This is a genomic window from Clostridium sp. YIM B02551 (assembly GCF_022324735.1).
GTDB classification, from domain to species: domain Bacteria; phylum Bacillota; class Clostridia; order Clostridiales; family Clostridiaceae; genus Clostridium_T; species Clostridium_T paridis.
The window spans coordinates 57,672-115,342 of the sequence record NZ_JAKGTF010000008.1 but is presented as its reverse complement, the minus strand read 5'-3'; the positions used below and the strand labels follow the sequence as shown (position 1 = coordinate 115,342).

Sequence of the window (57,671 nt, the reverse complement as noted above, 5' to 3'; positions counted from 1 at the left end):
CTTATATAACTAGGTAAGTCACTTGTATTTATTTTTATAGAACCCTTTTTTTCTGTTAAATAATCAGCATATGCTTTTGCACAAACCAGTTGTATATCTGATTTTAATTGTCCTATATTATTTGGGCATGGATACTGCAAAAATGCTTTTAATGCATTTATTGAAAGCTTAATCTCCTTCTGTAATCTAAAACTCTCATCTCTAAAAAAAGTTCTTATCAGATTTAAACGTTCCTCACTTCCTCTTTCTTTTAAACTTGGTATACTTATAGTCATTGGAATTCTTCTCGTAAACGTATTAAGTAAAGTTGACGAAGGCTCTTCTGTAGTTGCACAGATTAGCAAAACGTTTGCTTTTCTTTCACAGTCAGTCTCCCCTAATCTCCTAAATTTTCCTTGATCTAAAAAAACGAAAAGCATCTCCTGACCTTCTGACGGTAATCTATGCACTTCATCTAAAAATAATATTCCTTTATCAGCTTTTTCAATTAATCCCTCTTTGTCTGAAATTGCACCAGTATATGCACCTTTTTTAGCCCCAAATAGTTGACTCAATAACAACTGAGGGTTATTTACATAATCTGCACAATTAAAAATTATAAAAGGAGAGTTCTTTTTAATTGTTTGCATTTCAATGGCATATTTATATATCAGTCCTGCAAACATTGATTTTCCAACACCTGTTTCTCCTAATATAAGCATATTCATTCCTCTAGGGGGGTATAATACCGCTGCTTTTGCTTGGTTCCCACACAGCTTTAAACTTGGATTATTCTTAACAAACTCGTCTAATAAAGTATCAGCTCTTCTATTACTTCCCTCATTATTTATGGACACCTTATTTTTAGTAGTTGGATAATATAAAACAGGACGTCCATTTGATTTTCTTACCTTGCCAAGGTCATGTAGTTTATTTAATTCATTACTAATATTAGCTCTACTTAATTTTAGTTCATGAACTAATTCTTGAGTGGAAACTCCAGAATTACTATTATGTTTGCTCACCTCTAATAATTTTTCATAAATAAGATCTTGTTTTTTTACCCTAACCACCATATTCTCATATACTCCTAATATCTCATATTGTTAACTTCTAATTAGTCTTATTATCTTAACCATGTTCTTTTCCTTGATAATAATCATTATCTTCCATTGCCTTATCTATAGCATTTAATACTTCCCATTTTTTTAAGCTCCACATAGGTCCAATCAATAGGCTTCTTGGAGCATCTCCAGTTAATCTATGCACCACCATATTTTGAGGAATTATATTTATACTTTCACATATAAGTTCTATATACTCCTCTTGGGTAAGGAATTTTAACCTTCCTTGCTCATATAACTTTACCATTGGTGTATCCTTCATTAAATGCAATAGGTGGAACTTTACTCCTTGTATATCCTTATTAGAAATATATCTAATAGTCTCAAGCATTTCTTCCTTGCTCTCTTCAGGAAGGCCAAATATAGTATGTACAACTACATCAATTCCTCTTTCTCGTAACTTTTTTAAAGCCTCTTCAAAAACATCTAAAGTGTATCCTCTATTAATAAGCTTGGCTGTCTTTTCATGAACTGTTTGTAATCCTAGTTCTACCCATGTATATACTTTGCTATTCATTTCCTCAAGCAAATCTAAAACTTCGTCAGATAAGCAGTCAGGCCTTGTAGCTATTGCTAATGCCACTACATCCTCTTGCTCTAATGCTTCTTGATACTTATTTTTTAAAACTTCAATGGGTGCATAAGTATTTGTGTACGCTTGAAAGTATGCTATATACTTTCCATTCTTCCATTTCTTTGCCATCATATCTTTAATATCTATGAACTGCTTCGAAATAGAAAAGTTTCTATCTCCTGCATAATCTCCCGAACCTCTTTCACTACAGAACAGACATCCTCCGCTACTAATTTTTCCATCCCTATTTGGACAGGAAAATCCTGCATCTAATGAAATTTTAAAAATCTTTTCTCCGAATTTCTCTCTTAAAAAATAGTTTAAACTTAAATATCTTTTGTTATCCCAAAGGACTTTTTCCATTTGCTCACCTTTTTCTATTTATTGTACATGTACATTATACTAAATATACAAAATCCTTTTAAAGTATCTTAGTCATTTTAATATTAAACCTAGGATGCTTTAAAAGGAATATTTAATCTAACTTCTCAATGTATACATATATATTATATTACAATTTTTCTATTTTTGAATCCTTTAAACCTACTGAATATTCTCCAAGAACATCTTGTCTTACACCTTTTACTCCATCTATCGGCTCAACTTTAAAATACAATTTATAATCATTAACATTCTTTACAATTAAGTTATACATATTCTTAGGAAAATTTTCATCAAACTTTATATCTAAGGCATCTCCACTACTAGCTTTGTAGATATTTATTCCTCTCCTTCCGCTTTTATCCGAATGCTGCACTATAATATTTTCTTCATCTTTACCGAAAATCATCATGTCTACCTTTTTATCAGTGTATATATCTAAGGTCACAATCTTCTTACCAATTGGTGTTTCAAGTATGCCTGATGTTTCTGTTCCACTGCTAGCTCCTCCAGCGCCTGAGCCACCACCTGCTCCAACTCCTGAACTATCTCCTACTTCTCCACTAGCTTTTTTCTTTTCTTCTTCATCTATTTCAACTATTCCTAGAATGGTCTTATCTCCATCCTTTGCTGTTATTGCTACTTTCTTCCCTTCATAGGCAATACTAGCTACTCCAAATTCCTTAGGAACAATGTTTTCTTTGTAAATAGGAGCTTTATTAATCTTTGGATATATTTCTCTTGGGAAGTTTGAAAGCCTCATTAATAAATATCCTCTTACATCATCTCTATATTTCACTCTTAAGAAAGAATCTTGACTATAAACTTCCAACTCAGTTGAAGATTGTACATCATCTATTTGATATTCTCCACTTTCACTTTTATCAATCTTTACTGCATAATTATCTAAGCTTCCATTTGGACCATCTGGTGAAGACTTTACGACTCTATACATGTAATAGATATTTTTTCCTGTTTCTTTTGTATCCCTTTTTTTATATGTGATTATTGGATTTCCCTTTTTCTCTATATTCTTATTATTACCATTTAAATCTGGAGTACTAATTCTTCTCAAGTTTGTAAAATCATTTTTTGATAAGTAATCAATATATTGATTTGCAAGCTGTTCACTCTTTACATAATCAAAGCCTGCATCAGCACTTGCACTATCTAAGTTATTTTTGCTCTTTTTACAGGCTATTAATGAAATACTTATTATAAATATAATAAAAATACTTATTGCTCGTTTCAACTTAATACCTCCATTCTTTAGTTTATAAATTTAGCTTTTCCAAAATAAAATAAACTATTTATCGAATAACATTGAGAATAAATAAAGACACTCATTTATATATTTTATATATAATGCATAAATTTTTTAATCGCATATTGGGAGATTATTAGGAGGGATATACTTGAAGGTAGAAATCAAAAAAATTTTTCAAGTTGCTGCAGTGTTTATTGGAACTATTGTTGGCGCTGGACTTGCCTCGGGAAAAGAAATAACTCAATTTTTTACTGTCTACGGTGTTAAAAGTTTTATTGGAATAGCCTTATGTGGTTTATTCTATATTCTTATGGGAATTATTATTTCCCGAATAGGAATAGATAATGATCTAGATTCCTACTCTCAGGTAATAAAGAAAGTAAGTCCAAATATATTAGGAAATATCACTGGGATTATTACAACATTATATTTAATATCAAGTGCCTCTATTATTCTTGCTGGCTCTGGAGCACTCTTAAATCAATTTTTTGGAATTCCAAAAATCGTTGGAACACTTATAATGCTTATTTTGGCACTTATGACCCTACTTAGAAGTACGAAAGGACTTATTGAAATAAATTCTATAATAGTCCCATCACTTATAATTGTAATTATAACTATTATGCTACTCTATATTTTTTTCTATAATGACTTTTTAACTTTTAAAAACTTAAATTCATTTCCTGTTCAAAAAGAACATTGGCTTATTTCAACTATTTTGTATTCTGGATATAATATACTTTGCTGTAGTGGGGTTTTAGTTCCTTTAGGTAAAGAAATGAAGAAGAAAAGCACTTTATTTTGGGGCATAATATTGGGAGCTATTGGTTTAACCCTCTTATGCTTCTTAATAAATATTATGCTAATGTTAAACCAACCTTATATATATAAATATGAGATACCTTTACTTTATGTAACAAATAGGTTTGGAAACATCATCCAAGGATTTCTACTTATAATTATTCTTCTCGAGATGTTTTCTACTGAAGTTTCAGATGTTTTTTCAATAAGTAAAACTCTTGAGCAAAGCTTTAAAATCCCATTTAAAATTGGAATATTCATAATTATATTTATAGCTCTTCCTATTTCACAACTTGGTTTCACTAATCTAATTTCCACCTTATATCCTATGTTTGGATTATTAAGCTTAATTTTCATTGTTCAATGCTTATATTTTTATATTAAGAACTATGTAATAAAAAATAAGTAATTTATTTTAACGCCTCCTAGATGTATAATCTTTAGGAGGTGTTTTTAATGAATTCTTTAGATATGTTAAATAATTGCAATTTATGCTATAGACAATGTAACGTTAATAGGAATAATAATATTCTAGGGTACTGTAAGGCTGGAAAAAATCTAAAAGTAGCTAGAGCTGCTTTACACTTGTGGGAAGAACCTTGTGTTTCAGGAGAAAGTGGTTCTGGAACTGTATTCTTTTCTCATTGCAACTTCTCCTGCGTATTCTGCCAAAATCATCAGATAAGCCAAGAACATTTAGGCAAGGAGATTACTATTGAGAGATTAAGTGAGATATTCCTAGAACTTCAAGTTCAAAATGCTAATAACATTAATCTAGTTACTCCAACTCACTATATTCCTCAAATAATTGAAGCTATTAAAATCTCTAAAAATAAAGGTCTTTCAATTCCAATTCTTTATAACACAAATGGTTATGATACCTTGGATTCAATTAAAGCTTTACGTGGCTTCATTGATGTTTACTTGCCTGATTTTAAATATTATGATGATAAATATGCTATAAAGTACTCTAACGTTAAAAATTATAGAGAAAATCTTATGCCAATTCTCATGGAAATGTATGACCAAGTTGGGGATGCTAAGTTTGATAAGAATGGTATTATCCAAAAAGGTATGATTATTCGCCACCTTATGTTGCCATCTCTACTTTTTGATTCAAAAAAGGTTGTAGATACAATCCATGAAACATTTAATAACAAGGTTTATATTAGTATAATGAACCAATACACTCCAATGAATAAATCTTATAATTTTCCTGAGATAAATAAGCCTCTTAATCCAAAGCACTATGATTATCTTGTAGATTATGCTCTTTCCATCGGAGTAACAAAGGGTTTTGTTCAAGAGGAAGGAAGTAGTTCTAAATCATTTGTTCCTAGTTTTTTAAACGAAGGCGTTTAATAAATAAAGTGGAATTTAAGGGAGCCATATAGCTCTCTCAAATTCCATATTTTTATAACATATTATCATAATAAGAAACTCTTGGCATTTCAGTATTGGCAAAATTATAGCCAATTGGTGGTACAAATATCTTTTCCTCTCCATCTATTGATGACCTTAATTCTGCTATTTTAGTAACTCCTACATAAACATCAGATATCTTATACCATGTAGCATAATCTACAACCCCTGTTTGTGGTAATGAAAATACACCTTGAAATACTTTTACAGCTTCAGCTACTTTAGGTCCGTACTTTCCATCTACATTTAATTTAGGAATAGCTGGATAATTCTTAGAGATAGCGTTTAAGTAAGTTTGAATATCTCTTACAGGCTGACCTGTTGAACCAGTCGTTAAGGTAGTTCCTGGATATGACTTAGGTATTCCTTTTACCTGTGGAGCAGTTGATAATTCTATATCACTTCCGTAGTAATTTGTTAGTATTTCATATGGAGGTGTTCCTTGATCTCCCATATACTTACTTCCCCATTGACTTAACCATTGAGGACATTTAACTCTCTGTCCATCACAATATTGTGTAAGCAATGGTTGTTTGCTTCCTGACCTTTTTACAAAACTAGTAAAGATTTCATCAACAACTCTACTTATATTTTCATATATATTTCTCCCATAGTTAAATGCATGGTCAAAAGCCGTAGAATTTGTAATATCAAAGCTCTTCCCTTTTCCTCTATACCATTCTGTAAATACTCTATTTAGTGTAAATGAAAGTATGCAATATACATTTGCTCTTATAGTATTTTCTGACCAAGTTGAATAAATCTCACAAGATGCAACATTCTTGATATAATCTGTAAATCTAACAGTATAGTTAGGTCCTTCTGAATCTGGTGTACCTTGATGCACTATAACAAACTCTGGTACGACTGGTTGGGATAAAACAACTCCACTCGAAGGTGGTGGCAAAGGTTTTTCAGGACTTTCAGGTATTTTAGGTGGAAAGACACCAAAAAGTGTGTTTGCTTGTATAATTATTATTTGTTGTCTAGTGGCTCTATTAGTATTCTCATTCAAATTTGCTGGTTGAATTGCAGTTCTTTCCGGAAATATCTGGCATCCCCTGATATTTAATGGATCAAAGCCGCTTCTTTCTACTTTTACATCACATAGACTATAAGGCATTTGCGCTGAAGGGTTTTGGGAGTATTCTACTGGAGGGGCATCTACTTCAATTTCAGGTGTAAGGCCTGAACTATCAGTTACAACATCATATACTTGACTTCCACCCCCTTGGGTATTTACTGTTATTCTACTATTATCTACAGGTACATAGCTATTCCTTACAAAACATTGCACCTTTATTCTTCCTTTTGGCAAAGCTTTATTCTCCCTTAAATTACTTTCTAGGTTATTATATGAAAAAGTAGTTATATTGTACTTATACTATAAAATCAAATGAATATTTTTATAGTTATCCACAAAAAACACATTACTACCTCCTTCATAAATCGTTGATATTAAAAAGTTTCTTGGTGAGTTATCCACAATATTATTAACTTTATCCACATTTTCCCCACATCTTATAAACTTAAATAAAAAAGTAGTTGTAAGCTCATCTGACTTACAACTACCCTCTTTTATATATTAAAGTTCTATTTCTATCTTATCCAACTTAGCTAGTGGTTTTATATCCTTTATACTTACTGTATCTGTAACTAAGTTTCCTTTATTTGAAACTAATAGAATTTTTGTGTTATCTAATTTTTTGACTTGTCTTACTATTCTTTTTCCTTGGTGCTCTAAAAGCATAATACTATTGTTCTCAATTTCTTTTACAGAGTGAACTAAAGCTTTATCTCCCTTAGATATTCTAAATCCAAGCATATCATCTTCTTCAATTACTATGTAAAATACTTTATCTATTGTATATCCATTAATTTTATTTGAATGTACTGGTAACTCAACTGCTCCAAGTTCTTTTGTAAAATCATAATTATAAATAGGTACTTTTCTAAAAACTGAACTAAATGCATTGCTCCAATCTTCATTTACCTCTCTAAGATCCATCTTAGGAGTCGCAATAGACGGAGCTACCTTTCTAACAGGTTCCTTTTTAACTTCTTTCATCAATTCTTCATCAGTTACAACCATGCTTATATCATTTAAATCTGTATTTAATACTTTCCCTATTCTATCTATTAGATTTTCACTTAATACTTTTCTTCCAAGCTCTACTTCATTTATATACTTTTCTGCTAAACCAAGTTTTTTTGCTAAAGCCTTCTGAGTTAAGCCACTACTTTCTCTAGCATTTTTTATCTTTTCACCAACTCTACTCAAAGTTCTTTCTTCCTTCCGCTAGTTTTTTCAAATAGTCAAATTACAAATAAATTTCTCTATTTATTTTTTTGCATTTGCTTTATACCATTCTCTCTCTTCAACTAAGTGCTCTACTAAATACTTAAAACTCCAATTTATAGATGTAGGTGTAACTACTGCCTTGATTGCATTTGGAGAAATGCCTTTTATTATACTAAGCATTATCTTAAGTTCCTCATCAGTAAAATTATTAAAGACTACCACTTGCTCTTTAGATGAATTGCTTTCAAATGTCTCAAACCTTAATCCGTCAATTATATCCTTAAGTTTCATATTTATCATCTCTTTTGATACAATGACTGTATCGTATTTATCTGAGTTAAGAACACTGCTTTGCTCTTGACTAAATCCATAAACTAATACAGTTTTTTGGTTATTCAACATATACATCCCTCACTTAAATTGTTTCTGGTTCATCATATGATACGCCTAAAGTATCAACTTTAACTGACTTAATTACTTGATCCTCATATGGTTTATCTCTAAAATCTGTTTTTGTAGCTACTATTTCATCAGCAACTTCTATACCCTCGATTATTTTACCAAAAGAAGCATATTGTCCATCTAAATGTGGAGCATCTGCTACCATTACAAAAAATTGACTTCCTGCTGAATCTGGATGCATTGCTCTTGCCATTGATAAAACACCTTTACTATGCTTTAATGCGTTTTTAAATCCATTGCTTGTAAATTCTCCTTTTATTGAATATCCTGGGCCGCCAGTTCCCTGACCTTCTGGACATCCTCCTTGTATCATAAATCCTGGAATTACTCTATGGAATATCAATCCATCATAAAACCCTTTATTTATTAAACTAATAAAATTTTTCACTGTATTTGGAGCAATATCAGGATATAATTCTGCCTTCATCTCCTTGCCATTTTCCATTGTTATTGTAACTATTGGATTACTCATTTGTCTTTCTCCTTTCAACAATAAAACATTAAATATATACCCTATATATTATTATATATTTAACGCCAAATAATTCCTATATTTATTAAAGATTATACCTAAACAATTGGATATTATCAATTACTCTATAATAATTAAAATAAACTTCTTATTTATTTTCTTCATAATAATTAGAGACAAAAAAAAAGAGGTCATTCCTCTTCATTTCTGAGGAATTCCACTTTGGAATTCCAACCACATATCTAAATCATTTTGCTTTTAGACAAAATTCTCTAGCGCAATATTATCATTTTCTCTATATAAATAAACTTTAACTGTTTTTATTATGCTGTATATGCTGTACCTTTAACCACTCTAGTATAGTCTTCATAATTTGATAAGTTTTTCACATTTACTTGATTAAAAATATAATCTCTTCCTTGCTTATTTATTAGATCAGTGAATAAACAACATAAAAATGTACTTGGAATTCTCTTGAATCCTTCAAAATCTAGAACCACTTCTTCTTGGATATTTTTTTCTACCATATCCCTAACTATAATAGCATCCTCTACTGCAAGCTTTTCTCCTAAACATTTTTTGATTTTAATTTCCATAAAAAACACCCCTTATTTACTGAATAATAGAATTTATTTATATCACTTTATCTTTTATTTAAATTTTCAGAAAATTCTCTCCCTGTTAATAATATATCAAACTCTCAATAGTCTGTCAATATTTTAACAAACTTTTCTTTTAAAAAAAATTAGAAGCTCTCTTAACTCTTCTAATTTTTATATTATCTATGTTATATTTTTTCTAAGCATTTATTAATGTATGACTCAATTTTATCTTTTCTTCCAATGTATTATATATTTTAACATATCCTTTTTCTGACTCAATTTGCTTTATTTCATTCCTAATTAATTTTCTTTTTAACTCTTTTACAGTCCCCAGACTTCCATCAAGAATTGTAACCTTTTCTCCAACAACTTTTTGTATTGTTTCTTTAACGAAAGGATAATGTGTGCAACCCAAAACTATTGAAGCCATCTCTTCTTTTGAAGCCTCTTCAAGAATCTTCTTAAGAAATTGCTCCAATCTCTCCCCATTTAAGATCCCATTTTCCACAAATTCAACTAATCCTGGACATGGAAGCGGATATATATCCTTTCCAAAAGAATATTCATTCATTAAATTCTTAAACTTTTTTTCCTTCAGAGTAGCATTTGTAGCCATAATAACAATCCTTCCCGATTGCTGCAATTCTACTGCTGGCTTTAATGCTGGTTCTATTCCTATAATAGGAATATTTGTATATTTTACTCTAAGCTCCTCTATAGCTACTGAAGTTGCTGTATTACATGCAACCACAATTGCCTTTACTCCTTTTCCTAATAAAAATTCAACATTCTCTAAAGTTAATCTTTTTATCTCTTCTATAGATTTAACACCATAGGGTGCATTAGCTGAATCTCCTAAATAAATATAGTTTTCTTCTGGCATATATTCAATTGCTTTCTTTAAAACGCTTAGTCCCCCAACTCCAGAATCAAAGAAACCTATAGGGCTATTCTTAATAAGCTCTTCCATCATGTTATCACTCCATTAATTAAGTTCATATAAATAAGCTATTAATAATTAATATATATTAATTATATCACCTAATTATTAGAAATGTATTATGATTTTTATAGCTACATTTTTAACTATCTAAAAATAGCTTTCAGATGCTGAAAATAGTAGTGATTATGTAATAATTTTGGTTCATTTATATAGTTATTGTTAAAATTCTATAGTATAATTATACTTATCTGTTACTAGTATGAGGTGTTATTTATGAGGCTGGTGCCTATTGAGTGTATAAAAGAAGGAAGTTTTTTAGCTAGAACTATTTTCGATGAAAATGGTCGAACTCTTCTAAAGGAAGGGATTAAATTGAATACGGCACTTATCAAACGGATAAAATCCATCAATATCTTCTCACTTTACATAATTGATGAATATAGCTACAGTGATATAGAAGATATAATCAAACCTGAATTAAGGCAAAAATCTATTAAGATTGTTAAAGATACTTTTTCTAATATAGAGAGAATTGCTAATTACATATTTGATTCTAGCACCTCTTCAAAAGATAAAAATCTTTTACTTAAAGAAAGAGAAGGATACTTAAAAAACATCTATGATGTGGCTTTAGAATTAATTGATAATATATCTGCCAACAAAAATATACTTGTTAATTTGGTAGATATTAAAAGTATGGATAACTATACATATCAGCATTGTGTTAATGTTGCTGTTCTTTCATTAGTTATGGGAGTCGCTTTAAGATTGCCACGTTCAGACTTACAGGATTTATGTATCGGTGCTCTAATTCATGATATAGGCAAGGTATGTGTTCCAAAGGAAATAATTCTAAAAGATGCTGAGCTGACAGAGGAAGAATTTAATATAATTAAGTCTCATCCTCAAAAAGGTTATGATTACATAGGCAGTACTACAGAACTTAGTTCAGTGGCTAAAATGATAATATTACAGCATCACGAAAAACAAGATGGTACTGGATATCCTTTTGGCTTAACTGGTAATGAGGTTAACCCACTTGTAAAAATAGTTGCTATAGCTGATGTATATGATGCGTTAACTTCTGATAGACCTTATAAAAAGGCTGCTACACCTAATGAAGCCTTAGAATACATTATGGCTAATGTTGGTACTCATTTTGATATAAATTATGTTGATTTATTCACGAAAATTATCGTCCCATTCCCTACAGGTACCATTGTAAAATTAAGCAATGGAGAAATTGGCGTTGTGGAGGAAACCCCTCCTAATTACCCATTGAGACCTAGAATAAAAATATTAAAAAGTCCATTAGATGAAAATAGAGTGGGTTCCATCATAAACTTATTAAAAGATTTATCCCTTGTTATTTCTGGGATTCAATATGAAGTTTAAAGTACATAATTTAAAATAGGACATTAAAGAATTTATATTCTTAATGTCCTATTTTTTATCTTAAATTTAAGAATTTAATGCAATATAATTCTTGCTCAATATTTCAAAGGAATAAAAACTTGCCTTCTGAAATGGATTGTTATTTATGATTTCTTCTGCCTCTTTTAAGTTTTCTGCTTGAAAAATCATTGTAACCCCATCCTTATTATATTTCCCTCCACAAAGAAGATACTTGTCAAAAAGTCCTTTCTTATTCTTATGGGAATTTTCTTTTATACCCTCTTTAAAGCTTCTATCAAGTTTATAGTTTATCTTAACAAATATTCCACTAGTCTTTTTCATATTAATAACCCCCTAAATAAATCTATATAAAGAGATTATCAATTCTCTTTACATAATAAATACTATGCCAATCTATCTATATTTATTACTATTATTTTGATGCGAACATATATTCTATATTTATATATTATCGAACACATGTTCAACTGTCAACACTTATTTACGTCTTTCAAATAAATATTTATATTAAGGGGTGCACTCTTAAATCTCTATTTCACATCCTATCGCTTTTAAGGCTTGAACTGCCTCATTCCTCTTATCATCTTTTACTAATATATAATCTGTATCATAAGTTGATATTGCAAAAATGCTTATCTTATGCTGTGCAAGTGCACTACTTATAGTTGATAATATTCCAATTAATGAAAAATCCAAAGGTCCTTGCACTTTTAAAGCTCTCCATTGTTTCTCACATTCTATTCCTTCAGGAATATTTTCTTCATTACATACTATAGATAATTCATCATGGGTTTTAGTAATGGAATAAATATCGCTTTGCAATGCCCACCTAGGTATTTCGTCTTCAGCGCTTAACCTACAAACTCCATAAAATTTTTCTAATAGTTTCAATTTTAATTTAAAATCCTGCATTTATTATTTATCCTTTCTACTGCTATTTTAAAAATATTAAAAGCCTAGGAGGACATCACTACGATATCTCCCAGGCTTTTATCCTTCCGTGTACACAATAATTATAATTGTGCGTTTTCTCTCGGACCTGACCAATTCTTTTTTTGCGGAACCCTAGAAAACTTTTCTCCACTTTATTAATTTAATTATATCTTACTCTTCTACAATATTAAATACTTCAAGATCCTTTTTACAGGTTTGATTAACTTTTACATTTACTATAGCATTAAAAGTATCTAATGCTGTAACTACTCCAATATTTCTCTCTACCGCTGCTCTTCTTAAATTAAAGCCATCCCTTTTAGAATCATTGCCTTTAGTAGGAGTATTAATCACTAGATCAACTTCCTTATTTTTAATTACATTCATTATATTTGGTTCTTCTTCTCCAAGTTTTCTTACTACTTCAGCATTTAATCCTTCTTTTCTTAAAAGCTCTGCAGTTCCTGATGTTGCAACGAATTCATAATCTAGTCCCTTTAATTTTCTAACTATACTTAGGAATTCCTCTTTATCATGATTATTTATAGTTGCTAATATTTTTCCAGTATTTCTTTCTGGATATAACCCTGCTGCAAGCATTCCTTTATATAAAGCTTCTTCTAGAGTTTTACCTACTCCTAACACCTCACCTGTAGATTTCATTTCAGGTCCTAATGAAACCTCTACATTAGGAAGCTTTTGAGTTGAGAATACTGGAACTTTTACTGATACAAGTTTAGGTTCTCTATATACATCCACACCATATCCTAAATCTTTAAGTTTTTCACCTAACATAACCTTAGTAGCTAAGTCAACAATTGGTACCTTGCTAACTTTTGATATATATGGCACAGTTCTCGATGCTCTAGGATTAACTTCAATCACATATAGCTTATCTTGATATTCTATAAATTGAATATTAATCATTCCCTTAATGCCTATTTCAAGTGCAAGCTTCTTAGTATATTCTAACACCTTATCCTTAATTGACTTACTAAGATTTTGACTAGGATACATTGTTATAGAATCACCTGAGTGAACTCCTGCTCTCTCTAAATGTTCCATTATACCTGGTATTAAAACATCTTCTCCATCTGATATCGCATCTACTTCTATCTCTCTTCCCATTAGATACTTATCTATTAATATAGGATTTTTAGTGTCTTTCTCAAAGGCATTACTTAAATAATATATCAACTCATCTTCATCATGAGTTATTTCCATGCCTTGGCCACCTAATACATAGGATGGTCTAACCAGAACTGGGAATTCTAATTCTCTTGCTTCTTTAATTCCATCCTCTATTGTCCATACTCCTTTTCCTTTCGGTCTACTTACTCCAAGTTTTTCTAGCATTTCATCGAACTTTTCTCTATCTTCTGCTAAATCAATTTGGTCTGCAGTAGTTCCTAGTGTCTGAATATCCTTTTCTTTTAAGAAGTTAGCTAATTTTATTGCTGTCTGTCCTCCGAATTGAAGTATTACCCCATCTGGCTTTTCTTTTTCAATTATATTAAATACATCTTCTTCCGTTAATGGCTCAAAATATAACTTATCAGATATATTAAAATCTGTACTTACTGTTTCCGGATTATTATTAACTATAATAGTTTCAATCCCCAATTTTTTAAGAGCTATTACGCAGTGAACTGATGCATAGTCAAATTCTATACCCTGACCTATTCTTATAGGTCCCGACCCTATAACCATCACTTTCTTTTTGTCTGATACCTGCACCTCATCATATTGTTCATAGGTAGAATAATAGTATGGTGAAAGTGCCTCAAATTCTCCTCCACAGGTATCAACCATCTTGTAACTTGGTTTTATATTCCATATACTCCTAAGCTTAAATATATCTTCTGGAGTGGATCCTAGTAAATCTGCTATTCCTTTATCTGAGAAGCCTTTTCTTTTTAAATTTTGTAGCCATTCTTTATCTAATTGTTCAAGCTTACTTAGTTTTAATCTTTGTTCTTCTTCAACAATCCACTTAAACTTTTCAATAAAGAATATATCCATTCCAGTTATTCTTGATACATGCTCAACTCTATAATCTCTTCTTAACATTTCTGCAAGAGCAAAGATTCTCTCATCATCTGGAGTTTTTATTCTTTCTCTAAGTTCCTCTAAGCTTAAACTTCTGAACTTTTTATGCTCCAAAGAATACTTTCCAATCTCCAAACTTCTAATACCTTTTAAGAATGCTGCTTCAAAATTAGCTCCTATTGCCATTATTTCCCCAGTAGCCATCATCTTAGTCCCTAACGCCCTATCTGCTGAGAAGAATTTATCAAATGGCCATTTTGGTATCTTAACAACCACATAATCTAATGTAGGTTCAAAGCATGCATAAGTTTTCTTAGTAACTGCATTTTCAATTTCATCTAGTCCATATCCTAATGCTATTTTTGCTGCCATCTTTGCAATTGGGTATCCAGTCGCTTTAGACGCTAGTGCTGATGAACGCGAAACTCTAGGATTTATTTCTATAACTGCATACTCAAAAGAGTCTGGATTTAATGCAAATTGTACATTACATCCCCCTTCAATTCCCACTGCATTGATTATATTTATTGATGCCGTTCTAAGCATTTGATATTCTTTATCTGATAATGTTTGGGATGGAGCTACAACTATTGAATCTCCAGTATGGATTCCTACTGGATCAATGTTTTCCATATTACAAACTGTTATGCAGTTTCCATAGGAATCTCTCATTACCTCATATTCTACTTCCTTCCATCCTTTAACACTCTTCTCTAACAAGCATTGGTGAATTGAGCTTAATTGTAACCCTGAAGCTAATGTTACATTTAATTCCTCTTCATTATTTACTATTCCTCCACCTGTTCCCCCTAAGGTATATGCTGGTCTAACAACTACTGGGTAACCTATTTCATTAGCTACCTTTCTTCCTTGCTCTAATGTTGTTACAATTTCACTTTGAATTACAGGTTCATTTATTCTTTGCATCATGGCTCTGAATAATTCTCTATCTTCACCCTCTTTAATGGATTCAACAGAAGTACCTATTACTTTCAAATTATATTTATCTAATATTCCTTTTTCATACAACTCTACAGTTAAGTTTAGCCCTGTTTGGCCACCCATTCCTGCAAGTAGAGAATCAGGTTTTTCTTTTTTTATTACTTTCTCAACAAACTCTACAGTTAATGGTTCAAGATATATTTTATCAGCTACTTCTTTGTCAGTCATAATTGTAGCCGGATTTGAATTTACTAAAACAACCTCTATTCCTTCTTCTTTTAAGGCTTGGCAAGCTTGTGTTCCTGAATAATCAAATTCTGCTGCCTGCCCTATAATAATTGGACCCGAGCCTATAACTAATACTTTTTTTATATCTTTATTTAATGGCATTTCCTTACCTCCTAATACTTCTAAGCTTAAAGTGAATATTTCATAAATTTATCAAAAATATATTCTGAATCTTTTGGCCCTGGGCATGCTTCTGGATGGAATTGTACTGAATATATAGGTAATTCTTTATGCTTCATTCCTTCTATGGTTCCATCGTTTAAATTAACATGAGTTACCTCTATATTTTCTGGTAATGTGTCAACAACATATCCATGATTTTGTGATGTTATATGCACTCTATTACTTTCCAAATCCTTAACTGGATGATTACATCCCCTGTGTCCAAATTTCAGCTTTGAAGTTTTTCCTCCTAAGCTTAAGGCTAAAAGTTGATGACCCAGGCAAATTCCTACTATAGGTTTCTTTCCAACTAGGTTCTTAATATTTCTAATTACATCCGGAAGATCTTCTGGATCTCCAGGACCATTTGATAAAAATATTAAATCTGGATTAACCTTTAATATTTCTTCTGCCTCTGTATCTGCAGGAAATACAGTTACCTTGCATCCTCTATTCAAAAAATTTCTTATTATATTTTGTTTTATTCCAAAATCCATTATTGCTACATGTTTTCCAGCCCCATCTATTGTATATATTTCTTTAGAGGTAACTGTCTTAACTGCATCCTCATTGGAATAACTATTGAGCTTAGGTTTAGCTTCTTGAAGACTGATATCTTCTAAGGTAATTATGCCTTTCATAGTTCCATTATTTCTTAGTATCTTTGTTAATGCTCTTGTATCGATTCCTTCTAATCCTATAATTTTATTTTGTTTTAAATAATCTTCTATTTGAAATTCACATCTGAAATTACTAGGGTAAGAACATTGTTCTCTTACAATAAATCCTTTAACTTTAACTGATTTAGATTCTACGTCTTCTAGATTTATTCCGTAATTTCCTATAAGCGGATAAGTCATAGTGACAATTTGTCCATAATACGAAGGGTCTGTTAAAACCTCCTGATATCCTGTCATCCCAGTGTTAAAAACTACTTCTCCAACACTTTCTTTTAAATATCCAAATGCTTTACCTTCAAATATAATTCCATTTTCCAATATTAGCTTTGCTTTCATAATAGCCCTCCTAATTTAACTATTAAAGCCAAGAATACACCTTTTTATCTAAGAAAGATCCCTTATTCTTTTGCATAAACAAAAGGATAATAAAGAGATTAAACTATATCATTAATCCCTTTATTATCCTCCAAATAGTTAAACGCAAAAACGCGTATAAAGACAAAGCTGTTAAGTTTTTAATATCAAATGTTAACATAACAACATACTCCTTTCTGGCCTCACAGGACCAATTTAAAGTGTATCTAACTTTATTTTCTTAAAGATATTCTATGTTATAGTATTCCATTTGTCAAGAAGGTATATCATTCCTTCTTTTGTAATATTAAATAAAACAGCATATATAAAGGGATTTATTAATTCTTCTATTTATACATAATTTATTCATTTCTTTCTTAAAATATACTTAGCCCCCAATTTAATAGTCAGTATATATCTTTATTATACTTTTCTTTATATATTTATTCAAGATATTTGTTATATTTATACGATAATTATGCATATTTATTCATAATTTTTCTATTAATCCCTATATCTAATACCATTTTTTATAATGCAAAAGGACTGTTACAAAAGTAACAGTCCTTTTCCTTGCCTAATTATTATACCTTGTCTTATTTTGAAGCCTTCTTAATTATTATCTATCCTAGTTATTATGTCAATGGATTTAGTAATTATATTTATTTTTTTCCTTAATTTTTTTATTTTTTTATTCATAATACTTAAATTCTACTTAGTAACCATTTTATGAATACTGAATATAATACTAATTGAGATTAATATAAAAGGATGTTTTTATGTATAACTCATATGAAAATTTTGACTTTGATTCCTCAACTGTTAGATTTTTTTCTCATGGTGAGGAAATAGATGAAGTTGGAGAATTTGAAGTAGACGTAAATTATAGTATTCCTCCACTTTTTAGGTTTATTAGTCTAGAAGAAGAATATGGTGATGGCTATAGAGAAGAAGAGGAGGATGTATTCTTCAATCCTATATATGGCTATAGGCAAATTCCAAATAATATGATGCCTCCAAATATAGTAGATCCTTCAGCATTTCAATTTTCTCCAAACTATCCAGGCAACCAAGTTCCTCCGAACTATCAATACAATCAACAAGGTGCACCTGGTAAAATGCCAAGTGCTGCAGGCCCCATGAGTAGTCCACCTAATTTTGTTCCTTCAAAGTCTGAAAGCAAAAAGTATGGCACTGAAAAAGGAGTAGGCGCTTATAAGGTTGACTATGGTGCAATAAGGCCTTGTACTAATAGATTTATATACATTTGGCAAAGGAATGGTAATGCTTACTGGGCTTACTTAACTTATGTTGGTCCAAGGTCCGTAGCTGGATGGAGATGGATGGGCTTTAGATGGGTATACTTTGGCTTAGATCTAAATAGAATAGACAGCTTTACATGTTATTAATAAACAACTAATACCTATAAAATTAAACCCACAGAATATTATAAGAATTCTGTGGGTATTTTCATACAAATGTATCATTGCTATACAAACAATTGTGAACTTATAAGTTTTTTAGTATATTCCTCTTTGGGATTCTCTAATATCTTCATAGTTTCTCCTATTTCAACTATCTTCCCCTTATTCATTACTGCAATTCTATCACATAAGTGTTTTACCACCTTTAAGTCATGGGAAATAAACAAATAAGTAAGTTTCAATTCCTTTCTTAGGGTTTCTAAAAGATTGAGTATTTGACCCTGTATAGATACATCTAAAGCTGAAACCGGCTCATCACATATTATAAAACTCGGTTTTGTTGCTATAGCTCTAGCAATTCCTATTCTCTGCCTCTGTCCTCCACTCATTTGATGCGGATACTTGTATTTATCACTCTCAGATAGCTCTACCAAGTTTAGTAATCTTGTTACCTCATAATCTAGTTCTGAATTATCAACTATTTTATGAAGTTTTAATGGTACTTTTAGTAATTCATCAATTGTCATTAGTGGATCTAACGTCCCTTGACTTGCCTGGAAAATAATTTGCAAGTCTTTTCTTAACCCTCTCATAACATCATCATTTATTTTGGTTAAGTCCATATTTTTATAAATTATTTTACCTTCATCTGCTTTTATAAGATTTAGAATTAGTGATGCAGTTGTACTTTTACCACATCCACTTTCACCAATAAGGCCTAAAGCCTCTCCTTCTTTGATTTCAAAACTCACATTATCAACTGCTTTAATAAGATTCTTCTTAGAAAGAATATTTTTCTTTACAATATAGTGCTTAGATAGATTTTCAATTATTATTATATTTTTATCCTCTTTATTCAAAAAAATCACCTGTATCTTCTAAAATACATCTTACCCTTCTACCATCTATATTTCTTACCTTTGGTATTCCTTCTAAACATCTAGAACTCTTATACTTACATCTATCATAAAATGGGCATTGATCCTTAAACTCATCCGGACTAGGTGCTTTCCCTATTAGAGAGTATAATTCCTTATCATTATTATCTAAAGATTCTACGCATCTTATGAGCTCTTTAGTATATGGATGTAGTGGCTTGTTAAGTATGTCCTTAGTACTACCTTCCTCCATAACTAATCCTCCATACATTACAACTACTCTACTACAAATATATCTAACCACATCAAAATCATGTGTAATTATAATTATTGAAGATTCATCCTTTATATTTATATCTTTTAAAAGATCTAATACCTTCTTTTGTAAGGAAGCATCTATAGCCGCTGTTGGTTCATCTGCAATAATTATCTCTGGTGAGCAGAGGGTACTCATTGTAATAAGCACTCTTTGACAAAGCCCTCCGCTTAACTGCCAAGGAAACATATTATAAACAATCTCTGCATTATCGATTCCAACTTTTCTCATAGCTACTATTATTCTATTTTTGTCATTACTCTCCCCATGAACTTTTAAAACTTCTCTTAGCTGTTTACCCACTTTCTTATAGGGGTTTAATGCAGCGCTAGCATCTTGAAATATATATGATATTCTTTTGCCACGTATTTCACGCATATCTTTCTCTCTTAATTTTGTAAGTTCAGTATTATCAAAAATTATGCTTCCACCATCTATTCTTAAATCAGAATCTTGCGTTAATCTAAGTACGGAAGATGCAGTTACTGTCTTACCACTTCCTGACTCACCTAGTATACCTAGAATCTCTCCTTTGTTAAGCTGAATATCAACACCTCTAATTACTTGAACAAATCCATTATTAGCTTTAAAAGAGAGCATTAGTCCACTTATATTAAGAATTGTATTATTATTCATCAACTCACATCCAAACTAATAATTTATATTTGAAATAGACGATACTAAGGTCTTTACAAAATTCTTTTCAATTGTATCTTTTTCTATCTCATTATTGTTTTCTTTATTTAACAGCAATATTGTTGGTACAGCCCCTTTATAATACATAACTTCTTTAGAATTAGGACCTTTTTCTATTATTTCACTAACTTTTTTCTTACTTATATTAGGTTCAACTATTATATTATTTTTCTTTATCTTTGATTCAAATTCATGATTAAATGCCCAAGAAAAATACTTTGTTACAGAGATTTGTTGTGAATTAATAACTACAGTATTTCCTTTAACATTCATATTAGTTAGGTCAATATTCAAAACAGTTTTATTCAGTAAAACCAGAGGATTGTCTACATATTTCTTAACTCCCGAATACTCCTCTGTTAAATTACCATCCCAAAATGCAATTATTATACTTCTGCCTTGATTATTATTGTCCTGGTACAATTTTCTTGCCGTCTCAATAAGCATTTTCATTTTTTCCATGATATTCTCCCTATCATCAGAAAAGTAGTTGTATCCCATGCTTATCATTATATATTCATTTGATAAATTAGGATTTTTTCCTGGCAAGACTCCTATTACGTTTCTTCCCTTACCAGTTAAAGTACATGCTTTAAGGTTAATCTCTATTTCAGTATCGTTTTCTAGATATTTAGAAGCTTCCTTTGTTATATATATTAAAGAATCACCTGTTGTCTTGCTACTCATAGCAGAAGGCAAGGTATCATTAGTATTTAATACATCTATAACTCCTAATGCTTTTGACTTTTCTTTAATATTATTTGAAAATTCTTCAATAGCTTCTCGAGAATAGGTTTGTTCGTCAAATAGTACTAGTTTATTATCAAATATCTTATAGTCCTTTAGATTAAACATATCCACTGAATCACCCTTAAATATTTGTCCTTTTAATGAATAATCCTTATAATCTAATAACGCAAAGTCTTTACCAAATACCAGCTTATTTGACTTATCTCCATTTTTTATTGTGAAAGAATATTCTTTAGCAGAATTCAATTTATCTACATCATAGGTTTGAATATAATCTTGCCCAATTGGCTGAAATCCTGCTTCTTTCAAGGACTCTTTTAGATTATCAGAGGTATATCTGGCCTCATCACTACCTATTAGCACTTGATTTTTGAATTCCCAATTCATTATATTTGCTGCTTGCTTTTTAGTTGCTTGATCCTTATAATATCCAATTCCTATATTTGTTATAAATAATAAAAATATTCCCGCAATTACTACTACCCCAGCCCTTTTGAAGTTCTTCTTTTTATCTTTAGATCTAACTGAAGACCCTAACTTCTTTCTAGAAAACATTTCTCTTAAACCTTCTCCAAATAAGTTAAAGCTAAATATACTAATAAAAAAAGCTACCGCAGGAGAAAACACCATCCATGGAGCTGCACTTATATATGCAATTGAAGATGATATCATACTTGCCCACTCTGGTTCCACACTTATATTTAATGTCTTTCCTCCATCTAATAAAATTCTTATATTTCCTACATATGCTCCAAAAAGACCCAATTCCATAATCATAGAAAGGGCTAATGCCATCTCCATAAATATAAGCACTATAAGCTCCGGTGAAAGATGTGGTATTACATTTTTAATTGCAATTAATATATTACTCTTCCCTATTGCTCTTTCCCCTGTAATAAAGGGCTTGGATAATATGTTTTCAACTCTCTCTCTTACCAATCCCGCTACCTTACCAAAGCCCACTATAGTAAGCACAATCACAAAGGCTAATATAGATTGTTCCTTAAATAAACCTAAGAAAAAGCTTATTCCTAACACTAGAATACTTATAATTAGTGCTGGAATTGCACTAAATACTAAATTAAATAAACTTATTATAGATTTACATAGATTATTCCCAAATCCTGCTGCTATACCCAAGGGAATAGCAATTAGAAATCTACCCAATACAACTAGAATTCCTATTTCTAAAGTAAGTCTAGTTCCGTAAACTAGTAAGCTTAATTCATCCCTCCCCAGTTGATCTGTCCCTAGTATATTGTCCTTTGATGGTGAGAATGGAGCCCCTTGAATTGATATTGACGCTCCACTTTTCTGAGCAGTTGTTCTGATACCCTCTATCGCATATGGATTATAATGGGTAACTTTTTCTGGAAAAGCAACAAGAATTAAGATAACTGCTATTATTATTCCTCCGATTATGAGAGGTAAGTTAAGCTTTTTCATTTTGGTTTCCTCCTAATATGTTACCTCTTTTAAATGGATTAACTATTATAGAAAGAATTTTAAATATAATATTTAAAATAAAGTAAACTATTCCTATACCAATAATCAAACATATACATGTCCAAATGTCGCCATCCTTAAAATAACTAAATAACTGATATACAATACCTGTATACCCAAATAGATATTCTACTACAATAACATTTGACATTATTATAGTTAACACCGATGGTAAAGTTTCGATTATTTTAATGACTACACTTATTAGGAGATGATCTTTTAATATGCTAAAAGTTGATAATCCTTTTGCTTTTGCAGCCACTATATAATCTTTATTTATTTCTTCTTTTACAGCTACCTGTGCCACTCTTGAAATATACGCAGTTGGAATAATAGCAAGGCAAAGTAGTGGTAGTAAGAACTGTGTAATGCTGCTATTTTCAGTTGAAATTATATGATTCTTTCTTAAATAAATAAATCCAAGCTGTATGCATACTGCCACAAATACATCCGGCAAAGAAAGTACAGCTACAGGCAATAAGAAACCTGCATTTCCACTATTTTTATTTTTAAAACTACTAAAGGTTCCTATTAATGTTCCAATGAAAAATGCTAGCATTAATGAGCTCAATATTAAGCCCAAACTTTTTATAATTGAAAAGCTAATAATATAAGTTATACTAAATCCACTTAAGGTTTTACCAAATCCCTTTGTGAGAAAATCTCTTATAAACAAAATAGCGTTATTTGCTATATTGTAAATTGGATAATTCGATATATGCTCGCCACCATAGGAAACAACATCAAAACTTTTTGGAGTATAAGCTAAAAACGATATAAAGAACGTTGCTACACTTATCACAATAAGTATTTGTATAACCTTATCAAATATTGAAAAAGCACTTGAATAATATATAGTTTCCAGTACTTGTTCAAAAGATTTATTTCTAGGTTTTAATCTATATACCATCTTCAATACACTTATAACTATTGCAGCTGCTATTATTATTAAAATGAAGGCTTGTTCTGTTCCATTAAAAAGCCCATGATACCAATCTCCATAAACTTCTCTTTGCATATAATTTAAAAGTACATTCCCAAAGCCATTTATTGTATCTCTGTTTATTTTTTTAATATCAAAAACTGAAGTCCCCGTCTTATCGCCACTTAATACTATTGCAGGGATATCATTAGTGAAAAATTCTTCCCCATCAGTACCATAAATATTGCTATTCATCATAGGAACAATGCCACTTGCGGAACAATACGCTGCTAGTTTGCTCATTATTGTTTGTGCCACAACCCCATCTGTTGACATTATAAGATTAATATCAGATCTATCTCCCACGCTATTAAATACCAACACTTGCGTTTTCTCTAGTGGGAAGAGCGGATTATTCACATAATACTTTGAACCCTTCATTCCTTGATTAAAACTATTCCATACAGCAAAAATTATAGTTTTCTTTGGACTATACTTTTGCATTTTTAATGTTCTAGCTTGTTCCATAAGCATGGCAATTCCTGATGCATCCTCATCTATATGTGATGAAACAATTAAATATCCAGCAGATTTATCACTTCCTTGAATCATCCCTAAAACATTCGGAGTATCTTGCATTTTAAAACTTACATCAACATTTAAATATCCATTTAGGTTCATTCCCACTGAATTACTTAAATCTTGAAATACATTTTGAGTAACAGTGTATATTAGTATAGATTTTCCATTCTTTTTCTGCATATCAAAAGAATTTTTTTGACCTATCCCATTTCCAGGAAAAATTACAGCTTTTCCACCACTTTGCGCAACATATTCTAACTTACTATCACTTAATGGTACAGAAGATAGAATAATGTAATTTTCTAATATTTCTTTTGGAATTGATTCTATATCTCCTTGAAGCAGATAGAATTTACTATTAACATTTCCTACTCCCCCAGAACCTATGAGTGTTTCTCTAAAGTCCTCTCCATACTTAAAGCTTTTAATTACTTTATTATCTCTATCTCTTAAACTTAGTTCTGGAGATGAATTATATATAGGCACCATGGTTTTAAAATTTTGATAGTATGTCCCATTTTCTCCTGCTGGCTTAAGCCCTATCTCTTTGAAGTATTTTTCCAAGTATTTTACTTGTCCATCATTAGTATCTATTTTTGAAAGCTCATCTGTATTTTTATAAACATTATCGCTAGTAAAAATATCTTTTTGGAAGCTGTGCTTATTAATACTAAACGCGACTAAAACCACAACCAGTATAAGTAAAAAAAAGCCACCAAATCCTTTTACCCATTTCAGCACAATACCCCTCCTCATTTTTAATTTCACTGCCTAACTTTTATTGCTTTATTTTATTAGATTGCTAAATTTTTCAGAATCTCTTACAGGATCAAAATCATGTTCTTCTTTTGCAGTTTCTTTTACTGCCGAATCTAATTCAATTGCTTTAGATAAGTAGTTTACTGTATTGTCAACGTCCCCTTTTCTACCATATATACTTGCTATTCCATAGTAACTCCAAACATAATTTTCTACTTCCAAATCTTTGTTATACCATTCTATTGCATCCATGAATTCACCTTGCAACTCATACAGTAAACCTTTATTAAACATAGCATATCCATAATCAGGTTTTATTTCTAAAGACTTGTCTATATCTTGCATCGCTCCACTATAATCCCTCGTATAAGCTTTTGCAATGCCTCTTACTGAATATGCTTTATAATTGCTATTATCCTCATTTAAAATCTCATTACATAAGGAGATTGCACTTTCATAGTCTTTTGTATAAAACACCTCTCTTGCTTTTTCTGCTTTTTCATCCAAACTCTTTTGCTTATTTTCCGCATCTAACTTAGCTTTTGCAGCTTGGTCATTCTTTTCTTTAATTTCGCTAGCTTCCTTTTCCTTTAGCTGCTCCTGCACTTTATTTTGCCTATCTAATTCCTTTTTATTATCAATACTTTGCTTTACTAAAACTCCTATAATAATTATTACTAATATACTTAATAATGCTATTTTAAATTTTCTGCTTCCTGGTAACTTAATTCTAAACATATTTATTCTTTAGTGATGAAGAGCTCCATGTTCTCTTAGCCTCACTAAATGTTCACATCCTTCCAATTCTTTTTATGTTAAACATCTAGTTTATAATAATCGTAAATTGTACTTTCCTTAAAACCACATGATTTATATAATCCTAAAGCCTTATCATTTTCTGATGCAACTTCAAGTATTATACTATTTATATTATCTTTTAGTAATTTTTCAATAACTAAACTTAATACTATTCTTCCATAGCCTTTTCTTCTATGTTCTTGCTTTATTCCAAACCCAAATATATATCCATCTTCCCCATCCATAGTTATCCCAATCTTTCCAATAACCTTACCTTCCATCTCAGCAATATACGTAGTTCTATATTCATTTTCATCTGAACTACCTTCTTCATCATTCACCTCAGGTAATCCAAAGAATTCTCTGTCTAACTTTGAAAGCTCTTTTTTATCTTTTATATCTGCTTTTTCAAGAAAAATCCCCCTACTTTCAAAGCTAGGTATTTTGGATTCATTAAACTTCATTCTATACTCAGAAAAAGAATATTTTGAACCTATTGCTTTCCCAAAACCAATTCCAGAATCAATTCTTCTTTCAGTAATTAAAAGAATTCTTTCAGCCTTATTTTTTTTGCAATGCTCTTTTGCTTCAGATACAAGTTCTTTAAATACCCCCTTACGTCTATAATGCGGGTGAACCATGCCTGTAATTTCGATTTCTTTTGGATTTGAACCAAACCCATACATTCCTAAAAATCCTATTAATTTATCATCTTCATAATATAGAAGATCATTAACTTGATTTTTGGCTCTACTTTCAAGCATATCCCAATTAAGCTTCATATTTAATTTCTCATAAGAATTACAGTCTTCTTCTAATTCTTTAATAGCTTGCAACTCCTCTTTAGTTAGTCCATTAGCCTTTATTAACTTAAACATTAATAATACCCCTCAAATCCTATTTTTTTGATACAAATTCATTTTCCTTTATATAGAACCTCCAAGGAAAATATCTTGCTTCCTCCGCATAGTCTATACCTATTCTTGTTGTTTCTACAATATCCCTGTTATTAACAGCTTCTCCATCCTCTACATATAATTCAGATGATGTTATTAGGTCTATAAAATTGTGTTCTTTCTTAGTTATATTCATTGCTATACATAATTTTGAAGGTCCATTAGTTAACTCTTTTATTTTTCTAGTCTCTAATTTATTATATTCTTTCTTAAACCTATTTACCGACATTGAATCTATGCCTTGAACAGGTTCTAAGGCTCTTATAAGAACCCCTTCTGGAGAACCTTCTTTAAATGTAATTATATTAAAGCACACATACATACCATAAATGCTAAAAACATAAGATATTCCTGGTTTCCCATACAAAGGTTCAACTCTGGCTGTTTTTTTGAATCCATACGCATGAGATGCTTTATCTATGGGACCAACATAAGCTTCAGTTTCAACAATTTTTCCTTTCAATATTTGGCCATCAACTTCCCTTACCAATACTTTCCCCAATAGCTCTTTAGCTACTTGAACTGTTTCTCTAGCAAAAAATTCTCTCTCCAGCCTCATATTTTCTCCTTTGCTAAATATGATTATATGTAAAAATAATCATATTTTTCAATTTAATATTATTATATATCAAATTATATTATTTACCAAAAAAACTCTAAACATTTTAAAATATTTAGAGTTTTTTATGTTATTTTTATTTCAAATTAACATTTAGTTTATATTTTTCCTCTATTACTGGATTTGTATCTGTAGGTAGTGCAATCTTATATTTTTTACTTTTATCTATAGGAGGTAGTACTATACTTACAACTTTCTCATTAACATCCTCTACTTTACCGATTATCCCATCTTCTGCTCTTGAAGTTGTTTTAAAACTCTCATCTATAATATAAGCATAATTTATATTAAAATAATTATAATCCCCATTAATTTTAAAGGTTAGCTTTGTACCCTTATCATTTGCTTCTACATTTTTAATTATTACACTTGAACTATCATTAACTTGTATTTTTTGATTTATAAGTTTATCAATAGGTACAAAAGTTCTACTCCTATCCATATTATAAGAATTTACTACCTCATCATAAGCATATCCATCTTTCTTTTCCTTATCAGTTGCCTTTCTTTTCTTATCTATATTTTCTTGTGGTGTCGTCTTAAAGTCATCACTATTAATAGTACATTGAAGAATAAAGGTATTTATACCATCTATTTTCTTAACATCTATCCCATTTTCATCTACTATAGGTATGATAGTTATACTTTTTAAATTTGATATATCCCCCAAGATACCCAGCTTTTCTTCATATCCTTTATCATTTGAGCCTCCTCCTTCTTCTTTAGTCATAAGAGGATTGCCTTTTTCATCTAAGACTATATATCTCCTAACTTCTGACATCCTATAAGCTCCAGAGCCCTTTTTATACTTAACATCTGTAGTTTTATTAATTCCTTCTATATTTATAGTATTTCTAAATGGACTTATAATTAAATTTTTAATATTTAATGTACTTTCTGGTAAATCAATTTTTTTATTTATTTGTATAGTCTTAGAATTTTTTTTACTTTCCTTTTTAGAAACTGTAAACTTAAAATTCCAAGGTCCTACAACATTTGCTATGATTCCAGAAGACATTTCAACCTGTACTTCATCAGGTAGGTTCATCTCTGCTATATTAGAATATGTTGCTATAATTATCTTATCATCACTAATTATTTCACTATCACTGCCATAGGATTGAGCATACATACCATTTAGCTTTATTGCCCCTATATCAAAAGTCTTATCTTTTATTCCCTTTCCTTCCACTGTAGATGATATGGCAATCATACTATCATCTATTGCAATTTCATTTATGGTTAGCTTAATTCCTTCTTTCTCAATAGACTTATTTAATGAAGTTGAGAAGTTTTCAAACTTTGGCATAGGTTCTCCATAATTTCTTTTTTCAGAAAGCATTTTAAATATAAGACCTGGATTAGATATAGCTTTAACCAAGTCTGGCTTAGCAATAAATATAGCAGTAGTAAATATTAGTGCTAATCCAGCTACCTTTATAATAAGTTTATTATGTTTCGGTTTAGTATTTTTTAATTTTTCTCTTTTTCCTCTTTCTATTCCTTGCTCAATAGCCAAATCAATTTCTTTAGGAATAGTAATTGAATTTTTTAAATTCTCTATATCATTCATGCTAGATAATCTCCTTTCCTACATATAACCTTAATTGACTTAACCCCTTATTTAGGTAGGTCTTAACAGTTCCTATAGGACAATCTAAACTCTCTGCAATTTGGTTTATTGTTAAGTCTTGAAAGTACTTTAATATAATTACCATTCTATGTTTCTCTTCCAACTTATCAATGGCATATAAAAGATCTAACCGCTCATCTATATTGATTTTAGCGCTATCTTCATTACAGTTTTTGTTATCCTCTAAATAAATGACTTTTTCTTTATTTCTAATAAAATTCTTACAGTTATTTATTAATATTCTTGTAAGCCATGTATTAAAATATTGTGGCTTTCTCAACTTTTCTATAGAAATATAGGCTTTATAAACAGTTTCCTGCAATATGTCTAGTGCATCATCTTTATTCTTCACAAAAGCATAAGCAGTCCTATATAAATCTTCTTTTTTTAGTTTTAGTATATAGTTGAAGGCTTCTTCATCTCCTTTAACTGCTTGAGCAATCTTTTTCTCTAAATCCATCATTTTTCTCCCTTAGATAAACTTTAAGTAGAGGACTTATTTTACTCTACACTTATTAGACACAGTAAGTATGAAAAAAGTTTTATATTTTTTAAAAATTTTACATATTTCCCATAAAACTTTTGTACTAATGTTGATTTTTGATTAGTAAATCTATAATTATTTCCCGGGAATAAAAATTTAAGCTTATGTTACTAAAAAATAAAAAGCCAGAGTCTCCTCTGGCTTATAAATAACATGATCCTATTAACTTCTAAATACAACTTCTTCTCTAGAAAACATATATCTTGCGAAAATGACTGAAATAATCACATATAATATATGCCATCCTAAAACTATACCTAAATGGACAGGATTAAATATTCCTGCTATAGCTTCCTTCATTACTACTACTGCGTTTACTATAGGAATATTAAAGAACAGAATTCCTATACTTTTTGCATCCATCATAAATGGAATGTAGGTTAATATCATAACCGGAATCAATAATCCGCTTAAGTAGGTGTTAGCTTCCTTAACTGAACGTGCAAATATACTTATAGCAATTTCTAATGAACTTAGTGCAACTAATACAAAAATTGATATAACTGCAATTATTCCAAAAGCCCCTAAAGGTATCGATAGACTACTTCCTGTAGAGAATATATACATCATAGAACTGAGCATTGCAGCAACACTCGTAATCAAAGTAATAAAAGCTATTGATGCAATGGCTCCAAGTTTGCCCCAAAATATAGATGTTCTTCCTACTGCAGTTGATAAAAGCGGTTCAAATGTTCCCCTTTCTTTTTCTCCTGCAACTAAATCTGCTGCTATACCTATTGTTGGACTGATCATGAATATTATTAATATTGTAGGAAGTATGTTTAATATCGCTACTCCCATAGGATTATCTGTTTTATTTCCTAAAGTTTCTTGTTTCACTTCGAAAGGAGTTAATACTTGCGTACTAATTCCTTTTGCTTGAAGTCTGCTATCTACTATACTCTTACTGTAACCATCGAGCATCTCTCTTAGTACTGAAGCTGCCATAGCAGATTTATTTGAGTTTTCATCGTATATAACTTTCAAGTTTGTTTGTCCTTCACTTGTAACCTTACTATCAAAATCCTTAGGAACATCAATAATTAAAGCTATTTTTCCCTTATCAAGTTTTTGCTCCATATTACCTTCATTATCTATTGTAATAGTACTGCTTCCTTTTAACATTTTATATATTGAAGATTCGGTATCACCTTTATAGGCTACAGTAATATTCTTAGAAACAGAACTTTGATTACTTTTCATAGTCGTATCTATTATTTTAAACATAACTGGATACATAATTACTGGTAGGAGTATAGTAAAAATAAGAGTTTTCTTATCTCTAAACAAATCCATAAGTTCTTTTTTTAAGACTACTAAAAAATTACTCATTATTCTTACCTCCAACTAAGCTAACAAATACTTCTTCTAAATCATTGTTATTATATTTTTCTTTTAAGTACTCAACTGTTCCTTGTTCTATAAGTTTACCTTTATGAATTATGACTACTCTATCACACAGCTTTTCTACTTCTTTCATTGAATGTGATGATAGTAATATACTTTTATTTTCACTTTTACACTTTAATATAAATTCATGAATCACTCTGGCTGCAGATACATCCAAACCCGTACTTGGTTCATCAAACAGCATTACTTTTGGAGAGTGTACTATAGTTCTTGCAATAGATACTTTTTGCTTCATACCTCTTGAAAACTTTCCAGCTTTTCTATCTATATACTCCTCCATCTCTAAATCTTTGGATATTTCTTTAATTCTTTCATCTATTTGCTCTTGAGTCATTCCATATAGCCTAGCAAAGTATTCTATATTTTCCCTTGCTGTTAATCTATCATAGATTCCTACTTCTCCCCCGAAAAGTATACCTATCTCTTTTCTAACTTCTGATGAATTTTTAATCACATCATAATTATTAACATTTATAGTTCCAGTAGAAGGCTTTAACATAGTTGATATCATTCTTAGTGTTGTAGTCTTGCCTGCTCCATTTTCTCCTAGTAAACCAACTATTTCTCCTGCTTCAACAGTAAAAGTGATATCGTCTACTGCTTTAATCTCCTTAAATATCTTTGATAAATTATCAACCTTTAACATAAATTCACTCCTTCTTGTACTTTATCCCATACAATATGATTATTTTACCAATTTTTGTGTTCTTTATCAATGAACAATCTAATAATTTAAAAATTAAATCCATATTTATACATATTATTAGAGAGTAGATGGATATAATAATAGTGTTTATATATTAAAATAAGCAAGGTGATTTTATGGGAAATTTTAAATTGATTTTTGATGACATAACAAAACAACCATTTGATGCAATAATAAATAGTGCAAACTCCTCTCTTTTAGGTGGAGGAGGAATAGATGGCACTATTCATAGAAGTGCTGGATATGAACTTCTCAAAGAATGTAAAAGTTTAGAGGGCTGTAGAACCGGCTCTGCAAAAATAACAAAATCATACAATTTAGCTTCAAGTAATATCTTCTGGATAATTCATATGGTTTCTCCTATATGGCGCGGCGGAGAACATAATGAATATGATATACTTCGTAGCGCATATCAGAAGGCCTTAGAGCTATGCACCTCTTATAAAGATGTATACTTAAATCAAACTATAGAAGCTTTCAACAAGCAACAATCTCGTTTGCAAGAAGTTCGCAGTTCTCATTTATTTAGTGAATTAAAGAAATCTACTGAGGAATATATCAATAAGCATCCAATAAAAACTATTGGATTACCTTTCATGGTTTCTGGAGTATACTGTCTTCCTCCTAAGGATGCTGCATGCATAGCCTTGGAAGAGATTAAAAATTTTCTAAGCAAGCATCCATCTATTGAAGAATGTACTGTAGTTTGTCAAGATCAAAAGAGCTATGACATATTTAAACCTAATTGTAAAGACTTCTTTTCTGAGTTTAAAGCTGTATAAACTATAAGGAATTTATAAGTGGTACATCTTACAATTTATAAATTCCTTTTAAAACACAATAAAACTTCATCATATTTACTTATTTTTATCCCTTATTAACCTTCTTTATTATTTTTCTAATTAAATTTCTTGGTAAAATTCTCATTGCTTGAATTAATAACTTGTTTTTAAAACCTGGAATGACAATTGCTTTATTTGTTTTTATAAACTTAGTGTATCCAATTACTGCAACTTCATTTGGATACATAATATTTCCTTTAGCTAATTTTGATTTTTTTATTCCTGCTTTTTGTTGAAAAGCAGTGTCTACTGCACCTGGACATAGTGCCATTACTCTTATACCGTTCTTAGTATTTTCTTCATGAAGTGCCTCTGTAAGTGATAAAACATAAGCTTTTGTGGCATAATAGACACTCATATTAGTTCCTGGTGCAAAAGCTGCAGTTGATGCAACATTTAAGATACCTCCTGTTCCTCTTTGTATCATATCTTCAAGAAACACCTTTGTTAGTTTAGTTAGTGACATTATATTCACTTGTATCATATCTAATTGTCTTTTATAATCTGACTTTGCAAATTCACCAAAGTCTCCCATCCCTGCATTGTTTACCAAGTTATTAACAACTATATTTTTTTTCTCCACAAAATCTAATATACATTCCACACTCTCTTCCTTAGATAAATCTATTGATAGCACTTCTATATCCACATCATTTAATTTAGATATCTCTTCCTTTACCTTATATAAGGCTTCATTATTTCTTGCAACTAATATCAAGTTACTTCCACCTAGTGCAAATAATTTTGAAAGTTCATATCCTATACCTGAAGAAGCCCCAGTTATTAATGTATATTTATCCATAATGTCCTCTCTTTTATCAAATTAAATTTAGATTTATTCTATCACAAACCATTAGTTATTGACAGTTACTTGCATATATGCTAATCTTAATGTATAAAATCAAATGTTTAAAAGGGAGTAGTTCCAAACACATCATCAACAGGTCGACTATTTTTTAGTCTGGTGCTGTGTACCTATAACTTTTAGGTTACGAGACTTTTAATATGATTCTTCAGTGGAGGAATTATATTAAAAGTCTTTTTTTATATAATATATTAAAATTTAACATTATATAAATTGAGCAAGAATTTATAAATATATTTTTTGAGGTTAAACTATTTTTAGAAAATTAATAAGACTTTTACCCTTTCATATTATTATTTAAATGAGGAGTTGTGAGAAATGAAAAACTATTATAACAAAAGCAGTGAAGAGTTGCTTAAAGAGTTTAATACTTCACTAAGTGGAATTGATTCTAGTAAGGTTCATGAAATCAGAGAAGTTAATGGTTTTAACGAATTACTAGAAGGAGAAAAGAAAAGCCTTATTATGATTTTCTTAGAACAATTTAAGGACTTCTTAGTTTTTGTTCTACTTGGAGCATCTATTATTTCCTTTGCTGTTGGAAATAAAGAAAGTACCATAGTAATACTAGTGGTTCTTATAATGAATGCTATATTAGGAACTGTTCAACACTTGAAGGCAGAAGCCTCCTTAAAGAGTCTTAAAGCTTTATCTGCTCCTAATTCAAAGGTAATTAGAGATGGACATAAAATAGAAATTCCTTCAAAAGAATTAATTCCAGGTGATATTGTACTTCTAGAAGCCGGTGATTTTGTTGCTGCTGATGGAAGGCTAATAGACAATTATTCTTTACAAGTTAATGAAAGCTCTTTAACTGGAGAATCCATAAATGTTGATAAAAGCAGTAATTTAATCACTGAAGATGAAGTTCCTTTAGCTGAAAGAACTAATATGGTTTTCTCAGGCTCACTTGTCACCTATGGTCGTGGAACTGTTTTAGTAACTGGAACTGGTATGAATACTGAAATAGGTAAAATAGCTCAATTACTTAAAGATACCAAGGAAAAGAAAACTCCATTACAAAAAAGCCTAGATGACTTTGGTAAAAAACTTACTTTTTTAATATTGGGCATATGTTTTATAATTTTCTTTGTAAATATTTCAAGAGGCCTTCCTCTTATTGATTCAGTTATGTTCTCTATCGCTTTAGCCGTGGCAGCAATTCCGGAGGCACTAAGCTCTATAGTTACTATAGTATTAGCCCTTGGAACTCAAAAAATGGCTAAGGAAGGTGCTATTGTAAAGAAATTAAAATCTGTGGAAAGTTTAGGTTCTGTATCAATCATCTGCTCAGATAAAACTGGTACATTAACACAAAATAAAATGAAGGTTAAGGAATTATACATAAACGGAGAAGTAATTCCTAGTTCTGGTTTAAATTTGTCCAATCCTACACATGAGTTTTTCCTTAAATCTTTAGTGCTATGTAATGATTCTTCAATTAGAGATGATGCTGAAATAGGGGATCCTACAGAAGTTGCTCTCGTAAAATTGGCAGCTGATTATTCAAAAACTGCTGAAGAAATAAGAAATACTCATACAAGAAAAAGTGAAATTCCATTTGATTCTGATAGAAAGCTAATGAGCACCACACATGACTTTGATGAAGATCATGTTATGATAACTAAAGGTGCAGTTGATGTGCTTATAAACAAGATAACATCCATTGAAACAGTAGAGGGGATAAAGGAAATAACTCAAGCTGATAAGGATGCTATTGAAGAAACTAATAAAAACTTCTCTAGAAAAGGTCTTAGAGTTTTAGCATTAGTTTATAAAAATATTCCAAGAGGTACTGAAATTTCAGTAGAAGACGAAGGGAATTATACGTTCGTGGGTTTAGTGGCAATGATTGATCCACCTAGAGAAGAATCTGCTAAAGCAGTTGCTGATTGTAAAATAGCTGGAATAAAACCAGTTATGATTACAGGTGATCATAAAATTACTGCTTCAGCAATCGCAAAAGAAATAGGTATTTTAGAAGATATATCCGAAGCGATAGAAGGTAAAGAAATTGATCATTTATCCAAAGAAGAGCTTAAAGAATTGGTTCCAAAGATATCCGTATACGCAAGAGTAACCCCAGAACATAAAATAAGAATAGTTGAAGCATGGCAAGAAAGAGGTATGGTTGTTGCTATGACAGGAGATGGTGTTAATGATGCTCCTGCATTAAAGCAAGCTGATATAGGTATTGCAATGGGAATTACAGGTACTGAAGTTTCAAAAGATGCTGCTTCTATGATACTAACAGACGACAACTTCGCTACTATTGTCAAAGCAGTTGTTAATGGTAGAAATATATATGCTAATATTAAGAATTCTATAAAATTCTTACTTTCAGGTAATGCAGCTGGAATACTTTCAGTCCTATATGCTTCAATAGTGGGACTACCTCTTCCTTTTGCACCAGTTCACTTATTATTTATAAACTTAGTAACCGACAGTTTACCTGCAATCGCTCTTGGTGTTGAAAAGCAAAGAGGTAACTTGCTTAATGAAAAACCTAGAAATGTTAATTCATCAATACTCTCAGCTGAATTCTTAAGATATATAGCCAGTGAAGGTATTTTGATTACAATTGCTACTATGAGCGCTTATTATATAGGCTTTAATCATGGTGGAGCTGCTCTAGGAAGCACTCTAGCTTTTTCAACATTATGCTTAGCAAGATTATTCCATAGTTTCAATTGTAGAGGTACAGAGTCAGTATTTAAAATAGGTTTATTTACTAATAAATATATCTGGTATTCAATATTTGCAGGTGCGGTACTTTTATTTGGAATATTAAATGTACCAGCTCTAGAAACATTATTCTTAGTAGCACCATTAACCTTAGTAAACGAGCTTGAAATAATACTTTTAGCTTTAGCGCCAACTGTGTTGATTCAACTTAAAAGATTAGTAATTAAATAAATAGGTTTATATAAAAAGAGGCTATCATAATCTTATGATAGCCTCTTTTTTCTTTTGTGAAAGCTCACTTGGAGATATCTTAAACATATTCTTAAATGCTCTAAAAAAGCTTGAATATTCTTTAAAACCGCATTGTAGATACGCCCTAGTAATAGGCTCGCCTAGTTTTATAAGATCTCGCGCCATTAGTAATCTTTTTTGCATTACATAGTTATGAAGAGTATATCCTGTTTCCTTTTTAAACTTGTGCATTAAATAATATTTACTTAAATAAAACTTTTGAGACAATAATTCAGTAGATAAATCTTTACTTAAATTATTATTTATATATTTTAGTATTTTCTCTATCTGCTTATCATACCTAAGAGTATCTTCGTCACTTATATACATATTCCCAAGCTGAATTCTATTTAAATATATAATAAATTGAATCAATAATGAATTACTTAAAATTATATTTCCAAAATCCTTTGAATTAAAAGATACTTCCAAAGACTCTATTATGAATTTCATATTGTTTTGTAGCTTTTCTTCAAGTCTAATAATATTAAAACTTTTTTCATTGGCTAACTTAAAACATGTTGAAAGATCACAATTTTCATAGTTGTGGTTCTCTATAAACTCAGGATTAATCCATATTACTATCCTGTCGTATATTTCACTAGAATCTATAACTGGTTTATGAACATCATGATTATTTACTAATAATATATCCCATGGTTTTAAACAATACGCTTTTCCTTCTATTAAATAGGTTACTTTTCCTGATAAAAATATAATTATCTTATTAAAATCATGGTAATGAAACTCAAATTCCTGGTTTTTTTTATCTTTTAGATGAAAAAGTTCAAAATCTCTTTTTAAATATCCTGATTTATTCCTGTTTTCCTTCGCATCCATAAAAGAACAACTCCTATTACTTTATAATACATCTATTATATTAGAGCACTTTTTGCAATGTTTCAAGCAACTTATACACTATATATTGTTAATACTCTGTATATAATGATAATATAGATCATTTATAATTGGAGGAGCAAAATGAAACTATCTGAATTATTGAAGGATGTAACTCCTGTAGTAATACAAGGGGATAACTCTATAGAAATCTCTGGTATAAGTTATGACTCCAGAAAAGTTCAAAAGAATTTTATATTTGTATGTATTAAGGGTGATACCGTTAATGGTAATGATTTTTTATTTGAGGCTATTAATAATGGTGCCATTGCGATTATAACTGACGAAAATCTTCCCCCTAAAATAGAAAATGTTACTTTTGTTAAAGTTAATGATTGTAAAATTACACTTGCAAGTATTTCTAGTGTATTCTATAATGAGCCTTCAAAAGAAATAGGCCTAGTAGGTGTTACTGGAACGAATGGTAAAACTACGGTTATACATTATATTGGAGATGTTCTTGAAGCCTATGGAAATCCAACTGGATTAATTGGAACCTTAGGATATGAATTTAGAAATAAACAAATTAATATTGAAAGAATAAATCCAACTACCCCTGAAGCACTAGAATTACAAACTTTATTTAGGAATTTTATTGACTATGGAGCTAAAAATGTAGTTATGGAAGTTACATCTTCTGCTCTATATAAAAACAGGGTTGATTTTTGTGACATTAACGTTGGTGTTTTTACAAATCTATCTCAAGATCATCTTGAAATTCATGGAACTATGGAAAACTATAAGAATGAAAAATTAAAACTATTTCGCAAGTGTTCTATTGGAATTATTAATGCAGATGATAAGTTTTCCAAAGAAATAATAGAAAAGGCAACTTGTAAAATCTTAACCTATGGAATAGATAAAGAAGCTGATATTAAAGCTAGTAAAATAAGGTATACTAATGACTCTGTTACCTTTATTGTATGTTTAAAAGGAATAAGCAAAGAAATAACTATTAATATTCCTGGAAAGTTTACAGTTTACAATGTATTAGCCACAATTGGTGCATGCTATGGACTAGGTCTAGATATAAATGAAATTCTTAATTTAGTATCCACTATTAAAAATGTTCCAGGAAGACTTGAATTAGTAAATAATAACTCAAACAAAAATGTAATAATTGATTATGCTCATACTCCTGATGCTTTAGAAAAACTATTAATGATGGCAAGACAGATAACAAATGGTAAAATTATTGTTGTATTTGGATGTGGCGGAGATAGAGATAAATCTAAGCGTGGCATAATGGGCATGGCAGCAGGTGTATTATCAGATTATACAATAATAACTTCTGACAATCCCAGAACTGAAAATCCTCTAGACATAATTGAAGATATTGAAGAAGGAATGAATGTTATAAAAGCTAATCACGAAAAAATTATCGACAGAAAAAAAGCAATAGAGAGAGGTTTGAGTCTTTTAAAAGATGATGACCTACTAGTAATAGCAGGAAAAGGACATGAGGACTATCAAATTATAGGAAATACCAAAATACATTTTGATGATAGAGAGATTGTTCAAGAGCTTTTAGGATAAAATATATTCATAAAATGAAACTGGACTAACTAAGATTTAATATTACTTCTTAGTTAGTCCTTATTATTATCTCACTTGGCCTTCACCATATATAATATACTTTATTGTAGTTAATTCATTTAATCCCATTGGTCCCCTAGCATGTAATTTTTGAGTACTAATTCCTATCTCTGCTCCAAAACCAAATTCAAAACCATCTGTAAATCTTGTAGACGCATTTACATAAACTGCTGCTGCATCTATTTCTCTCAAAAACTTCTGAGAATTAAAATAATTAGTGGTAACAATTGCCTCAGAATGTTTTGTACCATGTTCATTTATATGGTCAATTGCTTCCTCTAGAGAGTCTACAACTTTTATTGCTATAATGTAATCTGAAAATTCTTTATCCCAATCTTCTTCAGTTGCTCTTACTGCATTTGGGATATACTTAAGAGTTTTATCACAGGCTCTTATCTCAACATTATATTCTTTAAGCCCATTATATGCTAATGGAAGAAATTCTTCTGCAACTTTCTCATGAACTAGCAAGGTTTCACAGGCATTACACACTGCTGGTCTGCTGCATTTAGCATTTATCAATATATTTTTGGCCATCTCTAAATCTGTTTCACTATCAACATAAACATGGCAATTTCCTACTCCTGTTTGTATAACTGGAATATTTGAATTTTCTACTACAGATTTTATTAGTCCTGCTCCACCTCTAGGAATTAAAACATCAATATATTCATTTAATCTCATCATTTCTCTTGCTGTTTCCCTACTTGTATCTTCAACAAGTTGAACACAATTTCTTGGAAATCCTACTGCCTCTAGCGCATCTCCTATTACCTTTACTATTGCCTTATTGGAATTAATAGCTTCACTTCCGCCACGTAAAATTACTGCATTTCCTGTTTTCAAACATAGTGCCGCTGCGTCTAAAGTTACATTTGGTCTCGCTTCATAAATAATTCCTATAACTCCAAGAGGAACTCTTTGTTTTCCTATTTGAAGTCCAGCTTTATTCTTCCACATTCCAATTACTTCACCAACTGGATCTGGTAATGCAGCCACTTCAATAACACCCTTTGCCATATCTTTTATTCTTACATCTATAAGAGTAAGCCTATCTAACATGGCTTTTGTAATATTTTTTTCTCGAGCTGCAGCTAAATCTTTGTAATTCTCATTAATTATCTCTTGTTTTTTTGCCAGTAAAAGTTCCCCAATTTTCTCCAAAGCTTCGTTCTTCTCTTTTGTGGACACAGTAGCTAAAAACCTTGCTGCTTTTTGAGCTTCCTTTCCCTTTAAAATTAATTCTTCCATGTAGCTATTCCCCCTTTTTATTAATAAATAATGTTCCTATTTCCTCACCTTGAATTATGTCAATAAGTATACTTGGATCCTTTCCATTTGCAAGGACCATACCCACTCCTGCATCTATTGCCACTTTTGCAGCATCAAGCTTGGTTTTCATTCCACCGGTTCCTTGAGCCGAACCAGCTCCACCTGCACATTCCTCAAGTTCTGGAGTTATTTCATATATTTCTTTTAGCATTTTAGAATCTTCATTAACTCTAGGATCCGAATCATAAAATCCATCTATATCTGATAATATTATTAATAAATCTGCCTTAACTAACTTAGCTACTATAGCAGAAAGATTGTCATTATCCCCGAAATTAAGCATATTTCTTATTTCATCAATAGATACCGTATCATTTTCATTAACTACAGGTATAATTCCCTTTTCTAACAAGGTTTCGAAAGTATTAATTACATTATTTCTTATATGTTCATCTTCGACTACTGCTCTAGTTAATAATATTTGTCCAACTACATTACCATATTCTCCAAATAATTTACTATAAATATGCATTAGTTCACATTGACCTACTGCTGCAATTGCTTGTTTTTCTCTTATTGATTCTGGTCTTTCTTTTAAATTTAGTTTACTGCATCCAACCCCGATAGCTCCTGATGATACAAGTATTACTTCTTTGTCTTGATTATTTAAATCAGATAGAACCCTTGCAAGTTTATCTATTCTTCCTAAATTTATTTTACCATTATCATAAGTAAGTGTTGATGTACCAACCTTAACAACTATTCTTTTGCTATTTTTAATTATATTTCTCCCCCAACTCAAGCTATGATGCCCCCTTCATTTTTATATTATCTTTCGAATAAATTTTTTTCTATTATAACACACTTATTTAATATTACACATATTTATATTCATAAGTTTTTTCTATTTTTACTATTTAAATAACAACCATAGCTCCGCCATTTACATGAATTGTTGCTCCATTAATAAATGATGCATCCTGAGATGCTAAAAATATGTATGCACCTGCAAGTTCTATAGGTTGTGCTGCCCTTCCCAATGGATTGTCAGTGCCAAATTTTTCAACCTTCTTTTCATCAAAAGATGATGGAATTAATGGTGTCCAAACTGGTCCTGGGGCTACTGCATTAACTCTTATCCCTTTACTTGCTAAATTAGTTGCTAATGATCTTGTTAATGTTGTTAATGCACCTTTTGTACTTGAGTAGTCAATTAATGTTTCATGCCCATTATATGCAGTAATTGAAGTTGTTATTATTATTGAATCCCCTTTTTTCATATGGGTTATAGCTTCTTGAATCATGAAAAATGCACCAAATACGTTAGTTTCAAATGTTTTTCTTAATTGCTCTTCACTGATATCCTCTATTTTATTTTGAGGAAATTGAACTGCAGCATTACTAACTAATATGTTTATGCTTGAAAATCTATTTATAGTTTCTGTAATTGCTGTAGTACAAAAGTCTTTTTTAGTTATATCACCCTTAACTAAAAGGCACTCTCCTCCAATAACTTCAATTTCACTTTTTGTTTTCAAAGCATCTTCTTCTTCATTAAAATACACTATTGATACTTTAGCTCCTTCTTTTGCAGCAGCAATCGATACAGCTCTCCCAATTCCACTGTCCCCACCTGTTATTAGCATAACTTTATCTTTAAGCCTTCCACTACCTATACCATACCCTTGAGCTTGGTATATAGGAAGTGGATTCATATCCTTTTCGATTCCTGGTTGAAGCCCTTGATGCTGAGCAGGAAATTTTGTTGGGAAATTTGTTGATTCATTCATTTCATTTTACCTCCTTAAAAAACCTAAAGTTATTATTTTCTAAAAGGAGTGTTTTTAATACACAAAAAGACGAAACTTAATAATTTCGTCTTTTGCCATAGCCTTTAAGATACTTATATATCTCTTATAAATTGAAAGTTACGCTTTTTAACACTTCAAATGCTTTTGGACACAATTTATTGTTTTCTACCATTTTACCTATAATCTCTAAGCACTTTTCTCGTTTTAAACCTCTTCTATATGGTCTATCCTCAGCTAATGCTTGATATATATCACAAATAGCTAAAAGTCTTTGTTCTTCACCTAATTTATTATGTTTTAATTCTCTACTGTATCCTGTTCCATCTAGTTTTTCATGGTGGCTTATAGCCCATTCTCTTATGTCATTTATACTTGTTATAGGCTTTAATACTAAATCTGTATATACAACGTGTGTTTTAACCACTTTATACTCCATATCCGTTAACGCACCATTTTTGTTAATATATTTAATTGGAACTGCTAATTTCCCTATATCATGTAATAGTCCCGCAATCTTTAATTTCATGGCTTTATTTTCATCATAGCCTTTATATTTCCCCATAGTATATGCTAATTCTGATATGCCTCTCGAATGCATTGCAGTAAAAGAACTTCTAATATCTATAATTTCAGCATATACTTCTGCAACTTGCAAGAATTCATAAGTATTAAGGCTTTCTTCAATTATTGGTTTATTGCTCTCCATCCAAGTATCCATAAAATCTGTTTCTCTCAAGCCTCTCCAAAGTACATCTTTAGAAATTGTCTTCAACACAGCTTTTCCAACCTTTGAAGATACATACTTATCAATATCATTATTCAATATACTCATTATCTTACTATAAGCCTCTGATTTATATACTATATAGTTGGAATCTATAAAATCACTAATCTTTAATATCTGACTTATTAAAGGTATTTGCTCACCTGCTAAACCAAATGGGCCAGTTCCATCATAATTTTCATGATGATACTTTACATATTCAGCTATTCTACCAATCTTAGGTATGCTACTTATGAGCCTTTCCCCTTCTAAGCAATGTTCTTTAGTAATTGTTTCCTCATCATATTCTTTAAATGCAACTTTGGTTAGCCCTAAGTCATGAAGATAAGCTGCCATATGTAGATTTTTCAAATCCTCTTCATTTAAAAGCATTTCTTTAGCAATATTTAAAGCTATAAATGTTGTTCCCTTTGAATGACTTATATAATCATCATTCATATTCATTTTTTTAACACCATCCATGTATTCTCTGATAGTTGAGTTATTTGCAATTTCACTCAAACTTACTGTAATAACCAAGGACTCTATAATCTCTTCTATGCTTACCTTCATTCAACCACCTGCCCTTTTGCGTATAATTATTTTACATCAAAATTCTCAGTTTTAAAACATAATATTACATTCAATTGTCTACTTTTTTATCTTTTTAATATTTATTTATAATTACATGTTGCTCTAGTGGATATATTATACTTATATTCTCATATATGGAATGCTTATTGAAAAACTAAAACCCCTATGTTAAAATTTAATTCAGACAATTACAATAAAATTACTATGGAATTATAAGGAGGGATATAAATGAATAAAGAAATTATTTCTACAAACAACGCTCCTGGAGCTATAGGACCCTATTCTCAAGGTGTAAAAATCGGAGAATTAATATATACTTCAGGCCAAATTCCACTAGATCCTAAAACAGGTGAAATTCCAGAAACTATTCAAGAACAAACTAAGCAATCTTTAGAAAATTGTAAAGCCATACTTGAAGCTGGCGGAACAAGCTTGGACAATGTTTTTAAGACTACTGTCTTTCTATCTGACATGAATGACTTTGTTTCTATGAACGAAGTATATGCATCATATTTTCCAAGTAATCCACCTGCAAGAAGTGCTGTTCAAGTAGCTAGATTACCTAAAGATGTAAAAATAGAAATAGAAATGATTGCTATTTCTAAATAGTAACCAACATATACCAATAAACTATAACTTAATGATAAAAAGGGGATTTAAAATGAACTTTACTACTTCTGGCGTATGCGCTAAAGAAATCATTTTTGATATTGAAGATAATAAACTTAAGAACGTTTCTTATGTAGGTGGATGTAACGGAAATTTAAAAGGAATTGGAGTTTTAGTTGAAGGCATGGAAGTTAATGATGTAATTTCTAAACTTAAAGGTATGACTTGTAAAGATAAGTCAACATCTTGTCCTGATCAATTGGCAAAAGCTCTTGAAACCTACCTAAGTTCAAAATAATATTTAAACTCCCTCTAAAAGTGATTTAGAGGGAGTCTTTTATTTATATATAATGCATTAAAGAATTTACATGTCACTTACCATGAGATGTAATATGATTTTTGCATTATATATAATTATTGTTATATTCTTTTAATTCTTTTATAAATGTTTTTGTAGCCTTAGAATATATTATTCCTTCAGGTATAATATATGTAAAATCTCTATTATACTCATGATCTAATTCAAAAATCTCTAATTCTCCTTCTGCAGCATCCTTTTCTACTACTAAATAAGATATTAATGTTACTCCTAATCTATTTTTAACAGCTTCTTTAACTGCATAATTACTACCTAATACTATCGTATGCTTTGGCTTTATGTGATTTTGTTCAAGAAACATACTTAAATACTGTTTAGTTCCAGAACCTGGTTCTCTGCTTATCCAAGTTGCATTTTCTAATGAACCATTTTCTTGAAAGTAATTCTTAGGAACAGCTACCACAAGCCTATCCTTTGCAAAGACTCCAGATTTTATATTAGTACTAAAAGGTATTAATCCTTCTACCAATCCTACATCCAACTGTAACTTACTTATTTTTTCGCATATAGACGATGTATTTTCAATAGATATCTCTAAAGATAATTCTGGATATCTTTTATTAAATTCTCCTAAAAACCTCGGAAGGAAGAACTCACCTATGGTTAAACTTGCACCTATTTTAAGTAAACCAGTTACTCTTACTTGTGAATCTATAAATTCTTCTTTAGTTTTCTCTATTATATTTATGATCTTTTTAGCTCGCTCATATAATATGACACCATCTTTTGTTATTATAATATTTTTTTGTTCTTTAGATCTCATAATTAAGGTTGTATTAAAATAACTTTCTAAATTTTTAATATGCACACTTACGCTCGGTTGTGATATAGATATTTCTTTAGCTGCTTTAGTAAAATTCTTTAGTTCTACCACTGCAATAAACGTCTTTAATTCTTCAATCATACTATATTCATCCTTTAATCTTTTATTTCTACTACTAATTAAATTTTATATCAAAAAAAATAATTATGAAATTGTATTTTATATTTATAAACATTATAAAAAATGGAGAGACTATTTTATGAGGTGATTTTTGTGTATAGTAACGTCGGAGTAAATTTAAATAAGGAATTGACATATTTGTCAAAAAGAAAAAGAATACCTAGATCAAAACATGCTAATACTAACTACTGTTGTGAGGAAAGTTTACTTGAAACTTTAGAAAACAAATATTCTAATGATATGGCAAACATTGTAGATTTTATTAAAGATAAAGCTAAAACTTTCAAGTCATCATTTAGCAATAGTAACAACAATGCTAAAAATACTCAATCCCATATAGAATGTTGTAGCTCTAAGAGTAAAATGGATATGAAGAACATGGCATTAATGGGCATAGGCGCTTTAGCAGTAGTTTATGGTATAAAAGCCTTAGCTAGACACAGATAAATAGACGCAATTTTCAGAAAGTTTGTTGAATAAATCTAAGGTTTGTGCTATAATATATGCAAGAAGTAATTTTGCTTCTTGCAACTCCTTACACAAGGAAGTTTAGTTAAGTTAATTAATTTAAAAGTTAATTATATGCCTAGTAAGATATAATCTGGATGTAAATAGCATATATAGGGCTGATATATACCTTTAATGATTATATCTAGTAGGCAATTTTTACCATTGACTTATGTTAGCAAGTAGCCTATACTTGCTATGTAGCTTAGAGAAATCTAAAGTTATTAATATCGCGGGATGGAGCAGTTGGTAGCTCGTCGGGCTCATAACCCGAAGGTCGTAGGTTCAAGTCCTGCTCCCGCAACCATAAAAAGAATCCTAATTTTAATTAGGATTCTTTTTCTTTACTAAAAATTAATAAAATCCAGCTATTAAACTGGATTTTATCTTGATATAGCTCTTAGCTAAAATAAATTTACTATAGTATCAAATATATCTTTTGACGCTTTTATTTGATTTTCATTTCCTACAACAGTTATTGAATTATCTTTTATTGCTTCTCCTATAACTTTATAGTAGTCTTTTATTTGTTTTTCACTTGTCTTTAGTATTTCTTCTCGTTCCTTATTTAACTCTTCATAAGTTACTCCTGCAAAATAATCTGATACTGCTTTATCCGCCTTAGAATCTGGATTTGATGGAATATCTAGCTTACTTATAGTCCCTATAATATATTTCACCATATCTTCATCAGTTGCATTGAAAGATTTCAAATACTCTACGGTTTTCTTATATGCATCAAATGTCTTATCTATGTTAGGATCTCTATAAGAGCTAAAATATATGAAGCCATCCTTACTTAAGTTGATTCTTACACCATAAGCTCCACCTTCAACTCTAACTTTGTTCCATAGATAATCAAAGTTAAGTATAGTGTTTAGTACCCTCATAGAACCTGAATAAGAAAATCCCTTATTTAAATAACTTCCACCAAGAACAACATAATTTACATTGCTTTGAGTTAATAATCCTTCATTTAACTTCTTAAGTGGATAATCATAATCTTTTAGATAAACACCTTCTTTATTCAATCCATCTATTAGTATATCTATATTTTCTTCTAATAATGATAACTTACTTTCTTCTTCTGTAAATGAAATAGTTAAATTATTTATGTTGAATATTTTTCTAGATACACTCTCTAGCTTTTCTTTAACTTCCTTTGGATTTTCTTCTAATGCTTTTTGAATATCACATAGAAAATTATATAGTCCAAGTCCGCCTATAAGATCTTCAAAATATCCCCTCTTAGAGATATATCCTATAGCTCTTAAGGCACCAATTACATTTCCTGAGGCAACCATTGCCATTTGATATCTTGATCTTAAATCTCTAACTATTTGTAATATTCTATTTGTGTCTTCAAAAGAAGTTTCGATAGCCACTTCTTTCATTAATTTAACTAACTCACCAATTTTTGAACTTAGAGCTTTACCTGCCATAGTGAATACAGGCGTGAAGTCTTCCATATTTCCTTTTTTATAAAAGCTTCTTGTAGAATAAGATATTCCTCCTGTACTCATATTTATATCATTAGTTAATTCTTCATAAGTTTTTGTCTTAGTATTTATCTTTCCTAAAAGAAATGATAGTAAAGCCATATATTGAGCATCTTCTTTTTCTATAGTTCTCCCATCAAATATCAATTTAACGTATGCAATTTCATTAGTAAACATAGGAGTAAATAAAGTCTTAATTCCCTTAATATCTACTTCCTTTAGTTCAATGTTTTCTACTTTCTTAGGTATATCTTCAATGGCTAATTTAGGAATTGTATCTTGCTGTTCTTTAGTATCTGGAGTCAATTGTCTCTTGTTCAGCTTTTCTGCTTCATCTTTTATTCTTTGAAGTTCTTCTGATGATAATGTTTCTTTTATTTTTTTAAGTTTCGCCTTTAAATCATTTTCCTTCTTTTCAGTCAATCCTTTTTCTGGAGTCATTACTATAATTGATTTATGAGCATTATTTAATATATAATCTTCGATTAGTTTCTCAAGATATCCATTGGCTGCTTTTTTTCTTATATCATCAATTGTTTCTGTATTTTCTAGATTTAGAAAAGCTTCTCCACCATATAACATACTTTCTAGTATTCTTATAGCATAAATTAATCCTTTTGGATACCCACCAAAATTGGCTTCTCTGATTTCAAATTCTTTTCTATTTATAGCACCAGTAATAAAGTTTTCGCTTATTCCATTCTTACATATATCTTTAAGTATTTCTTCAATCTTAGATATTATTTCTCTTTCATTTTCTTCATCTGTATTTTTGATAGTAATATTTAAGTAAGGTTGCTTTATCCCTCTTTCATACCTACCAGAAACTACAGTTGCAACTCCGCTATCGATTAACCTATTTTTTAATATTGCATTATTTGCAGTTAATAAGATATACTCTAAAACCTCAAAAGATAATCCCAATTCCTTATCTAAGGTATCTCCTATTGAATAATTAAGAGAAATATATGTCTTTTTACTCTCATCTTCTTGTTCACTTATTCCATAAGATAGTTTTGTTTTTCTCTCTTCATTAAATGGTTCTTGAATTGTTATCTCACTATCTACTGGCCCAAAATCATAGTTTTTTAGATAGTTTTCATGTATAAATGCTAACTCTTCCTCTGTATTTCCATCTCCATATAGAAAGATTACTCCGTTTGATGGATGATAATACTTTTTATGAAAATTCACAAAATAATCATATGTTAACTCAGGTATAACATCTGGATCTCCACCCGAATCCACTCCATATGTAGTATCTGGATATAATGAGGTACTTGCTTCCCTAGAAATAATTGAATCAGGTGATGAGTAAACACCCTTCATTTCATTGTATACAACACCATTTATTTTAAGTTCATCTGTTGTCTCGTCTATTTCATAATGCCAGCCTTCTTGCATAAAAATTTCTTTTTCTTTATATAAGTTTGGATGTAAAACTGCATCTAAATACACATCCATTAAGTTAAAAAAGTCTTTTTTATTTTTACTAGCTATAGGATACATTGTTTTGTCTGAAAAGGTGAGCGCATTTAAAAAAGTATTGAGACTTCCCTTTAATAATTCTACAAAAGGCTCCTTACTTGTAAATTTCTCTGATCCGCACAGTACAGAATGTTCTATTATGTGTGGTACTCCAGTACTATTTTCTGGAGGTGTTTTGAATGTAATAGCAAAAACTTTATTATCATCGTCATTCACAAGTTTAATTAACTTAGCTTGTGTTTTCTCATGAGTAAAAATTAAACCAGTTGAATTTATCTCTTTTAAGTCCTTAACACTGTCTAATCTAAATCCACTTAATATATTACCTTCTTTATAATTCATATATTTAGCATCCTCTCTATAAATCTATTGATTGATTGATTGATTTATTTATATTATACGTATTAAATTAAATTTTAAAATTACTTTCTTACAAAGTCTAGTAATTTTTTTGAATTTTCTAAATAAAAGAAGTCATGTAAGGTATTTTCACACACTCACATGACTTATAAATTTTAATATATTACTTTCTTGAATTAGCTATTTCTATGTTAACTTTTCTTCCTCTAACTCTTTTTCCTATAGTATTTTTCATAATATGTCTTGCAGCATCTTCAGAGGCATCTATAAATGTATATTTATCAAAGATATCAATATCTCCTATATCTTCTTTTCTAAATCTTGCACCTTCACTTAGGAACGCTAATAGACTCTTTGGATTCATACCATCTTTTCTTCCTAAATTGATAAATAGTCTTTCATATCCACCACTTGATTTTACTGATATAGAATTCTCAGAAGAATCATAAGAAACTTCTTTGCTGTATATCATATTCATTAATGCAGCTGCAACATCAACTAAATCAAATTCTGCATCTATTTGTTCTGCTAAAGGTATAAACTTACTGAAATCTTCGCCTTCTATTGTTTCTTTTACTTTTGTATAGATTGTGTTATATTTTGCTTCAAATATATCATCAATTGTAGGTATTTCTTTTCTTTTAATCTTACCTTTTGTTGCTCTCTCTATTTGCTTTAATGCTCTATACTCTCTTGGAGTAACTAAAGTATATGCAACACCTTCTCTGTTAGCTCTACCTGTTCTTCCTATTCTGTGAACGTATGATTCTGTATCTTGTGGAAGATCATAGTTTATAACGTGAGTAACATTCTCTACATCTATACCTCTTGCAGCAACATCTGTAGCTACTAAGAATTCTAAATGTCCTTCTTTAAACTTTCTAAGAGTATTCATTCTATGATTTTGTGTTAAATCACCGTGCATACCTTCAACACTGTATCCTCTTGCTTGCATAGATGATACTAACTCATCTACTCCCTTTTTAGTCTTACAGAATATTATTGCTGCTGTAGGGGAATCCACATCAAGAATTCTACATAATGACTCTACCCTGTCAGAATGTTTTACTTCATAATAATATTGACTAACTGTAGAAACTGTCATTTCATTCTTTATTATAGAAATATGTTGTGCATCATCTTTCATATAATTTTTAGCTAGTTTTTTAATTTCTGCTGGCATTGTAGCTGAGAATAATAATGTTTGTCTTTCAGGATTTGTTCCTTTAAGAATCTCCTCTATATCATCAATAAATCCCATATTAAGCATTTCATCTGCTTCATCCATTACTAAGAATTCAATGTTTCTAAGATTTATTACATTTCTTCTCATTAAGTCTAAAACTCTACCTGGAGTACCAACTATTATGTCAATCCCTCTATTAAGTGCTTTTATTTGTCTGTCAATTGATTGACCACCATAAACAGGTAATATTCTTGCTCTTGTATGCTTAGCTATTCTTACTAATTCTTCATTTACTTGAATGGCTAATTCTCTAGTAGGTGCTAATACTAAACATTTAGTATTTTTATTGCCAAAGGTAATATTGTTAAGTACTGGAGCTCCAAAAGCTAAAGTCTTTCCTGTACCTGTTTGCGCTTGACCTATTACGTCAAATCCTTCTAATAAAACTGGTATTACTTTCTCTTGTATCTTTGAAGGTTCCTCAAAGCCCATATCATCTATAGCCTTTAGTATATCTTCATTTAGTCCTAATTCTTTAAAGTTCATTTCACTCATTAAATTTCCATCCTTCTTCTTTATGTTGATTGTATATACATAATATAAACAATCTTCTACATTTTTATTAATATATTGTTTACACTCAATAAAAAGCCCTATAAGAGTACTTCTTATAGGGCTAAAAATTACTATCTTCTGAAGTTTCTATTGTTGTTGCTTTGAGCTTTTCTAGCTTTTCTGCACTCTGGACATCTTACTGGATCATTTTCAAATCCTTTTTCTTTGTAGAATTCTTGTTCTCCTTCAGTGAAGATGAATTCTTTTCCACAGTCCTTACATAAAATAGTCTTATCAGCCATTTCAAATTCCTCCTTTTAATATCAAGATCTTAAACACATTTACATCCTGTTCTTAAAAGAAGAAATGATGAATAAGTATTTAAATCTTTTATTTACCTTGGCTATTATATTTTAGCATGATGAAGGTTTTTATGCAACCACTAAAAGCGCATTCACTTCATCACTGTTCACTATTATTATATTCAAATCTATTCTTTTTATTCACTTATCCCATATTTTTCTTATTTATATTCAATTTTATATTTTTTCCTTTATTGTATTATCATTTCCTTAATAATCGTAAAAATTATTATAACTTTAATTATTTCCATTTAAAAAATTCCATTATATACTAATTACACCTTGGTTTTCTGTCAAATTTGACAAGCCAGTGAAAAACCGCTATCATTTTGATATAGCATAGCAAAAGGAGGAGATTTTCATTAGTATTAAAGAAAAGGCCCTTTTAAAGATCAAGGCCCTAATGAATATTAACAAAAAAACTGTAGCTATACTAGCATCTTTACTATTAATTATAATTTTAGTCGTACTAATACATTCAAAGCAAAAGAATATTACTTTAGTTGTGGGTAATGAAAACAAAACCATAACTACTTACGAAAATACAGTTGAAAAAGTCCTAGATGATGAAGGTATCACTTTAGGGAAAAAAGATAGGGTTGAGCCTGCTCTCGATTCAAAGCTTCAGAAAACAGATAAAATAACCGTTATAAGAGCTATGAACTTAATTGTAACAGTTGATGGCAAGGATATTTCTGTGCTTTCTGCCGAAGATGACATATCTAATATGCTTGAATCAGAAGGAATATCTCTAGGAAAAGATGATAAAGTACAACCAGAAAAAACATCTGAATTATCAGATGGAATGAAGATAAAAATAACACGTGTAGACTCAAAAACTATAACTGAAACTGTAGCAACAAACTACACAACAATTGTTAAGTCAGATAATAACTTGCTAAACATCTTCAAGAAAACCACTCAATCAGGAGTAAAAGGTAAGAAAGAAGTTACCTATAAAGTTTTATATGAAGATGGGAAAGAAATTTCCAGAGAAGCAATTAATGAAAAAGTTGTTACTGAACCAGTAAATGAGGTTGTTGTTCAAGGTACACAAAGTGCCGTAGCTGTTTCCAGAGGTGGAGAGCCTATGTCCTTCTCTAAAAAGATTTACTGTAGGACAACAGCCTATTGGGCAGTTAATGGAGTTGGAAGCACTTATACAGCTAGCGGGAGAAAGGCTGTAAGAAATAGTGAAGGTTATAGTACTGTAGCAGTAGATCCGTCTGTTATATCATTTGGTACAAAAATGTATATCCCAGGTTATGGATTTGCAATCGCTGCAGACTCTGGTTCTGGTGTTAAGGGAAATACCATTGATGTTTTCTTTAATACAAAGGGCGAAGCTCTTAATTGGGCTGTGAAAAACATCAATGTATATATCTTAGATTAGCCAAACAGAGTATATGAAAAAAAGATAGCTTCTTAAGCTATCTTTTTTTCATATTTATTATTCTAAAAACTAAAGTTTAAAAACTAAGACACTTACTCCATAAACTAATACCCTTACCCCGTTTATTATAAGAAAGTTCTTTACTGACAATACAAAAGTTTTGTTTTTTATATGCTCTGCTTCAAATATTCTAATGTTTCTATTAACAATAAAAAAGGTTAGTAATGACAATATAGAAAGTACTGGTTCAACTCTTATAATAATCAATGCTACTAAATCTAGAAATGCTATATAGTAAATCCACTTAAAAATCTTTAAAGCTAACTTATTCCCAACGTAAACTGGTAAGGTATATCTTCTATTTTCTATATCATCTTCTCTATCACAAATATTATTAGCGAGCATAATATTTGCAATACCCGAGATGGTAGGTATGGATAGTAAAATTATTATTATTATTTCCTTAAAATCAAAGGATATATTAACAGTTCTCTCTAGTACGGCAATATTAATTATATTTTGATCTACAATATGTATGTAAATTGCTATAAATAGTATTATTCCTCCCATAAAGGTTCCTGATAAAAGTTCTCCTAATGGAGTCCTTGATATAGGTATTGGTCCAAAGGAATAAGTTATTCCTATAAAAAAAGAAAGTGCTCCTAATAGTAAAACAATTATATTCGTTCTTAAATACAAAATTACCCCAAAGCCTAATGCGATAATAAGTAAACTTCCTATTATGAAAGCTACATGGCTTTCTTTTATACTATATCTTACAATTGCATTATGCTCCTCATAACCATATCCATGTTTCTTTATAGCTCTTTTGTAGTCTATATAATTATTTATTACAGTAGTGGCCATATCTATACATAACAAAGATACAAACATAACTATGAAGTTAATTATATTAAAACTGTTATATCTATATATTGCTATAAGTGATCCTAATAATAAAGGAACCACACTTGCTACTTTTGTCTGTATTTCTGCTAGTTTAAGAAAACTTTTGATATTCATTTGTTATCTTCACTCCATTTCTCATTAATTATAAAATATAGAATTGATATTTTTCAAATCAAATTTTACCAAAATAATTATTTTAGTATTGTTGCTAAAGAAACAAAATTTAAATATAATATTGTTAATACACCAATAGGTGGGAGGATACAGTTCATGAACAAAGAAGAACAGGTCAAAATTAAATTTAGGGATTTATTCAACAAGATGGCTTGGCTTAATAAGTGCAAGATGGAAAAAAGTTTTGATGGTTATAAGCCTTCTGAAATACATTGCATCGAAAGTATTGGGGGAAATATAGATTCTAACGTAACAAAACTTGCAGAGTCCTCTTATATGACTAGGGGGGCCATAAGCAAAATGACCAAAAAACTCATGCAAAAGGGCGTCATTGAAAGCTATCAGAAGCCAGATAATAAGAAAGAAATTTATTTTAGGCTTACTAAACAAGGACAAGAAATTTACAAAGTCCACGAGAAGCTTCACAAAGAGTTTGAAGAGAGAGACAAAGCCGTATTTGATCAAGTTACTGAGGAACAATTTGACAGTATGCTTAACTTCATAGAAAAATACTCTAAACATTTAGATGCAGAAATAGAAAAACAGGGCTTACATATTAAGTCGGAATAAATTAAATACTAGAAACAAAACCATCGGCAGCCTAACTCTATTGAGAATGGGCTGCATTTTTCTTGTAATTTTTTGTTGACAAGGAAACAAAACGATGTTATGATGTTTTTGTTGACTGGGAAACAAAAATATAACTATTGAAAGGAGATTTCAAATGTCTAAATTAAAATCACATGATGAACAAATTACCGAACAAACAATAGATAAAAAAGCCTTAATCTTTGGTCTTATATCCGTATTTCTATGCGGAATAGGATTTAGTATTATAAATCCTGTTGTACCATTCTTAGTAAAGCCTTATATAAGCAATCCGTCAGATCAAGCTATAGTTGTTACGCTACTGATGTCTGTTTATGCCGTTTGCGTGTTCTTTTCTGCTCCTGGTCTTGGAGCTTTAAGTGATAGATATGGCCGTCGTCCAATACTATTAGTATGCCTTTTAGGTTCTGCTATTGGGTATTTAGTTTTTGGCATAGGTGGAGCACTGTGGGTACTATTTATAGGTCGAATAATTGATGGTGTAACTGGCGGAACCATAAGCACTATATTTGCATATTTCGCTGATATCACTCCTAGAGAACAGCGAACCAAATACTTTGGGTGGATAAGTGCTGTTGTAGGTGTTGGTACCGTTATGGGGCCTACTCTAGGTGGATTACTTGCCAAGTTTGGTTATTCTGTACCTATGTATTTTGGAGCAATAATAACTTTATTTAATGTAGTTTATGGATTCTTCTTTATGCCTGAGAGCCTCGATAAGAAAAATAGACTAGAAAATATCGAACTTGCAAGACTGAATCCATTTTCCCAGCTTATGAACGTACTTTCCATGAAAAGCTTAAAGAGACTGCTTATCTCTGGGTTCTTACTTTGGATTCCAAGCGGATCTTTGCAGGCAGTCTTTACACAATTTACAATAGATACATTCAACTGGCAGCCTGTTTTGATTGGTCTTATATTTTCAATAATGGGTGTACAAGACATCATTTCACAAGGATTAATTATGCCAAAACTTTTGATGAAACTTAGTGATATACAAATTGCAATTCTTGGAATGGCTTCAGAGATTGTAGGCTACGGTCTTATTGCAACATCTGCTTTGTTCTCCTTCTATCCTCTTCTTATAGCGGGAATGTTTATATTTGGTTTTGGTGATTCAATCTATGGACCTTCATTCAATGGAATGGTATCTAAATCTGTAGATTCTAGTGAACAAGGAAGAGTTCAAGGTGGCAGCCAATCTATACAATCTTTAGCAAGAATAATTGGACCTGTCATTGGAGGTCAAATCTATGTATCACTTGGTCATACTGCACCAGCTTTTATGGGTATGATTCTTATCGCACTTGCAATACCAATTCTGTACAAGGTTACGAATATAAGTATTTAATACTACCTGCTCTAACATATAATAATAGGGTTTCAGAACTTAGGGACAAGTTCTGAAACCCTATTTATCTATGACCTAAAGTGATTCAAGTTTCTTTAGATACTATATACCAAATCATTTATATCCATATTAGCTGTTAAAGAAAAGTGTTGATAGGATACTTAGCTATTACCAAGAAAACTCTTAGTACGTTCATTTTTAGGATTATTAAATATCTCTTCTACTGTACCTTCTTCAATAATATCTCCATTTTCCATAAAAAGAACTCTATCTGAAACTCTCTTAGCAAATGCCATGTCGTGAGTAATTATTAATACCCCCATTCCAGTTTTAGCTAAACCTTCAATAGCTGTTGCTATTCCTTCAGTTAACTCTGGATCTAAAGCTGAAGTAGGTTCATCGAAGCACATTATTTTAGGATTCAATGCACAAGCTCTTGCTATAGCTACTCTTTGCTTTTGTCCACCTGAAAGCTCAAATGGATATGAATCTTCTTTCTCTTCTAAACCTACTTGTTTAAGTAAGTCTCTAGCTTTTTCCTTTGCTTCTTCCTTTGGAACTTTATAGACGTTAACTGGGGCCTCTATTATATTCTCCATAACAGACATATGAGGAAATAAATTAAAGTTTTGAAATACTAATCCTAAACTTCTTCTAACATTTTTCATTTCTTCTCCGGATGAATATACTATTTTTCTATCTTCTTTCTTAAATAGGAAGTTTCCATCTACTTCGATACTTCCCCCATCAGCCTTTTCAAGCCCATTTATACACCTTAAAACTGTAGTTTTTCCTGCACCAGATTGCCCTAATAGTGCAACAATTTCTCCTTGCTTAACTTCGAAGCTTACATTATTAAGAACCTTTTTCCCCTTGAAGGATTTATTTAATTCCTTTACTACTAAACTCATAATTTATCCTCCTATGAATAATAAGAATATTTCTTCTCTAAACTCTGGAATACTTTAGTAAGAATTGCTGTTAGCAATAAATAAAATACTGCTACTACAACTAAAGGTATCAGTGATGCATCCCTATTAGATGCTATTTTAGCAAATCTCAATAATTCATCCAAGCCTACAACATATACTAATGCTGTATCCTTAACTAAAGTAATTACTTCATTTGAAACTGGCGGTAATACTCTTTTTATCATCTGAGGAAGTACTATTCTAAAAAATGTTTGTGAATTTGACATGCCTAAAACTTCTGAAGCCTCATATTGGCCTTTATCAATGGACTCTATTCCCGCTCTAAATATTTCTCCAAAATAAGCGCCATAATTTAATACAAAGGCTAATATTGCTGCTGGGAATCTATCTATAGTTACATTTATAATTGGTAATCCAAAGAATATAAATATTATTTGCAAAAGTAATGGAGTACCTCTCATAATCCATATATATACTTGAGCTATAGTATTTATTATTTTTATTTTTGATAATCTTCCCAGTGCAACTATTACTCCCAATGGTAATGAAAGAGCCAAAGTCACTGCAAATATTTTTAATGTTTCTAAAAGCCCTTCCATTAATGAAGGTAATAAGCTTGTCACATAATCCATGTTAAATTCACTCCTGTATTACTTATTTAAAGATTACTTTACTACAAAGTCTTAGTTCTACTAGTTTCACCTTAAGACTTTACTATATCCTTACCAAACCACTTTTCTGAAATTTTCTTTGAAGTTCCATCTGCTTTTAATTCATCTAAAGCCTTTTGTACTGCTGATAAGAATTCTTTATCGTCTTTTCTAAATCCTATACCATACTCTTCAGTTCCAAAATTATCATCTAAAACTTTATATTTAGATTCCCCTCTTTGATTAGTATAATATCTTATTAAGATTTCATCTCCAACAACTGCATCCACTCTTCCAGCCTCTAAATCCATTAATGCGTCATTATTAGTTTCAAAAGTTACAAGTTTTCCGCCCTTAAATGTTTTAACCAAATCTGTTTCCTTCTCAACTGCATCTACTGCACTTGAACCATTTTGAGCTGCTACATTTTTTCCTTTTAAATCTGCTTTAGTTTTGATAGGTGAATTGGCTAGTGTTATAATAACTTGATTATTTTC

The 57,671-nt window shown here is 30.5% G+C and carries 51 protein-coding genes, 1 tRNA gene and 1 riboswitch (2 of these 53 cut by a window edge); of the genes, 14 read left to right on the top strand and 38 right to left on the bottom strand.

The window, feature by feature from the left end; genetic code table 11:
* From L1S47_RS11060 to L1S47_RS11050, 3 genes are all read right to left on the bottom strand, one after another.
* Positions 1–1,055, bottom strand: the 5' end (the start) of a protein-coding gene (locus L1S47_RS11060) for a sigma 54-interacting transcriptional regulator (RefSeq protein WP_238883619.1). 1,627 nt of this gene lie to the left of the window's left edge; only the first 1,055 of its 2,682 coding nucleotides appear in the window; the start codon lies at positions 1,053–1,055; its stop codon lies beyond the left edge, outside the window.
* A 55-nt stretch (positions 1,056–1,110) separates the two neighbouring features.
* A complete protein-coding gene (locus L1S47_RS11055) occupies positions 1,111–2,040 on the bottom strand; it encodes a TIGR01212 family radical SAM protein (protein ID WP_238883618.1) in 930 nt (309 codons plus the stop codon).
* 148 nt (positions 2,041–2,188) lie between these two features.
* Positions 2,189–3,310, bottom strand: a complete 1,122-nt coding sequence (locus L1S47_RS11050) for a hypothetical protein (RefSeq protein WP_238883617.1) — start codon at positions 3,308–3,310, stop codon at positions 2,189–2,191.
* Positions 3,311–3,473: 163 nt separating this feature from the next.
* On the opposite strand from L1S47_RS11050, the gene L1S47_RS11045 reads away from it, so the two are divergent.
* Together L1S47_RS11045 and L1S47_RS11040 are read left to right on the top strand one after the other, a co-directional pair.
* On the top strand, positions 3,474–4,535 hold the full coding sequence (locus tag L1S47_RS11045) for a transporter (protein ID WP_238883616.1): 1,062 nt from the start codon (positions 3,474–3,476) through the stop codon (positions 4,533–4,535).
* A 47-nt stretch (positions 4,536–4,582) separates the two neighbouring features.
* A complete protein-coding gene (locus L1S47_RS11040) occupies positions 4,583–5,488 on the top strand; it encodes a radical SAM protein (RefSeq protein ID WP_238883615.1) in 906 nt (301 codons plus the stop codon).
* A 52-nt stretch (positions 5,489–5,540) separates the two neighbouring features.
* On the opposite strand, the gene L1S47_RS11035 is transcribed toward L1S47_RS11040, so the two are convergent.
* From L1S47_RS11035 to murI, 6 genes are all read right to left on the bottom strand, one after another.
* Positions 5,541–6,866, bottom strand: coding sequence for a peptidoglycan-binding domain-containing protein (locus L1S47_RS11035; RefSeq protein WP_238883614.1), 1,326 nt, complete (start codon positions 6,864–6,866; stop codon positions 5,541–5,543).
* Positions 6,867–7,133: 267 nt separating this feature from the next.
* On the bottom strand, positions 7,134–7,829 hold the full coding sequence (locus tag L1S47_RS11030; RefSeq protein ID WP_238883613.1) for a S24 family peptidase: 696 nt from the start codon (positions 7,827–7,829) through the stop codon (positions 7,134–7,136).
* A 60-nt stretch (positions 7,830–7,889) separates the two neighbouring features.
* Positions 7,890–8,252, bottom strand: coding sequence for a DUF3783 domain-containing protein (locus tag L1S47_RS11025; RefSeq protein WP_202766779.1), 363 nt, complete (start codon positions 8,250–8,252; stop codon positions 7,890–7,892).
* A 13-nt stretch (positions 8,253–8,265) separates the two neighbouring features.
* Positions 8,266–8,784, bottom strand: coding sequence for a peptidylprolyl isomerase (locus tag L1S47_RS11020; RefSeq protein ID WP_238883612.1), 519 nt, complete (start codon positions 8,782–8,784; stop codon positions 8,266–8,268).
* Between the two features lie 323 nt (positions 8,785–9,107).
* Entirely contained in the window at positions 9,108–9,380 is a 273-nt protein-coding gene (locus L1S47_RS11015; RefSeq protein WP_202766777.1) for an STAS-like domain-containing protein, read from the bottom strand.
* A 202-nt stretch (positions 9,381–9,582) separates the two neighbouring features.
* Positions 9,583–10,356 carry a glutamate racemase gene (gene murI / locus L1S47_RS11010; RefSeq protein WP_238883701.1) on the bottom strand — a complete coding sequence of 258 codons (774 nt, stop codon included), beginning with the start codon at positions 10,354–10,356 and terminating at the stop codon, positions 9,583–9,585.
* A 246-nt stretch (positions 10,357–10,602) separates the two neighbouring features.
* Here murI and L1S47_RS11005 point away from each other — a divergent pair, with 246 nt between their 5' ends.
* A complete protein-coding gene (locus tag L1S47_RS11005) occupies positions 10,603–11,724 on the top strand; it encodes an HD-GYP domain-containing protein (RefSeq protein WP_238883611.1) in 1,122 nt (373 codons plus the stop codon).
* Positions 11,725–11,790: 66 nt separating this feature from the next.
* Here the strand turns inward: L1S47_RS11005 and L1S47_RS11000 are convergent, their stop codons facing one another.
* From L1S47_RS11000 to L1S47_RS10985, 4 genes are all read right to left on the bottom strand, one after another.
* On the bottom strand, positions 11,791–12,066 hold the full coding sequence (locus tag L1S47_RS11000; protein ID WP_238883610.1) for a hypothetical protein: 276 nt from the start codon (positions 12,064–12,066) through the stop codon (positions 11,791–11,793).
* A 201-nt stretch (positions 12,067–12,267) separates the two neighbouring features.
* On the bottom strand, positions 12,268–12,657 hold the full coding sequence (locus tag L1S47_RS10995; protein ID WP_238883609.1) for an ACT domain-containing protein: 390 nt from the start codon (positions 12,655–12,657) through the stop codon (positions 12,268–12,270).
* 65 nt (positions 12,658–12,722) lie between these two features.
* A riboswitch (guanidine-I (ykkC/yxkD leader) is annotated at positions 12,723–12,825 on the bottom strand.
* A gap of 24 nt (positions 12,826–12,849) precedes the next feature.
* The gene (carB, locus tag L1S47_RS10990) at positions 12,850–16,059 is read right to left on the bottom strand and encodes a carbamoyl-phosphate synthase large subunit (RefSeq protein WP_238883608.1); all 3,210 of its coding nucleotides are present in this window, start codon (positions 16,057–16,059) and stop codon (positions 12,850–12,852) included.
* Between the two features lie 26 nt (positions 16,060–16,085).
* Positions 16,086–17,135, bottom strand: a complete 1,050-nt coding sequence (locus L1S47_RS10985; RefSeq protein WP_238883607.1) for a carbamoyl phosphate synthase small subunit — start codon at positions 17,133–17,135, stop codon at positions 16,086–16,088.
* A gap of 797 nt (positions 17,136–17,932) precedes the next feature.
* On the opposite strand from L1S47_RS10985, the gene L1S47_RS10980 reads away from it, so the two are divergent.
* Entirely contained in the window at positions 17,933–18,562 is a 630-nt protein-coding gene (locus L1S47_RS10980; protein ID WP_238883606.1) for a hypothetical protein, read from the top strand.
* 80 nt (positions 18,563–18,642) lie between these two features.
* On the opposite strand, the gene L1S47_RS10975 is transcribed toward L1S47_RS10980, so the two are convergent.
* From L1S47_RS10975 to L1S47_RS10925, 11 genes are all read right to left on the bottom strand, one after another.
* Entirely contained in the window at positions 18,643–19,437 is a 795-nt protein-coding gene (locus tag L1S47_RS10975) for an ATP-binding cassette domain-containing protein (protein WP_238883605.1), read from the bottom strand.
* Positions 19,430–20,407 (bottom strand): ABC transporter ATP-binding protein, encoded by a 978-nt coding sequence (locus L1S47_RS10970; protein WP_238883604.1) that lies wholly within the window; start codon positions 20,405–20,407, stop codon positions 19,430–19,432. Before L1S47_RS10970 ends, L1S47_RS10975 begins: the two co-directional genes overlap by 8 nt.
* Before the next feature lie 15 nt (positions 20,408–20,422).
* Positions 20,423–22,663, bottom strand: a complete 2,241-nt coding sequence (locus L1S47_RS10965; RefSeq protein ID WP_238883603.1) for an ABC transporter permease subunit — start codon at positions 22,661–22,663, stop codon at positions 20,423–20,425.
* Entirely contained in the window at positions 22,650–24,968 is a 2,319-nt protein-coding gene (locus tag L1S47_RS10960) for an ABC transporter permease subunit (RefSeq protein ID WP_238883602.1), read from the bottom strand. Before L1S47_RS10960 ends, L1S47_RS10965 begins: the two co-directional genes overlap by 14 nt.
* A gap of 45 nt (positions 24,969–25,013) precedes the next feature.
* Positions 25,014–25,724, bottom strand: a complete 711-nt coding sequence (locus tag L1S47_RS10955) for a tetratricopeptide repeat protein (RefSeq protein ID WP_238883601.1) — start codon at positions 25,722–25,724, stop codon at positions 25,014–25,016.
* A 77-nt stretch (positions 25,725–25,801) separates the two neighbouring features.
* Positions 25,802–26,662 (bottom strand): GNAT family N-acetyltransferase, encoded by an 861-nt coding sequence (locus L1S47_RS10950; RefSeq protein ID WP_238883600.1) that lies wholly within the window; start codon positions 26,660–26,662, stop codon positions 25,802–25,804.
* A 19-nt stretch (positions 26,663–26,681) separates the two neighbouring features.
* Positions 26,682–27,299 (bottom strand): DNA-3-methyladenine glycosylase, encoded by a 618-nt coding sequence (locus tag L1S47_RS10945; protein WP_238883599.1) that lies wholly within the window; start codon positions 27,297–27,299, stop codon positions 26,682–26,684.
* Positions 27,300–27,435: 136 nt separating this feature from the next.
* Positions 27,436–28,932 (bottom strand): DUF4179 domain-containing protein, encoded by a 1,497-nt coding sequence (locus L1S47_RS10940; protein WP_238883598.1) that lies wholly within the window; start codon positions 28,930–28,932, stop codon positions 27,436–27,438.
* Between the two features lies 1 nt (position 28,933).
* Positions 28,934–29,452, bottom strand: coding sequence for a sigma-70 family RNA polymerase sigma factor (locus L1S47_RS10935; protein WP_238883597.1), 519 nt, complete (start codon positions 29,450–29,452; stop codon positions 28,934–28,936).
* A gap of 246 nt (positions 29,453–29,698) precedes the next feature.
* The gene (locus L1S47_RS10930) at positions 29,699–30,868 is read right to left on the bottom strand and encodes an ABC transporter permease (protein ID WP_238883596.1); all 1,170 of its coding nucleotides are present in this window, start codon (positions 30,866–30,868) and stop codon (positions 29,699–29,701) included.
* A complete protein-coding gene (locus tag L1S47_RS10925; RefSeq protein WP_238883595.1) occupies positions 30,861–31,592 on the bottom strand; it encodes an ATP-binding cassette domain-containing protein in 732 nt (243 codons plus the stop codon). The genes L1S47_RS10930 and L1S47_RS10925 overlap by 8 nt, the downstream gene beginning before the upstream one ends.
* 176 nt (positions 31,593–31,768) lie before the next feature.
* Here L1S47_RS10925 and L1S47_RS10920 point away from each other — a divergent pair, with 176 nt between their 5' ends.
* Positions 31,769–32,434 (top strand): macro domain-containing protein, encoded by a 666-nt coding sequence (locus tag L1S47_RS10920; RefSeq protein ID WP_238883594.1) that lies wholly within the window; start codon positions 31,769–31,771, stop codon positions 32,432–32,434.
* 85 nt (positions 32,435–32,519) lie between these two features.
* On the opposite strand, the gene L1S47_RS10915 is transcribed toward L1S47_RS10920, so the two are convergent.
* Complete coding sequence (locus L1S47_RS10915; protein WP_238883593.1) at positions 32,520–33,296, bottom strand: SDR family oxidoreductase; 777 nt, start codon at positions 33,294–33,296, stop codon at positions 32,520–32,522.
* A 381-nt stretch (positions 33,297–33,677) separates the two neighbouring features.
* Between L1S47_RS10915 and L1S47_RS10910 the strand changes: the two genes are divergently transcribed.
* The gene (locus L1S47_RS10910) at positions 33,678–36,275 is read left to right on the top strand and encodes a cation-translocating P-type ATPase (RefSeq protein WP_238883592.1); all 2,598 of its coding nucleotides are present in this window, start codon (positions 33,678–33,680) and stop codon (positions 36,273–36,275) included.
* A 24-nt stretch (positions 36,276–36,299) separates the two neighbouring features.
* On the opposite strand, the gene L1S47_RS10905 is transcribed toward L1S47_RS10910, so the two are convergent.
* Positions 36,300–37,175 (bottom strand): AraC family transcriptional regulator, encoded by an 876-nt coding sequence (locus L1S47_RS10905; protein ID WP_238883591.1) that lies wholly within the window; start codon positions 37,173–37,175, stop codon positions 36,300–36,302.
* Between the two features lie 141 nt (positions 37,176–37,316).
* On the opposite strand from L1S47_RS10905, the gene L1S47_RS10900 reads away from it, so the two are divergent.
* Complete coding sequence (locus L1S47_RS10900) at positions 37,317–38,768, top strand: UDP-N-acetylmuramoyl-L-alanyl-D-glutamate--2,6-diaminopimelate ligase (protein ID WP_238883590.1); 1,452 nt, start codon at positions 37,317–37,319, stop codon at positions 38,766–38,768.
* A gap of 66 nt (positions 38,769–38,834) precedes the next feature.
* Here L1S47_RS10900 and L1S47_RS10895 read toward each other — a convergent pair whose 3' ends face one another.
* The 4 genes from L1S47_RS10895 to L1S47_RS10880 form a co-directional block, all read right to left on the bottom strand.
* Complete coding sequence (locus tag L1S47_RS10895; protein WP_238883589.1) at positions 38,835–40,079, bottom strand: glutamate-5-semialdehyde dehydrogenase; 1,245 nt, start codon at positions 40,077–40,079, stop codon at positions 38,835–38,837.
* Between the two features lie 4 nt (positions 40,080–40,083).
* The gene (proB, locus tag L1S47_RS10890) at positions 40,084–40,902 is read right to left on the bottom strand and encodes a glutamate 5-kinase (protein ID WP_238883588.1); all 819 of its coding nucleotides are present in this window, start codon (positions 40,900–40,902) and stop codon (positions 40,084–40,086) included.
* A gap of 115 nt (positions 40,903–41,017) precedes the next feature.
* The gene (locus L1S47_RS10885; protein ID WP_238883587.1) at positions 41,018–41,890 is read right to left on the bottom strand and encodes an SDR family oxidoreductase; all 873 of its coding nucleotides are present in this window, start codon (positions 41,888–41,890) and stop codon (positions 41,018–41,020) included.
* A 124-nt stretch (positions 41,891–42,014) separates the two neighbouring features.
* Complete coding sequence (locus L1S47_RS10880) at positions 42,015–43,247, bottom strand: HD domain-containing phosphohydrolase (RefSeq protein ID WP_238883586.1); 1,233 nt, start codon at positions 43,245–43,247, stop codon at positions 42,015–42,017.
* Between the two features lie 249 nt (positions 43,248–43,496).
* Between L1S47_RS10880 and L1S47_RS10875 the strand changes: the two genes are divergently transcribed.
* Together L1S47_RS10875 and L1S47_RS10870 are read left to right on the top strand one after the other, a co-directional pair.
* Positions 43,497–43,877 carry a RidA family protein gene (locus tag L1S47_RS10875; RefSeq protein WP_238883585.1) on the top strand — a complete coding sequence of 127 codons (381 nt, stop codon included), beginning with the start codon at positions 43,497–43,499 and terminating at the stop codon, positions 43,875–43,877.
* A gap of 52 nt (positions 43,878–43,929) precedes the next feature.
* Complete coding sequence (locus L1S47_RS10870) at positions 43,930–44,175, top strand: TIGR03905 family TSCPD domain-containing protein (protein WP_202766749.1); 246 nt, start codon at positions 43,930–43,932, stop codon at positions 44,173–44,175.
* Between the two features lie 106 nt (positions 44,176–44,281).
* On the opposite strand, the gene L1S47_RS10865 is transcribed toward L1S47_RS10870, so the two are convergent.
* Complete coding sequence (locus tag L1S47_RS10865) at positions 44,282–45,160, bottom strand: LysR substrate-binding domain-containing protein (RefSeq protein WP_238883584.1); 879 nt, start codon at positions 45,158–45,160, stop codon at positions 44,282–44,284.
* Between the two features lie 132 nt (positions 45,161–45,292).
* Between L1S47_RS10865 and L1S47_RS10860 the strand changes: the two genes are divergently transcribed.
* The gene (locus L1S47_RS10860; RefSeq protein ID WP_202766747.1) at positions 45,293–45,646 is read left to right on the top strand and encodes a hypothetical protein; all 354 of its coding nucleotides are present in this window, start codon (positions 45,293–45,295) and stop codon (positions 45,644–45,646) included.
* Positions 45,647–45,937: 291 nt separating this feature from the next.
* Positions 45,938–46,013 (top strand) — tRNA-Met (locus L1S47_RS10855).
* Between the two features lie 97 nt (positions 46,014–46,110).
* On the opposite strand, the gene L1S47_RS10850 is transcribed toward L1S47_RS10855, so the two are convergent.
* From L1S47_RS10850 to L1S47_RS10840, 3 genes are all read right to left on the bottom strand, one after another.
* Positions 46,111–49,035, bottom strand: coding sequence for an insulinase family protein (locus L1S47_RS10850; protein ID WP_238883583.1), 2,925 nt, complete (start codon positions 49,033–49,035; stop codon positions 46,111–46,113).
* Between the two features lie 181 nt (positions 49,036–49,216).
* Positions 49,217–50,794, bottom strand: a complete 1,578-nt coding sequence (locus tag L1S47_RS10845) for a DEAD/DEAH box helicase (protein WP_238883582.1) — start codon at positions 50,792–50,794, stop codon at positions 49,217–49,219.
* Between the two features lie 131 nt (positions 50,795–50,925).
* Positions 50,926–51,096, bottom strand: coding sequence for a zinc-ribbon domain-containing protein (locus tag L1S47_RS10840; RefSeq protein WP_202766744.1), 171 nt, complete (start codon positions 51,094–51,096; stop codon positions 50,926–50,928).
* Between the two features lie 463 nt (positions 51,097–51,559).
* Here L1S47_RS10840 and L1S47_RS10835 point away from each other — a divergent pair, with 463 nt between their 5' ends.
* Positions 51,560–52,549, top strand: coding sequence for a ubiquitin-like domain-containing protein (locus L1S47_RS10835; protein ID WP_238883581.1), 990 nt, complete (start codon positions 51,560–51,562; stop codon positions 52,547–52,549).
* Positions 52,550–52,618: 69 nt separating this feature from the next.
* On the opposite strand, the gene L1S47_RS10830 is transcribed toward L1S47_RS10835, so the two are convergent.
* Positions 52,619–53,572, bottom strand: coding sequence for a 1,4-dihydroxy-2-naphthoate polyprenyltransferase (locus L1S47_RS10830; protein ID WP_238883580.1), 954 nt, complete (start codon positions 53,570–53,572; stop codon positions 52,619–52,621).
* Positions 53,573–53,728: 156 nt separating this feature from the next.
* Between L1S47_RS10830 and L1S47_RS10825 the strand changes: the two genes are divergently transcribed.
* Together L1S47_RS10825 and L1S47_RS10820 are read left to right on the top strand one after the other, a co-directional pair.
* A complete protein-coding gene (locus tag L1S47_RS10825; protein ID WP_238883579.1) occupies positions 53,729–54,202 on the top strand; it encodes a MarR family transcriptional regulator in 474 nt (157 codons plus the stop codon).
* A 154-nt stretch (positions 54,203–54,356) separates the two neighbouring features.
* On the top strand, positions 54,357–55,592 hold the full coding sequence (locus tag L1S47_RS10820; protein ID WP_238883578.1) for an MFS transporter: 1,236 nt from the start codon (positions 54,357–54,359) through the stop codon (positions 55,590–55,592).
* A 161-nt stretch (positions 55,593–55,753) separates the two neighbouring features.
* Here the strand turns inward: L1S47_RS10820 and L1S47_RS10815 are convergent, their stop codons facing one another.
* From L1S47_RS10815 to L1S47_RS10805, 3 genes are all read right to left on the bottom strand, one after another.
* On the bottom strand, positions 55,754–56,506 hold the full coding sequence (locus tag L1S47_RS10815) for an amino acid ABC transporter ATP-binding protein (RefSeq protein WP_373689067.1): 753 nt from the start codon (positions 56,504–56,506) through the stop codon (positions 55,754–55,756).
* A gap of 8 nt (positions 56,507–56,514) precedes the next feature.
* The gene (locus L1S47_RS10810; RefSeq protein ID WP_202766738.1) at positions 56,515–57,156 is read right to left on the bottom strand and encodes an amino acid ABC transporter permease; all 642 of its coding nucleotides are present in this window, start codon (positions 57,154–57,156) and stop codon (positions 56,515–56,517) included.
* A 71-nt stretch (positions 57,157–57,227) separates the two neighbouring features.
* Positions 57,228–57,671 carry the 3' portion of an amino acid ABC transporter substrate-binding protein gene (locus tag L1S47_RS10805; protein ID WP_238883577.1) on the bottom strand. It continues 363 nt past the right edge of the window, so the window shows 444 of its 807 coding nt (coding positions 364–807); its start codon lies beyond the right edge, outside the window; its stop codon occupies positions 57,228–57,230.

What these genes read in the sequence shown, in the direction of transcription:
- L1S47_RS10905 (WP_238883591.1), bottom strand. Translation starts at nt 37,175, where the DNA reads ATGGATGCGAAGGAAAACAGGAATAAATCAGGATATTTAAAAAGAGAT.
- L1S47_RS10825 (WP_238883579.1), top strand. Translation starts at nt 53,729, where the DNA reads ATGAACAAAGAAGAACAGGTCAAAATTAAATTTAGGGATTTATTCAAC.
- L1S47_RS10885 (WP_238883587.1), bottom strand. Translation starts at nt 41,890, where the DNA reads ATGAATGAATCAACAAATTTCCCAACAAAATTTCCTGCTCAGCATCAA.
- murI (WP_238883701.1), bottom strand. Translation starts at nt 10,356, where the DNA reads ATGGAAGAGCTTATTAAGAATAGCCCTATAGGTTTCTTTGATTCTGGA.
- L1S47_RS11040 (WP_238883615.1), top strand. Translation starts at nt 4,583, where the DNA reads ATGAATTCTTTAGATATGTTAAATAATTGCAATTTATGCTATAGACAA.
- L1S47_RS10970 (WP_238883604.1), bottom strand. Translation starts at nt 20,407, where the DNA reads ATGAATAATAATACAATTCTTAATATAAGTGGACTAATGCTCTCTTTT.
- L1S47_RS10850 (WP_238883583.1), bottom strand. Translation starts at nt 49,035, where the DNA reads ATGAATTATAAAGAAGGTAATATATTAAGTGGATTTAGATTAGACAGT.
- L1S47_RS10810 (WP_202766738.1), bottom strand. Translation starts at nt 57,156, where the DNA reads ATGGATTATGTGACAAGCTTATTACCTTCATTAATGGAAGGGCTTTTA.
- L1S47_RS10940 (WP_238883598.1), bottom strand. Translation starts at nt 28,932, where the DNA reads ATGAATGATATAGAGAATTTAAAAAATTCAATTACTATTCCTAAAGAA.
- L1S47_RS11015 (WP_202766777.1), bottom strand. Translation starts at nt 9,380, where the DNA reads ATGGAAATTAAAATCAAAAAATGTTTAGGAGAAAAGCTTGCAGTAGAG.
- L1S47_RS10895 (WP_238883589.1), bottom strand. Translation starts at nt 40,079, where the DNA reads ATGGAAGAATTAATTTTAAAGGGAAAGGAAGCTCAAAAAGCAGCAAGG.
- L1S47_RS10925 (WP_238883595.1), bottom strand. Translation starts at nt 31,592, where the DNA reads ATGTTAAAGGTTGATAATTTATCAAAGATATTTAAGGAGATTAAAGCA.
- L1S47_RS11025 (WP_202766779.1), bottom strand. Translation starts at nt 8,252, where the DNA reads ATGTTGAATAACCAAAAAACTGTATTAGTTTATGGATTTAGTCAAGAG.
- L1S47_RS10985 (WP_238883607.1), bottom strand. Translation starts at nt 17,135, where the DNA reads ATGAAAGCAAAGCTAATATTGGAAAATGGAATTATATTTGAAGGTAAA.
- L1S47_RS10900 (WP_238883590.1), top strand. Translation starts at nt 37,317, where the DNA reads ATGAAACTATCTGAATTATTGAAGGATGTAACTCCTGTAGTAATACAA.
- L1S47_RS10820 (WP_238883578.1), top strand. Translation starts at nt 54,357, where the DNA reads ATGTCTAAATTAAAATCACATGATGAACAAATTACCGAACAAACAATA.
- L1S47_RS10955 (WP_238883601.1), bottom strand. Translation starts at nt 25,724, where the DNA reads ATGTTTAGAATTAAGTTACCAGGAAGCAGAAAATTTAAAATAGCATTA.
- L1S47_RS10830 (WP_238883580.1), bottom strand. Translation starts at nt 53,572, where the DNA reads ATGAATATCAAAAGTTTTCTTAAACTAGCAGAAATACAGACAAAAGTA.
- L1S47_RS10950 (WP_238883600.1), bottom strand. Translation starts at nt 26,662, where the DNA reads ATGTTTAAGTTAATAAAGGCTAATGGACTAACTAAAGAGGAGTTGCAA.
- L1S47_RS10965 (WP_238883603.1), bottom strand. Translation starts at nt 22,663, where the DNA reads ATGAAAAAGCTTAACTTACCTCTCATAATCGGAGGAATAATAATAGCA.
- L1S47_RS10875 (WP_238883585.1), top strand. Translation starts at nt 43,497, where the DNA reads ATGAATAAAGAAATTATTTCTACAAACAACGCTCCTGGAGCTATAGGA.
- L1S47_RS11005 (WP_238883611.1), top strand. Translation starts at nt 10,603, where the DNA reads ATGAGGCTGGTGCCTATTGAGTGTATAAAAGAAGGAAGTTTTTTAGCT.
- L1S47_RS11055 (WP_238883618.1), bottom strand. Translation starts at nt 2,040, where the DNA reads ATGGAAAAAGTCCTTTGGGATAACAAAAGATATTTAAGTTTAAACTAT.
- L1S47_RS10910 (WP_238883592.1), top strand. Translation starts at nt 33,678, where the DNA reads ATGAAAAACTATTATAACAAAAGCAGTGAAGAGTTGCTTAAAGAGTTT.
- L1S47_RS10835 (WP_238883581.1), top strand. Translation starts at nt 51,560, where the DNA reads ATGAATATTAACAAAAAAACTGTAGCTATACTAGCATCTTTACTATTA.
- L1S47_RS10870 (WP_202766749.1), top strand. Translation starts at nt 43,930, where the DNA reads ATGAACTTTACTACTTCTGGCGTATGCGCTAAAGAAATCATTTTTGAT.
- L1S47_RS10865 (WP_238883584.1), bottom strand. Translation starts at nt 45,160, where the DNA reads ATGATTGAAGAATTAAAGACGTTTATTGCAGTGGTAGAACTAAAGAAT.
- L1S47_RS11000 (WP_238883610.1), bottom strand. Translation starts at nt 12,066, where the DNA reads ATGAAAAAGACTAGTGGAATATTTGTTAAGATAAACTATAAACTTGAT.
- L1S47_RS10930 (WP_238883596.1), bottom strand. Translation starts at nt 30,868, where the DNA reads ATGAGTAATTTTTTAGTAGTCTTAAAAAAAGAACTTATGGATTTGTTT.
- L1S47_RS10920 (WP_238883594.1), top strand. Translation starts at nt 31,769, where the DNA reads ATGGGAAATTTTAAATTGATTTTTGATGACATAACAAAACAACCATTT.
- L1S47_RS10980 (WP_238883606.1), top strand. Translation starts at nt 17,933, where the DNA reads ATGTATAACTCATATGAAAATTTTGACTTTGATTCCTCAACTGTTAGA.
- L1S47_RS11020 (WP_238883612.1), bottom strand. Translation starts at nt 8,784, where the DNA reads ATGAGTAATCCAATAGTTACAATAACAATGGAAAATGGCAAGGAGATG.
- L1S47_RS10845 (WP_238883582.1), bottom strand. Translation starts at nt 50,794, where the DNA reads ATGAGTGAAATGAACTTTAAAGAATTAGGACTAAATGAAGATATACTA.
- L1S47_RS10880 (WP_238883586.1), bottom strand. Translation starts at nt 43,247, where the DNA reads ATGAAGGTAAGCATAGAAGAGATTATAGAGTCCTTGGTTATTACAGTA.
- L1S47_RS10935 (WP_238883597.1), bottom strand. Translation starts at nt 29,452, where the DNA reads ATGGATTTAGAGAAAAAGATTGCTCAAGCAGTTAAAGGAGATGAAGAA.
- L1S47_RS10915 (WP_238883593.1), bottom strand. Translation starts at nt 33,296, where the DNA reads ATGGATAAATATACATTAATAACTGGGGCTTCTTCAGGTATAGGATAT.
- L1S47_RS10840 (WP_202766744.1), bottom strand. Translation starts at nt 51,096, where the DNA reads ATGGCTGATAAGACTATTTTATGTAAGGACTGTGGAAAAGAATTCATC.
- L1S47_RS10995 (WP_238883609.1), bottom strand. Translation starts at nt 12,657, where the DNA reads ATGCAGGATTTTAAATTAAAATTGAAACTATTAGAAAAATTTTATGGA.
- carB (WP_238883608.1), bottom strand. Translation starts at nt 16,059, where the DNA reads ATGCCATTAAATAAAGATATAAAAAAAGTATTAGTTATAGGCTCGGGT.
- L1S47_RS10945 (WP_238883599.1), bottom strand. Translation starts at nt 27,299, where the DNA reads ATGAGGCTGGAGAGAGAATTTTTTGCTAGAGAAACAGTTCAAGTAGCT.